This window comes from Euzebyales bacterium, from assembly GCA_036374135.1.
GTDB lineage: Bacteria > Actinomycetota > Nitriliruptoria > Euzebyales > JAHELV01 > JAHELV01.
Genome location: DASUUK010000041.1, coordinates 1 through 56,742 on the forward strand (window position 1 = coordinate 1; position 56,742 = coordinate 56,742).

Sequence of the window (56,742 nt, forward strand, 5' to 3'; positions counted from 1 at the left end):
GGACACGGGGGACACCGCGGCCGGGACGCCTTTGATCCCGGCGACGCGAATCGGACACGGGGGACACCGCGGCCGGGACGCCTTTGGTCCGGGCGACGCGAATCGGACACGGGGGACACCGCGGCCGGGACGCCTTTGATCCCGGCGACGCGAATCGGACACGGGGAACACCGCGGCCGGTGTCCGTGATGTCCGAATCGCGTCGCTCGGGCCGGTGGCTGTGGACAGGCGCCGCCCGCCGGACGACCCCGCGGCACCCTGCATGGCATGGACGATCGACTGGCAGCGCTGACCGCCGGACCACAGCCGTTCACCGCTGCCGAGGCCGCGACATGGAACGTCGACCAGCGCACGCTGACGCGCCTGGCTCAGGCCGGCGTGCTGCGCAGGGTCGACCGCGGCGCCTACGTTCCCGCCGCGCTGTGGCGCGATGCGTCACCGGAGCACCGGCATCTGCTCCGGTGCCGCGCCGTGCTGGGTCGTTACGGCGGAGTCGTGCTGAGCCACACCTCGGCGATCGTGGCGTACGGACTGCCGACCCATCGCGTCGACCTCGACGTCGTCCATCTCACCCGCACGCGTCCCGGACGCACGGGACGGGTCGCGCGTCGCCAGCCCGTGCAGGTCCATCCCGAACTGCCGGCGGCCGCGAGGTGTGCGGTCGACGGCCTGCAGTCGTGTACCGCAGCGGTCGCCGTTCTGCAGGTCGCCGACTGGCACGGCGTCGGCGCCGGGATGGTCGTGGCGGAGGCCGCGCTGCACCGCGGGCTCGTCGATCACGAGGATCTCCGGCAGGCGCGCGCGCTCGTACGCCTCGGTCATGGGCGCGCGGCCGCCGCCCTCATCGTCGCTCTGGCCGGCGCCGACAGCGAGTCACCGGGCGAGACGCTGACGCGGCTGGTGCTGCGGGCGCTGGGGCACACGGACCTGCTCCAGCAGGTACCGATCCGCCTGCCGAACGGCCGCACGGCCCGTGTTGACTTCCTGCTGCCCGCACTGGACGTGGTCGTCGAGTTCGACGGCGCAGTCAAGTACGAGGGCGCGCAGGGGCGAGACGAACTCCTGCGCGAGAAGCGCCGCGAAGACGGCCTGCGCGCCACCGGGCTCGAGGTGGTGCGACTGACGTGGCCCGACCTCGATCGTCCGCGACACGTCGGGGCGCTGGTGGACGCCGCCGCGAGTCGCGCGGGCCGTCGCCCCGACCGTCATGTTCCGGACATGACCGCCACTGTCGGTGGTGTTGCTGGTGTCCGGACCACGTCGCTGGAGACTTGACACCGGCCCTCCACGGGCGAACATGTGTTCGTGTCGTCGATCCTGCACGCCGATCTGGATGCGTTCTACGCATCGGTGGAGCAACGCGACGACCGGCGGCTGCGGGGGCGGCCCGTGATCGTCGGCATGGGCGTGGTGCTGGCGGCCAGCTACGAGGCCAAGGCGTTCGGCGTCCGCACGGCCATGGGTGGCGCACAGGCGCGCCGGCTGTGTCCGCAGGCGGTCGTGGTGCCGCCACGCATGCGCGCCTACACGGAGGCGAGCAGGGCAGTGTTCGAGGTCTTCGACCACACGACCCCGCTGGTCGAGGGTCTGTCGATCGACGAGGCGTTCCTCGACGTCGGGGGCCTGCTCCGGACGGCCGGGACGCCCCCGGAGATCGCGCGTCGCCTCCGACGCGACGTGCTCACCGAGGTGGGCCTGCCGATCACGGTCGGTGTCGCCCGCACGAAGTTCCTGGCCAAGGTCGCCAGCGCCGTGGCGAAGCCGGACGGGCTGCTGGTCGTCCCGCCGGAACAGGAGCTCGACTTCCTGCACGCCCTGCCGGTCGAGCGGTTGTGGGGCGTCGGACCGGTCACGTCCCGCAAGCTCCGCGATCGAGGGATCACGGCGGTCGGCGAGGTCGCGCATCTGCCCCTCGCCGCGCTCGAGTCGATGCTGGGTACCGGTGCCGGACGGCACCTGCACGCACTGGCGCACAACCGTGACCCGCGTCCCGTGCACGTCGGGCGCCGGCGCCGGTCGATGGGATCCCAGTGCGCGCTCGGCCGCGGCGCCACACCGTTCGACGAGATCGAGGTCGTCCTGATCGGTCTGGTGGACCGGGTCACGCGGCGGATGAGGACGGCCGAGCGCGTCGGCCGCACGGTCACGTTGCGGCTGCGCTTCGACGACTTCACGCGCATCACCAGATCGCACACGCTGGTGACGCCGACCGCGGCTACGCCGCCGCTGCTGGCCACGGCCACGGCGCTGCTGCGCACCGCCGGACCGCTGATCACCGCGCACGGCTGCACCCTGGTCGGGGTCTCGATCGCCAACCTGACCAACACCGGCGCGGAGCAACTGGTGCTGCCGTTCGAACGCGAGACGGCCCACGCGATCGATGCCGCCGTCGATCAGGTCCGCGATCGCTTCGGCACGAAGGCGCTGTCACGCGGGGCGCTGTTGGGCCGCGACATCGGCATGTCCGTACCACTGCTTCCCGACTGACAGTGAGAATGCCGTCGGCCCGGCACACCGGGCGCGTGGTGGCCGTGCGTTGCTACGGTGCTCCCATGACGACGCCCACGACCGCGGTGCCGGACGGCGTGCCCGCGATCCACGACATCAGCGCCCCCCTGCGGCCGGAGCTCGTGACCTGGCCCGGCGTGGTGGAGCGGTTCGCCCGCACGGAGGTGGCGTCGTTCGCCGCCGGCGACGCGATGCGCGTGTCGCACCTGCAGCTCGGCGCCCACGCGGGCACGCACATCGATGCGCCGTCACACTTCCTGCCGGACGGCGGTGGCATCGAGACACTGCCGTTGGACGCCCTGATCGGCCCGGCCCAGGTCATCGACGTGCCCCGTGACGTCCGGCTCATCACCGCCGACGTGCTCGCTGCGGCACGCATCCCGAGCGATGCCGCACGACTGCTCGCGCGGACCGCGAACTCGGGATGGTCCGCGCATGCGACCACGTTCGATGAGCAGTACGTGGCGCTCGACGCCGGAGCGGCACGGTGGTGCATCGACCGGGGGATCCGCCTGGTCGGCATCGACTACCTGTCGGTCGAGCCGTTCGACGCGGACACGCGTGACTACCCGGTGCACAAGGCACTGCTCGGAGCCGGCGTCGTCGTGCTCGAGAGCCTGGATCTCGCCGATGTGGTCGCGGGGCCGTACGAGTTGACGGTCCTGCCCCTGCTCATCCCGGGCTCGGACGGCTCCCCGGCGCGCGCCCTGCTGCGCGCGCCGTAGCCGGCGTCGCACGGCGCACGTGACTGGTCACGCCTGCCGGTCGTGCGCTCCGGTCGAGTCCGCTGCGTGGGCAGTACCACCGACCGACGCCGTTCGGTTCGGCGCGCCGGTTAACGCCACGGCGGTAGCCGAACGCCACATCGCCCGCCCCACCGCGCCGCGTCAACTGCCCGCCACATCGCCCGCCCCGCCGCGTCGCCCGCCCCAACGCGCCGCGTCAACCGCCGCGCCGCGTCAACCGCCCCGCCGCGCCATCGCCTGCCCCGCCGCGCCATCGCCCGGACCGCCCGTCAACCGCCCCCGCCGCGTCGACCGCCCCGCCTCAGTCGCCGCGTCCCGTCACCGCCAGGTGCACCCCCAGGCCGATCATCGTCAGGCCGCCCAGACCGCCGAGCCGTGCCAGGCGCTGCGGCGAGCGGGAGAACCACCGCCGCGCGGTGCCCGCCGCCAGGCCCCACACGCTGTCCGACACGAGCGCGATGCCGACGAAGACCAGGCCGAGCATCGCCATCTGGATTCCGATCGGCGCACCGGCGGCGCTGACGTACTGCGGAAGGATGGCGGCGAAGAACACGATCGCCTTGGGGTTGGCCACACCGACGATGAACCCGTCGGCGACCACCGAGCGCACCGACCGACCACGTCCCGCCACGTCGACCACGCCCGAGAGTCCGCCCCGGTGGCGGATCGCCTGGATCCCGAGCCACACCAGATAGGCGGCGCCGAGCAATCGGACGGCACCGAGCAGCACGATCGACCGTTGCACGATGGCGCCGAGTCCGACGGCGACCAGCAACACCTGCACGTACACGCCCGCGGCGTTGCCGGCCACCGTCAGCAGCGCGGCGCGACGGCCCAGCGCCACACCGCGGCTGACCACGAACATCACGCTGGGACCCGGCACGACGATGAGGACGAAGGACAACGCGGCGAACGCGACGACGGAACCGACAGGAGGCATGGGATCATGCTGCCACGACAGCGGTGGACGTGATCGGAGACGTCGTGGAGCAGATGCCCGGCTACGCCGAGGAAAACCGTCGGTACTGGGACGCGCAGGCCGACAGCTACATCGCCCGCGGCGAGCGCTCGTGGGCGACCGACATCCCCACCTGGGGGGCGTGGAGCGTCGCGGACGAGCACGCCCCGCTGCTGCCCGACGATCTGACGGACGCCGACGTCATCGAGCTCGGATGTGGCACGGCCTACGTGTCGGCGTGGGCGCACCGCCGGGGCGCGCGCCGCGTGGTGGGGATCGACCTGTCCGCGAACCAGCTCCGCACGGCGCGGCGTCTTGCCGACGAGCACGACGTCCCCTTGATCCTGCACCACGGCCCCGCCGAGCACGTGCCCGAGTCGGATGGTGCGTTCGACCTCGCCATCAGCGAGTACGGGGCGGTGCTGTGGTGCGAGCCGACAGCCTTCCTCGCCGAGGCGGGGCGGCTCCTGCGCGACGGCGGCACGTTGTCGTTCCTGACCGCGCATCCGTTGGCCACGTCGACCGCTCCACTCGACGGCAGCGTCCCGTCCGGGACCGAACTGGTGCGCCCGTGGTTCGGCGGCCACCGCTACGACTGGCGCGACGCGGTCGACGATCCCGGGGGCATCGAGTTCGTGCCCACGGTCGGCGAGTGGTTCGCGCTCGCCAGCGACGCCGGGTTCCGGGTCGACGACTATCGCGAGATCCAGGCGCCGGACACCGCGGCGGAGGGCCTGCACGAGGCCATCACGACTGCGTGGGCCAACCGCTGGCCGGCCGAGCACGCCTTCTGGCTGACCGCGTTGCCGCTCCCGGACGACTGTCGCGACCCACACGGACGGTCCGCGACGACCGATCCCGGGATCACGCGATCGTGATCAGTGCCACAGCGATCAGGGCGAACGCCACCGCGACCGTCTGCGGTCGCCCCAGACGCTCGGCCAGCAGCTGGCGCGCGAGCATCACGACGACGATCGGATAGAGCGACGTCAGCAGGGCCGAGATCGTCAGCAGTCCCGTGCGGGTCGCGAACAGGAAGAGGATGTTCGCGAGCATGTCCAGGGCGCCGGAGACCGCGATCAGCGACAGTGCCGACCGCGACGGCAGCGCGACACGACCGACCGCCGCGATCACGGCGAGCAGCACGAGGGACGATCCGCGTGCGCCGATGAGCGGCCACAGACCGGAACCGTCGGGCGTGCGGTCGAGCAGGACGAAGAACACGCCGAAGCCTGCACCGCCCAGCAGGGCCAGCGCGGGCCCCGCCGACAGCACCGTGTGGCGCTCGACGCGCCGGCCGCCAGCCACGATGACGACCGCCACGACGCCGAGCACGATGCCCACGGTCGCCAGCGGCGAGGGGCGCTCGCCGAGGACCACCCCGGCGGCGACCGGCACCATGACGCCGGCCACCGACGCGAGCGGTGCCACGACACCCATCGGTCCGAGCGCGAGTGCGCGCAGATAGGCGACGAGCCCCAGGGCACCGGCGATCCCGGCCAGCGCGCCGGACGTGAACGCGGCCGGCGACGGGGTGCCGGGCAGCAGGCCCATGAGCAGCACCAGGACGACCACCCCCACCGCCTGGGACACCAGCGTCACCGACACGGCCGGCGTCCGCCGGGCGGCGAGCCCACCAGCGAAGTCAGCTGCGCCGAACGTCAACCCCGACCCCAACGCGAGCAGCAGCGACATGGCACACCTCCGGTCGGCGACGAACAGTTCACTGCACCTTTTGGTGCACTTCGCTGACCCTAGTGGACGGCGTCCGACGGTGCAATGCATTGACCGTTCGGTAGAGTTCGCAGGACCAGGGAGGTGTGATGCAGGACTCGGAGGTGCTGGCGGCGGCGATCGGACGCAACGTCCGGCGGCTGCGACGTCAGCGCGACCTCACGCTGGACGGCCTCGCCGACCGCGCCGGGTTGAGCAAGGGCACCGTGATCGGCGTAGAGCAGTCGCGGGCGAACCCGAGCATCGCGACGCTGTGCAGCCTTGCCGACGCGCTCGGCGTCGGCGTGGCCACGCTGATCGATCCCGGCAAGGACCCGCGGGTGAGCATCAAGCGCAGCGTGGACACGCCGGCACTGTGGACGAGCGTGCGGGGCAGCCGCGCGTTGTTCCTGATGGGCACCGATCCGCCCGACATCGTCGAGCTCTGGGACTGGCACCTCGCGCCGGGCGACAGCTTCGACGGCGACGCGCATCCCGAGGGGACCGTCGAGGTGCTCCACGTGCTCGACGGCGCCCTGGCCGTCACGGTCGGCCCCGAGCGGCACGAGCTCGGCACCGGCGACACCGTGCTGTTCGACGCGGTGCTGCCACACAGCTACGTCAACCCGGGCGGCACCGCCAACCGGTTCGTCATGAGCGTGGTGCAGCCGGGCGAGGCGTACCTGGTGCCTCCCGCGCAGATCGAACCCGCCGAGCAGCACTGACCACAACGCGTCGATCCGACGGGGCGTGAGTCCGGCTCGGCACGGATCCGTCGCAGGCCGACCGGTCCGGCGAGGGGCGTCCGCTACGGCGCCAACACCGGCGGATCGACCTCCAGCGCGACCAGTGCGGCGTCCGCCGCGGACCCGCGCAGGCGGCGCTTGTTGGCGGCGTACACGGCACGGGGCAGCTCCGCCAGCGCCAAGGCGCGCGCGACCGCGCGCGACCGCACCTGGTCGGCGGGCGCCAGCTCGTCGACGAATCCGACGTCGAGCGCCTCGCGCGCGTCGACCAGACGGCCCGGCAGCACCAGGCGCTCCAACCGGTCGGCGCGCACCGTGCTGCGCGCCAGGTCGACGACCCACTGCGGCAGCACCAGCCCGATCGCCGTCTCGTTGAGGCCCCAGCGGTGGTCGCCCTCGGCGGCGACCACGTGGTCGCACGCGAGCGCCAGGATCGTGCCCGCCGCGATCGCGTGTCCGGTGGCGGCCATCACGACCGGGCGGGGCTCGGTCCACAACCGCATCGTCGTGCTGGTCAGCGCGATGGCCAGCTGTTGCAGTTCGGCGGGCGGCGCGGACAGCTGTGCGCGATCGAGCCCGGCCGACAGCACGCCCTCCCGTCCGCAGAGCACGATGGCGGCGTCGTCGGCACACGCGTCCAGCGCCTCGTCGAGCGCGGCGAAGGCGTCCACGTCGAGCGCGTTGACCTTGCCGTCGTCCAGCGTCACGACGGCGACACCGTCCTCGACGACCCTGGTGATGCTCACTGGGCGCTCCTGTCCCACACGGCCGTCGCGTCCGCGCGTGTCAACACCTCGACGGTACCGTCCGGCCCTCCCAGCAGGATCTCGTCGGCGAGACCGAGGAACAGACCGTGGTCGACCACACCGACGGTCGCTTCCAGCTCGCGTGCGACGGTCACCGCGCTGATGTCACCGGGCAGCACGAACTCCAGCACCAGGTTGCCCTCGTCGGTCACGAGCGGCTGACCCTGGTCGGTGCGCACCGTGACCTCGCCGAAGCGCTGCCGGAGCCGACGGCGTGTGTCGGCCCAGCCGAACCGCACGACCTCGACGGGCAGGGTGCACTGCTCTCCGAGGCGCCCGACGCGCTTGCTGGCTTCGGCGACCACGACGAACCACCTGGCGGCGACCGCGATCAGCTTCTCGCGCAGCAACGCGTTGCCGTGCCCCTTGATCAGTCCGAGATCGCCGGCGACCTCGTCGGCGCCGTCGATGTAGCGGTCGGGTCGCACGTCACCGTCGAGCTCGACGACCACGAAGCCGTACCATCCGGCGATCCACTGGGTCGTCGACGAGGCGGTCACGACGCGCAGGCCGCGGAGGTCGTCGCCCCGCCCGAGCAGCTCCATCGTCGCCCAGAGGGCCCGCCCCGACCCGAGGCCGAGCACCGTGTCGCTCCCCGCGGCGTCACGGACCGCCTCGGCCGCCGACGCGGCGACCGCGGCCCGGGCGGGATCGTCGAGCAGGGCGGCGACGTCGTCGCGGTCCTGCGGTTGCCACGACCGTTCCATCGCTGCCTTTCGTGCCACCGGATCCGTCGCCGTGGGTACGGTACTCGTCCGATGGCAACCACGACCACGCCGGCCCTCACCGTCACGACCGTGGACTACCACACCGCGGGTGAGCCGTTCAGGATCGTCACGGGCGGTGTTCCGCCGCTGGAGGGCGCGGACGTGCCCGCACGCCGCCGGTTCGCCGCCGACCGGCTCGACGACGTGCGCCAACTGCTGGTCAACGAGCCGCGGGGCCACGCCGACATGTACGGCTGCTTCGTCACCGAGCCGGACGACGGCGACGGCGATCTGGGCGTGGTGTTCTTCCACAACGCCGGCTACTCGACGGCCTGCGGGCACGGGACCATCGCGCTGGTCACCTGGGCGCTGGAGAACGGCGTCGTGCCGGTCACCGGTGCGCGGACCACCGTGACCGTCGACGCCCCGTCGGGCCGCCTCGTGGCGACGGCGACGGTCGACGGCGACAGGGTCCGCGCCGTCAGGTTCACCAACGTCGCGTCCTACCTGGAGGCGACCGAGGTCCGCGTCACCGTGGACGGCAGGCGGCTGGGACCGGCGATCGCGTTCGGCGGTGCGTTCTACGCCGTGCTTCCCGCTGCCGACGTGGACGCGACCGTGCGCGCGGAGGACCTTCCGGCGCTGATCAGGCAGGGACGGTCGATCAAGGCCGCGATCGAGGCGCAGCGCACGACCGTCCATCCGGAGCGGCGGGAGGTCCGCGACATCTACGGCGTCATCTTCACCGACCGGACCAGGTGGGAGCGCGGCGCGCTGCACCAGCGCAACGTCGCGATCTTCGCTGACGGCGAGGTCGACCGCTCCCCCACCGGCAGCGGCGTGTCAGCGCGCCTCGCCCTGCTGGACGCGACCGGCGCACTGCCCCGTGGGACCGAACTGGTCACCACGGGCATCGCCGGCCAGGCGTTCACCGGCAGGGTGACCGGCGACGCGCGCGTCGGTGACCATCGTGCGGTGGTCACCGAGGTCAGCGGTGCCGCCTACCGGACGGGTGCGCACGAGTTCACGCTCGACCCCGACGATCCGTTGGGCACCGGGTTCCTGCTGCGATGAGGAACCCGCCGCCCTTCATCGACCGCGAGGCGCTGCTCCGAGCGCTGCCGATGCGCGCCGCCGTCGACACCCTGGAGCAGGCGTTCGCCGCCGACGACGCGATGGCACCGCCACGCACCCACCTGGACGTCGGCCGCGGTGATCTGCTGCTGATGCCCGCCGCGTCACCTGCCGGAGTGGGCGTCAAGCTGGTGACCGTCACCCCAGGCAACCCCGCCCGCGGGGTGGATCTGATCCACGGCGTGTACGTCCTGTTCGACCCCGACATACGCGCGCCGCTCGCCCTGATCGACGGCGCGGCCATGACCGGGCTGCGCACGGCGGCGGTGTCGGGCCTGGCCACCCGACACCTGGCACGCGCCGACGCGACGCGGCTTGCCGTGTTCGGCGCCGGCATGCAGGGCCGGGCGCACGTGACGGCGATGCGAGCAGTGCGGGAGATCACGCACGTGACGGTCGTGTCGCGCACGCCCGCCGGGGCGCACGCACTGGTCGACGAACTGTCGGCCGAGGGCATCGCGGCGAGCGTCGGCGGACCCGCCTCGGTTGCCTTGGCCGATATCGTGTGCACCTGCACGACCAGTCGGTCGCCCGTCTTCGACGGCGCGCTGCTCCCCGACGGCGTCCACGTCAACGCCGTTGGTGCCTATCAGCCGACGGCCCGGGAGCTCGACACGACCACGGTCCGTCGCGGGCGGCTGCTCGTCGAGGACCGCGCGGCCGCGCTGGCTGAGGCCGGGGACCTCGCGATCCCGATCGCCGCGGGCGACCTGGCACCCGACGACATCGTCGCCGACCTGCGACAGGTCGTGCGGGGCGCGGCGGTGCGACGGTCGGACGACGACGTGACGGTGTTCAAGTCGGTGGGGCTCGCGATGGAGGACCTCGCGATCGCCGCTGCGGCGGTCGCCCGCCACCACGGGGACGAGTGACCGCGCCCGCGTCGCCGCGCGCGGACGTCGCCGCAACCGCGTCACCGCGCCCGCGTCGCGGCGCGCAGACGTCGCCAGGGTGGGGCGTGCCCGGGCCGCGGCACGGCGTTTGCGGCGCGTGGTCGACTGGAACGAACCCGGACACACTCCCTCCAGCGAGGAGGCCGTCATGGCCAGGCGTTCGTCCCCACCATTCCGAGCCGATCACGTCGGGTCCCTGCTGCGACCCGCAGCGCTGCTACAGGCGCGCGAGGACCACCGTGCGGGCAAGATCAACGACGAGGAGCTGCGTAGCGTCGAGGACGCCGCGATCTCCGAGGTCGTGCGGATGCAGGAGGAGGTCGGCCTGCAGTCGGCCACCGACGGTGAGTTCCGGCGCGCGTCCTGGCACATGGACTTCATCTACGCACTGGGCGGCACCCGGCGCACCGACGATCGCATCACCGTGTCGTTCCGCAACCGCGAAGGTGGGATGGAGTTCGACACCGCCGCGCTCCGCGTCGACGAGCGGATCACGCTGGAGCGCCCGATCTTCGCCGAGGCGTTCACCTACCTCCGCGACCAGGTGACCTCGACAACGCCCAAGCTGACGATCCCGTCGCCGAGCATGATCCACTACCGCGGCGGGCGCGCCTCGATCGACGAGACGGTCTATCCCGACATGGAGCAGTTCTGGAGCGACCTCACGTCGGCGTACGCCGAACAGGTGCAGGCCATGTACGACCTGGGGTGCCGCTACCTGCAGTTCGACGACGTCAGCCTCGCGTACCTCAACGACCCCGAACAGCGGGAGCACGTGCGCCGGATGGGCGGCGACCCCGATCACCAGCACGTGGAGTACATCAGGCACATCAACGAGGCGATCGCGGGGCGCCCCGACGACATGGCGATCACGACGCACATGTGTCGCGGCAACTTCCAGTCGTCGTGGGTCGCCGAGGGCGGGTACGACCACGTCGCGGAAGCGCTGTTCACCGAGCTCGACGTCGACGGGTTCTTCATGGAGTGGGACGACGAGCGCTCCGGCGGGTTCGAGCCGCTGCGGTTCGTGCCGCCGGGCAAGCACGTCGTCCTGGGACTGGTGACGACGAAGTCCGGCGAGCTCGAACGTCCCGACGACCTCAAACGGCGGCTCGACGAGGCGTCGCGGTACGTCGACCTCGATCAACTGTGCCTGTCGCCGCAGTGCGGGTTCGCCTCGACCTCCGAGGGCAACCGCCTGAGCTACGACGACGAGGTCGCCAAGCTGCGCCTGGTCGTCGACACCGCGGCGGACGTGTGGGGTTGACGCCCGCTGCCGAGCTCGACCAGCCCGACGACTGGACCGAGCCCGGCGCGTACCCGGTCGCGCCCGGCATCGTCCGGATCCCGCTGCCCCTGCCGTCCGACGGATTGCGCGCGGTCAACGTCTACGCGCTCGTGGCCGATGACGGACTGGTGCTGATCGACGGCGGCTGGGCGCTCGAGGCGTCCCGCCGCCAGCTGACGCGGGCGCTGGCGGAGCTCGACCGTGAGCTGGGCGACATCACGCGCTTCCTGGTCACCCATGTGCACCGCGACCACTACACGCAGGCGGTCGCCGTCCGCCGTGAGCTGGGCACGCGCGTCAGCATGGGTGTCGGCGAACGCCCGTCGCTCGAGCTGATCCACGCCCCCGACCGTCGCGCGCTGGATACCCAGGCGCGGCGGATGCGCGCCGCCGGTGCGGACCCGCTCGCCGAGGCGCTGCTTCGACGTCGGGCGTCGCGCCCGCTCGACCTCGCCGACTGGGCGCCGCCGGACGACTGGATCGACGACGATGCCGCCCTCGTCGTGGGTGACCGCCGGCTCCGGGCCATGCGGACGCCAGGGCACACGCAGGGACACCTCGTGTTCGCGGACACGGTCGGCGGAGTGCTGTTCGCGGGTGATCACGTCCTGCCCCACATCACGCCGTCGATCGGCTTCGAGCCCGTCGACGCGCAGCTTCCGCTCGGGGACTACCTGCGGTCGCTGGCCGCGGTGCGCGAGCTGCCCGACCTGTGGCTGCTGCCGGCGCACGGGCCGGTGACCGACAGCGTCCACGCCCGCATCGAAGCCCTGGTGAAGCATCACGACGAACGACTCGATGCGACGGTGGACGCGGTCGAAGCGGGCGCGGTGACCGCGTACGACGCGGCCTGGCGGCTGCGGTGGACCCGTCGGGGACGGGCATTCGACGATCTCGACGTCTTCAACCAGATGCTGGCGGTCAGCGAGACGCTGGCGCACCTGGAGCTGCTGGCGGTGCGAGGGCGCCTGCACCGGGTGATCCAGGACGGCGTCACCCGGTACGCCCCGCCGCGCGCCGACGGCTGAGCGCTTGACACCGCTCCAGCGACGCGAAACGGACACGACGGACACCACCGACGGTGTCCGTCGTGTCCGATACGTGTCGCTCGACGCCCTGGGGCGGCTCGCTCGACGCCCTGGGGCGGCGGGCGCGCCGCACCATGGACCTCGACCGGGCGGGCGGCGTGCGGTACGGTCACCCTCGGCGTGTCCCACGCCGGACCTCCTGACCGGGCGCCCGCGCCGCCCGGCGGACGCGGAGGCGAAGGGGATCGATGTCCTCGGGTCCGATGTCCGGTCGTGCCCTGTCGACCGGTGGCTGGTGAACGGCGCGCGGGGCCCGCGCCGAGCCACCGGAGGGATTCTCGACATGACCGCACACAAGCACCTCAAGGCACGGATCCGTGCACGCATGCACCGGACCGGCGAGTCCTACATGACCGCACGTCACATCGTGCTGTCGGCACGCCCCGGCAACACGTCCGACGGCACCGCCGACGCGGCCCTCGATCTGGGCGGCGTCACACCGGAAGCCGCGACGCTGCGCGTGCTCCTCACGGCCGTCGGGGCGACGGCACCCCACACCGGCCAGCCGTGGTCGGAGGCGATGCTGTTCGGCCTGACCGGCGGCGTCGGCGTGGCCGTGCACACGTTCCGGTACGAACGCGACGACGTGTCGACCCTGTTCGTCGGGGCGCGTCGGCCCGACATCGCGGACGGCATGGTCGCCGGCCTCGATCGCCTGGGCATCGCCCACACCGTGCATGAGACAGCGGGCGCCCGTACCGCGGCCACGCAGTTGCGGGGCGCACTGACCGCGTACGGTCCCGTCGCGGCATGGGTGGACGCCGCGACGTTGGGCACCCGCGGGATGCCCGCCTCGTGGGAGGGTGGCGCGTACCACGTGCTCGCCGTCCTGGGCGTCGACGACGACGCGGGCACGGCGACGCTCGCCGACCTGACCGCCGCACCCGTCGTCGTGGCATCCGAGCAACTGGACGCCGCCCGCGCACGCATCCGCAAGCAACGGCACCGGGTCCTCGCCGTCACCGCCGTGCCGGACGAGGACGTCGGGCTCGACGCAGCCGTACGCGACGCGATCGAGGCGTGCCACGCCACGCTCACCGGAGGCCGCGCACGGGCCATGAGGATCGATGCCCTCGACGACCTCGCCGCCCGAATGGTCGGCGACGGCCGTGACGGCTGGGCGCAGATGTTCCCGCCCGGACGCCACCTTTGGACGGCCCTGACGTCGCTGCACCTGTTCGTGGAGCACTACGGCACCGGGAGAGGGTTGTCCCGGCCCCTGTATGCGGCGTTCCTTCGTGAGGTTGCCTCGGCGACAGGTGTGCGCGGAGCCGACGAGGCGGCGGAGCACTACGACGACCTGGGTCGGCAGTGGCGCGCGCTCGCCGTGGCCGCACTGCCGGATGGGATCGACCTGCTGGCGCAGGCCCGACGCCTGCAGGACGAACGCGCCGCGCTGTATGCGGCGTCAGGTGCCGGTGCGGTGCAGCGGCTCTCGGCCATCTGGCAGCGGCTCGACGCCCTCGGCGCCCATGCCGCCGACGCGTTCCCACTGGATGCCGACGGCGCCGCCGGGCTGCGCGCGGAGCTCGCGCGCCGGATGCGGCTGATCGCCGCGGCCGAACGCGATGCGGCCACGCTGCTGGAGCGGGTCGCCGACGGCTGAGCCGTCGAGCTCGGGCCCCAGCGATGCGAAACGGACACGAGGAACACCGCCGGCGGTGTCACCGCTGTCCGATACACGTCGCTGAGCCCGCGGGCGAGGAGCCCGCGCCCGTCAGTTGCGTCCCGGTTGATCGGCGAAGAAGCGCAGCATCTCGGCCGACGCGTGCGGTCCCTTCGGGTCCGTGTGCGAGCCGCCCGGGTCACCCCCGGACCAGGCGTGGCCGAGGCCGTGCACGGTCCACGCCTCGGCGAGCACCCGCCCGTCGGGCGCGTGGTGGACGCGGCGCGTGGACACGCGTCCACCGTCGGTTCGTTCGTGCACGCTCACCAACGGCCGGGAGGTGTGTGCCGTGGCGTGCGCCACCGCGTGCTCGGCGTTGCGGGGGTGCACCGTGCGGTCCGCGTCGCCGTGGAAGACGATCGTCGGGACCGGCCTCGCGGCCCGCGACGGGGTGCCGCCACCCTTCATCGCCTGCAGCGCGGACGACAGGTCGTGCGCGCTGCGGTACGGCAGCCCGGAGTGCGCGCCCACCGCGGCGAACAGGTCGGGGTAGACCGCCGCCAGCACCAACGCCATCGCGCCGCCCGCCGACATCCCGGCAACGAAGATGCGGTCGGGATCGATCGCGTGATCGGCGACCACGGTGCGGACGAGCTCGGCGATGATCGAGGGCTCGCCCCGACCGCGCAGCTGGTCCTGCGCCCGGAACCAGTTCCAGCAGCGCGAGGGGTTGGCGTCGTTCGTCTGCTCCGGGTACGCGACGAGCATGCCGTGGCCCGCGGCGAGCGTGTGCATCCGGGTGCCGGTCGAGAAGTCGTCAGCATCCTGCGTGCAGCCGTGGAGCATGACGATCAGGCCGGTGGCGGTGGCCGACGGGACCTCCAACCGGTAGCGCCTGCTGCCTGCCGGGGTCGTTACCGTGTCCTCGATGGTCGACGTGGACCTGTCGGACGCGGGGGACCGCGTCTCGACGCGTGTCGGGCCGGGGTCCGATGTGCGCTCGGTGTGGATCACGGTGGCCTGCACCCGACGCGGCGTGTCAGCGGACGGCTGTCGCACGTTGGATCCGGAGCGGGGACGGCCGCTGGCCGACCGTGGAGAGCCGGTGGGTGGTGCAGTGGCCTGCGCGGACGATCTGCCGAGAGACCGCTGGATCAACGCCGTCGCCTCACGGATCCGACCGGAGCGGGTGAGCTGTGTCGCGCGATGCATCCACAGCGGGGTGCGGTTGCCGGTCGGCGGGTCGTGCGGTCGCGGCATAGATGTCCTCCTCGGGGCGTCGGTCAGCTGATGCGGTCGGCCAGGGCGCGGCGCACGTGCGGTGGCGCTCGGAACGCACCGAGCACCTCGACCGCCTCGATCGTGTCGGCGGCGAGGTCGGCGGTGACGTCGTCGGCGATGGTCGCCAGCCCCAGCACCCGGATCTGCAGTCGCGTGCCCGCGGCGCGTGCCTGTTCGAGCTCGGCGCGGGTGATGTGGCGCAGCCCCAGGGTCATCGTCCGACGATCGACGGTGCGGCGGACCGCCTCGTCATGGCGCAGCAACTGGTTGCGGATGGCCGTCCTGATGAAGTCGGTGCGGTTGGCGTAGAAGCTCTCGGCAACGAGCAGGTCGATCTGTCCGAGATCAACCAGCCCGAGATTGACCGTGATCTTCTCCGTTTCGCTCATCGGCCGCCGTCCGATACTCCGTTCGCCATCCGAGTGGATGGTATACGGATGTTCGGCTGTGCGCCAGCCCTGGACGTGATCAGTGGAATGTCGACCCCAGGTTGTGTGTTGCACCGCGCATGCGCACCTTCGCGATCACCTGGGACTACCGCTGCCCGTTCGCCCGCAACGCCAACGAGTTCGTCGTCGACGCCCTGCTCGGCGGCGCCGACTGGGACGTCACCTTCGTGCCGTTCTCACTCGGCCAGGTCCACGTGGCCGACGGCGAGACGCCCGTGTGGGACCGGCCGGCCGACGATTCGGGCCTGCTCGCACTGCAGGTCGGCACCGCGGTGCGCGACATCGACCCGCAGCGGTTCCCGGACGTGCACCGCGACCTGTTCGCGCTGCGCCACGACCTGGGCGGCAACCTGCGCGACGCCGACCGGCTGCGTGAGATCGTGACGCGCCATGAGGTCGACGCCGGCGCGGTCTTCACCCACGTCGCCGACGGCCGGGCGCTCAAAGCGGTCAGCGAGGCGCACGAGGCCGCGGCCGCCGAGCACGACGTGTGGGGCGTGCCGACGCTGATCTGCGGAGACCGCGCAGTCTTCGTCCGCCTGATGCACCGCTCCGACGGTGACGCGGGGACGGCGGCGGCGACGGTCGAGCGCCTGCTCGACCTGATGGACGGCTTCGTCGACCTCAACGAGTTCAAGCACACCCGCATCCCGCGCTGAGCGCAGCGCCGGGTGAGGGCGAGCGCCAGCGAGCCGGCGGGCGGGGATCGATTAGGCTCGGCGCGCACGAGCGACAGGAGTGCGTGGCTGATGGTGTCGGAGCTGTTCGATCCCGATCACTGGCGACCCGTTGACGGGTTCGCCGACCTCGATGACGTGACCTACCACCGCGCGGTCGATCAGGGCACCGTGCGAGTCGCGATCGACCGGCCCGAGGTGCGCAACGCGTTCCGGCCGCGCACGGTCGATCAGTTGCACCGCGTGCTCGACCACGCCCGCCAGACGCCTGACGTCGGCTGCGTCCTGTTGACCGGCAACGGCCCTTCACCGAAGGACGGCGGCTGGGCGTTCTGCTCCGGCGGTGACCAACGCATCCGCGGGCACGACGGGTACCGCTACGCGGAGGGGGACACCGCCGCCTCGATCGATCCGGCCCGGAGGGGGCGCCTGCACATCCTCGAGGTGCAACGTCTGATCCGCTTCATGCCGAAGGTCGTCATCTGCGTCGTGCCCGGATGGGCGGCCGGTGGCGGACACTCGCTGCACGTCGTGGCCGACCTGACGATCGCCAGCCGCGAACACGCTCGCTTCAAGCAGACCGACCTCGACGTCGCGTCGTTCGACGGCGGGTTCGGGTCGGCGTACCTGGCCAAGCAGGTGGGCCAGAAGTTCGCCCGTGAGATCTTCTTCCTCGGCAACGAGTACTCCGCCGAGGATGCCCACCGCATGGGCATGGTCAACGCGGTCGTCGACCACGCCCGGCTCGAGGCCACCGCCCTGGCATGGGCGGCCAAGGTCAACGGCAAGAGCCCGACGGCGACCAGGATGCTCAAGCTCGCGATGAACCTGACCGACGACGGGTTGGTCGGCCAGCAGCTGTTCGCCGGCGAGGCGACACGCCTGGCCTACATGACCGATGAGGCGCAGGAGGGTCGCGACGCCTTCCTCGAGAAGCGCGACCCGGACTGGTCGAGCTTCCCGTACCACTACTGACACGACGCGTGCAGGTCCGCGACGCTGTCGCCGACCACACTCCGGCCGGTTCCCGGTGGGCCGGGGCCATCGCGGCCGGGAATGCGGCCGCTTCCTGGTCCAGCCGGCCACCAACCGACGGCGCGCACGTGCCCGGACCGACGACGAGTCGCTCGGCTCCGCAAGGACGCACGCTCTCGGTCCGGCCACTCGTCGCGTCCCACGACGGCATGAAGCCGTGCCTGCACGACCGATCATGACGTCATGACCGGTACGCGCCCGTCATGCGCGTTGGAACTCGGGGGTGCCGGGCGCGCGGTGGCCACCCACAGCAGCGGCGGGATGACCAGCAGCGTGGCGACCAGCGCGAGCGCGATCATCACGGCCGTCAGCAGGCCGTAGCTGGCGAACAGCGGCATCGGCGCGAACGCCAGGATCGCGAAGCCGGCGATGCTCGAGACCGCCGACGCCACCAACGCCGTGCCCGTGCCCTCGCCCGCGGCGCGCAGGGCCGACTCGCGTTCGCCTCGGTACGCGAGCTCCTCGCGGTAGCGCATGACGAGATGGATCGCGAAGTCGATGCCGACGCCGATCGAGATCGCGCCGATCGTGGCGGTGACCAGGTTGAGGCTGTAGCCCCAGGCGTACATCAGCGCGTACAGCCGGGTCACGACCAGCAGGATCGGCACGACGCTGATCAGCGCCGAGCGCAGCGAGCGCATGACGATCCCCGCGACCAGCAGGCCCGTGTCGAGGTCGACCACCCCGTCGTCGTCCCTGGCGAACCGCTCCGAGTCGAGCTGTCGCACGTCCTCGGCGAACCGGTCGAGCGCCGCCACCGCGGCGGGGTCGCGCAGGTCCGCCTCGATCGACACGACCGCCGGTTCGCCGCCCTGCTCGCCCACGTGCCCGCGAGCTTGTCGAGGCCGACGACGAAGTCGGTGTCGGCCGCGAAGAAGTCACGCACGTCGAACTCGGTCGGCACGCGCAGCGCGGCGCCCGCCGCCACCGCAGTCACCGCCGCCGCCAGCGACAGCACGATCACCGATCGGCGCGCGACCACCATGTTCCCGAGCACGGCTCGCGAGCGGGACAGCGGGGCGCGATGCCGGCCAGCGGGTCCGTTGTAAACTTTACGGTGACAAGTTATGGCGTGGAATGCCCTCCGTCACCACCCCTGTCACCGACCGACGTCGGGAGCCCCGCTGTGACCACCTCTCGGGCGGACCACGCCTACCACCACGGCAACCTGCCCGAGGCCCTGCTGGACGCGGTTGCCGACATCGTGGATCAGCGAGGCGTCGACGCCGTCAGCGTCCGGGCGGCGGCGCGGCACGTGGGCGTGTCGCACACGGCCCCGATGCACCACTTCGGCGACAAGCGCGGTCTGCTCACCGCGTTCGCCGTCCGTGGGTTCCGGCGCTTCACCCGCGCGTTGCAGGCGTCCGGCCGGGACGACGATCCCGAGCAGGCACTGCGCGAGTGCGGCGCGGCGTATGTGAGGTTCGCGAGCACGGACACCGCGTACTTCAACGTCATGTTCCGTCCGGAACTGCTCGACCACGACGACCCCGAGCTGAGCGCGGCGGGTGACAATGCGTTCGGCGTGCTGCTCGACCGGGTCGCGAGATGCCTCGAGGCGGGTGACGCGGACGATCCCGAGACCTACCGACTGGCGCTCTACGCCTGGGCGATGGTCCACGGCATCGCCGAACTGTTCGTCGATGGTCCGATGTCGAAGGAGTCCGAGCTGACGATCAACGCGGCCTACGACCTGGTCGCGTCGGTCATGATCGCCGGGATGCGCGCGCAGCCGGGGTGGCGGTCGACGGCGTCCGGCACCGGCTGACGCAGCGGAGCGCCATCCATCCGGATGGTGACCGCGGCGCCGGCGCGATCGAGGACGGCGAGCTCGGCGGCCGAGCGGGCCCGCCGCGAGCGCGAACCACAGGGTGACACGTCGCGCCAGGACGGCTCAGACGGGGATGTCGGCCACGACCGGTGCGCCGCCACCGTCCGTGACATCGAGCACCTGCGCCAGCCACGGGGTGAACTGCTGCGGTCGTTGCTCGAGCGCGGCCCGCACCACGGTGGGCTGCACGAACCGCAGGTCGTCGACCTCGGCCGGATCGGGGGCGTAGCTGGTCAGCGCAGCGGCAGCGCCGACGAGCACGACGTCGTACTCGTGCTCGACCAGGCCGGAGGCGGGATCGTCGGCGCGGTACCAGAAGGCACCCGACACTGCGAGCGGGCCGCAGGCGGCACCGAGCTCTTCGCGGACCCGACGTCGGGCCGCCGCCGTCACGGATTCGTCCGGCCGCGGGTGGCTGCAACAGGCGTTGGACCAGCGTCCGGCGAAGTGGTACTTGGCCTCGGCGCGCCGTTGCAGCAGGATCGCGCCATCGTCGTCGCGCAACATGACCGAGAACGCCAGATGGCGCACGGCACGCTGATGTGCCGCGAGCTTGTCCATCGCGCCGACGACGCCGGCCTCGGCATCGAGCAGCACGACCTGACCGGGACCGCTCATCCGACCGTCGCGACGGCGCGGTCGTGGCCGAGCTGGGACAGCTCGACGTCGGGATGGTCCTCCCGGATCCAGCGCAGCACGTGTTCCGACTCGAACAGCGCCAGCACCTCGTCGTGGCGGTTGGTCACGAGCTGCACCCGGCGGGCGCCCCGCAGACGGTCGGCGTCGGCCGGATCCACCCGGCGGGCCAGCGACCACGGCGCCGGCGCGAGGCTGACCGCGCAGCCGAACTCGTTCGCCATGCGGTGTTCGGCCACCTCGAACTGCAGTTGGCCGACACCGGCGAGCACCGGCTCCTGGTGTCCGAACTCGGGACGGTGCAGCACCTGGACGACGCCCTCCTCGTCGAGCTGCTGGAGGCCGGCGCGGAACTGCTTGTACCGGCCCGTGTCGCGGTTGCGCACCAGCGCGAAGCGCTCGGGTGCGAACGTGGGGATCCGTGGGAACCGCACAGCAGGACCGTCGTAGAGCGTGTCACCGACCTGAAGACCGGCGGCGTTGACGACGCCGACGATGTCACCGGGCATCGCCGAGTCGACTGTGTTGCGGTCCTGGGCGAAGAGCTGATGCGCGTATTTGAGCTGGAACGGTCGGCCGGTCCGCGCCAGCGTCGCCGTCATGCCCCGGTCGAAGCGGCCCGAGTTCACACGGATGAAGGCGACCCGGTCGCGATGGCGCGGGTCCATGTTGGCCTGCACCTTGAACACGAGCCCCGAGAACGGCGCCTCGACCGGTCGGTCGTCACCGCCGGCGACCGGCTGCGGCGCCGGCGCGGGCGCCAGGTCGGCGAAGCGCTCGAGCAGCATCCGCACGCCGAAGTTGGCCAGCGCGCTGCCGAAGAACACCGGTGTCTCGGTGCCGGCGAGGAACGCATCGCGGTCCAGTGTCAGCCCCTCGAGGTCGAGCAGTGCGAACTCCTCGGCCGCCGCCTGCCAGCGATCGGGCGGGCACGCCCCGGGGTCGGCGTCGGCGAACGGCTCGCGGCGCTCGCCGCCGACGGTCGCGCCGTGGTCGGTACGTTCGAAGCGGACGAGGTCGCCGGTGGCGCGGTCGACGATGCCCGCGAAGTCCCCGCCGTCAGCGACCGGCCAGGACAGCGGCACCGGGCGCAGTCCGATCTTGGCGGTGATCTGGTCCAGCAGCTCGAGCGGCGGCAGTCCCGGGCGGTCGCACTTGTTGACGAACGTCACGATCGGCAGCCCGCGGTCGCGACACACCTTGAACAGCTTGAGCGTCTGCGGCTCCAACCCGCGCGCGCTGTCGAGCACCATCACCGCGGCATCGGCGGCGCACAGGGTGCGGTAGGTGTCCTCGCTGAAGTCGGCGTGTCCCGGCGTGTCGAGCAGGTTGAAGCACCACCCGCCATAGGTGAAGTGCAACGCGGTCGACGAGATCGAGATGCCGCGCTGCTGCTCGAGCTCCATCCAGTCGCTGGTCGTGGTGCGCGCCTGCTTGCGCGACTTGACCGCACCCGCCTCCTGCACAGCGCCGGCGAACAGCAGGAACTTCTCCGTGAGCGTCGTCTTGCCGGCATCGGGGTGGCTGATGATCGCGAACGTGCGTCGGCGGGACGCGGCGGCGCGCACATCATCGGTGTTCGCGGACGACGGTGGGCTGGATGCCACGGTTGGGCTCACCTCGACAGGCTCGAAGGACGCGTGATGCGGCCGGGTCAGCGACCCGGCCGCATCCTCATGGTAGCCACACGGCGTGGCGCGGCATCGCATCGTCACGCCCCGCGTGCTTCACCGGGAGGCGGCGATCCCCTGGATGGCGATCACGTGCGGATCGTTGCGCAGCCGGTCGATGGCCCGCATGCGCGTCGGGCCGATGCTGCCGACCGGCATGTCCAGAGTTCTCGCCACCCTGGCGTACGACGGCCGGGTGTGCGCCATCAGCAGGCCCATCAGCCGCTGGTGCCGGTCGGACAACCCGGCCACGGCGGCCCGGACCGCAGCGTGCTCCTCGGCATCGACCAGCTCCTCCCCCGGTGCAGCGAACGCCGGCGTGCCCTCGTCGATGTCCACATCGTCGGTCGGGCGCTCCCGACCGGCCATCCGCAGCAACCGCAGGCACTCGCGGCGCGCGGTCGTCGCGATCCACGCACCGATCCGCTCGGGCTGACGGATGCCGTCGATCGACTCGAACACGCGCAGCCATGTCGTCTGCACGACGTCGGACACGTCGTCGCAGCCCAGGCGGAACGACCGTGCGATCCCCACGATCAGTCCGTCGAAGCGCGCGATCAGCTCCTCCCAGGCGTCGCGCTCGCCGGCGCGCGCCTGCATCACCAGGTTGGCGACCTGTGCGTCCATGTGCGCTCTCCCTCCCGCACCGGTCCCCCCATCCGAGGTTCACGATCGCCGACCGGCGGGCGCGGCGCGTCAGGGACGGTCCCTAGTCCCCAGGGCCGTGTGACGCGTCGGCCCGGGGTCGGATCAGGGAGTGCGCAGCGCCGCGGGCATGACCTGGCAGATGTCAGCCACTCGTTGGGATCAGACGGAACAGATGCTGAGAAGCCCATGGCCTGCCGACGCCGTCATCCATTACCATCCGTGAAGATGTCGCCATCGTCCGCAGTCATGGGCTGACGGGGCTCCGGGGGCGTGAGCATGACGGAGCTCCTGGGGCGCGCACCCGAACGTGCGCGCCTGCGCAGCATGCTCGACGACGTCCGCGGCGGCGACAGCAGGGCCGTCGTCATCCGGGGCGAGGCCGGCATCGGCAAGAGCGCGCTGCTGTTGCACGCCGTGGAACTGGCCGAAGAGTTCGTCGTGCTGCGTACGACGGGGTACGAGTCGGAGTCCGAGATCCCGTTCGCCGGGCTGTCAGACATCCTGCGACCGATCACCGGGCACATGGCGTCGCTGCCGCCGCCGCAGCGTGCTGCGCTCGAGAGCACGCTGGCGCTCGCGCCGACCGAGCGCACCAGCCACTTCGCAGTGTGCGCGGCCACGTTGGGGATCCTTGCAGCGGTGGCCGAGGACGGCCCGGTCCTGGTCGCGGTCGACGACGCGCACTGGATCGACCCGTCGTCAGCGGAGGCCCTGCGGTTCACCGCACGGCGTCTCCACGGCGAGGGCATCGCCATGCTGCTCGCGGCGCGACCCACACCACGTGATCACGTCGTCGACGCGGGGATCCCGACATTGGAGCTGGACGGGCTGGACGACGACGCGGCCGGTCGACTGGTCGACCGCCACGCCCCGCACGGCGTCAGCGACGCGGTGCGTCGCCGCCTTGTCGAGACGTCGCGCGGCAACCCGCTGGCGCTGACCGAGATCCCGACGCTGATCCGCGACGACGGTCCGCCCGGTCGCATGCCGCTGCCCGCCGGCGCGTCCCTCGAGCGCGTGTTCGACGCGCGCCTGGGGGACGTGCCCGTGGCGACCCGTCGTGCGCTGACCATCGCCGCGGCCGACCAGTCCGGCGAGCTGACGCCCATCACGTCGGCCCTCGACCAGGCCGGCCTGGGCATCGTCGCCCTCGAGCCAGCGGAGCGTGGACGGATCGTGGCAGTCGGCGACGGCAAGGTCAGCTTCCAGCACCCGCTGCTGCGATCGACCGCCTACCACGGCGCATCGCTGGCCAGCCGGTGCGCCGCCCATCGTGCACTCGCGGACGCGTACGAGCTCGTCCCCGGTGACCGGGCTGCGGACGCGCGCGCGTGGCACCTCGCCGCGGCGGCGTTGGCTCCCGACGACGAGGTGGCGTACGCGCTGCACGACATGGGGGCCCGCGCGCGCGTACGCGGCGCCTACGTCGAGGCGGCCAGAGCGTTCGAGCGCGCCGCTGAGTTGACACGGGCGTCCGAACCGCGGATCCGGCGCCTGACCCAGGCCGCCAAGTGCTGGCAGCTGGCGGGCCGGGTCGGCCGTGCCGGCCGATTGCTCGCCGACGCGCCCGACGCCGTCACCGACCCCGTCGCGCGCGCCGAGGTCCAGCACCTCCGCGGCTACGTCCGCATGTGGCAGGAGGCGCCGGTGGGCGTGACGCCGCTGCTCGAGCGCGAGGCCGAGGCCGTGGTCGACCTGGATCCCGATCGCGCGGCACGGATGCTGGCCGACGCCGCCGTGCCCGCCTTCATGCTCGGGGAGGTCGGGACCGCGTTGGCCCTGGCCGAGCGGGCGCGACGCGTCAGCCGCCGGGGCGGTACGACGACCCGTCGCGTGGCCGACGTGATGCTGGCCGTCTGTCGCGCCACCCACGGGGACCGGCACGGCGCGCGCGAACTGCTCGAGCCCGTCCACAGCTGGCTCGAGGGGCAGTCGACGCTACGGCGCGCGCAGGAGACCATCTTCACGGCGATGATCGCGATGTGGCTGGAGGACCTGGAACGCGCGGACGCGCTGCTTGAGCGCCTGACGTCGGAGTGCCGACAGCACAGCGCGCTGGGAGTGCTGCCGTATCCGCTGGCACTGCGCTCGGGGGTCGACCTGCGCCTCGGCCGCTGGCAGCAGGGGGTGGCGCGCGCCGCAGAATCGGTGCAGCTGGCACAGGAGACCCACCAGGCCAACGCCTACGGCGTGTTCTTCCTCGGTCACCTGTACGCCGCGCGTGGGGACCACGCCGAGGCGGAGGAGCACCTGTCACGGGCAGAGCACCTCGCGGACAGGTACCGCATCGGCTGCATGCCGCTGTACACGGCTGCCGCGCGCGGGTTGCTGGAGCTCGGTGACGGCGACATCGACGGCGCCGCCGCCCGCCTCACCCGGCTGCGCGACGACATGCACGGGATGGGCGTCGCCGACGTCATGCTGGTCCAACCAGCCGGCGATCTGGCCGAGGCGCTCGTGCGTTCCGGACGGACCGACGAGGCGGCGCGCCTGATCGACGACGAGGTACAGCCGGCGGCACGTGACGGGTCCGTGCGGGCGGCCTGGACGCGGGAGCGCATCCGCGGGCTGTCCGACGGCACCCTCGCCGGCGTGGCGCACTTCGACGCAGCCCTCGAGCTGCACCGGATGCTGCGCTGGCCCTTCGAACGCGCACGCACGCTGCTGTGCTACGGCGAGGTGCTGCGCCGCAACCGTCGGCGCACCGATGCACGGACGCACCTGCGCACCGCGCTCGACCTGTTCGCGCAGCTCGGTGCCGCGACGTGGGCCGAGCGCGCCCGCGTCGAGCTCGCGGCGACCGGTGAGCACATGACCTCTCACGTGGTCGGCGGCGACGTGAAGCTCACACCGCAGGAGCTGCAGGTGGCCCTGGCCGTGGCGGAGGGCGCGACCAACGCCGAAGCCGCCGCGTCACTGTTCCTCAGCGCAAAGACGGTCGAGTACCACCTGAGCAAGATCTACCGCAAGGCCGGCCTGTCGTCGCGCGACGAGCTCGCGGTGCTGATGTCGGCCGCGGCCTGAGGCGGTCCGGGCCGGCGGCCGGTCACTCGCCGACGTACGGATGGATGGGCTGGCGACCCGCCGACGTCACCGCACGCACGGCATCGATGACGACAGGGTGGAACACGTACTCCTCCACATCGTCGGGGACGTCGAACTCGTCGATGTCGGCGAGCGAGTAGAAGCGGTGGGTGCCCGGTCGCTCGGCGTAGCCGAGCAGGCCGTTCTGCCAGAGGACGGCCGGCACGTCGGTGTGGCCGTCGAACGTCTCGTTGCCGGCGTCGCGCAGCGTCATGAGGTCCTTGAAGCTGAACCGGTCGGTGCCCACCAGCCCGAGGATGTCGCGCAGTTCGCGCTGTACGGACTGGGCATACTCATTGCTGCTGACATACGCCTCCGAGTAGCCGTGCAGCGCCGCGTTGCCCGGCATCATGTCGGCGGCGATCTGGTTGGCGCACTGGGCGAGCTGCGAGTTGCCGAACCGCTTGGCCGACTGCGACACGATCCGCCGCAGCACCTCGTCGGGCATCCGGTCGCGCCCGGCGGCCCGCTGCCGCAGGACCTCCTGGCTCAGCGCGTTGCCCAGCGACACGACGTCGCGCGGGATCAGCCGGGTGTGGCGCAGGAGGTAGTCGATGGCCTGCTCGTCGATGTCGCGGCGCTCGTTGTGGACCACGGTCGTGCCGAGCCAGCTCGCCGTCGCGTCCTCCGACGAGCCCGGTGCCATCTGGAACTGCGGGGCGAGCCACTGCAGCTTGTGGCGGAGCAGGATCTCGATCGACCCACGGCCCCAGCTGAGCACCCGGATGTGGGGCTCACCGTGGTATCGGGGAGCGTGCTCGTCTCGGTACACCGACGACAGCACGATGTCGCGGATGCACGCCACGATGTGCAGACGCCCGCCCAGCCGTGGATCGCGCAGCATCCGCATGGTCTCGAAGAACAGCCCCTTCTGGCAGCGCAACCAGTACATCGGCGCGCTGGAGAACTCCTCGTCGACGGCGTCGATGTAGAAGAAGATCGGTGGCGTCTCGGCCAGCAGCTCGGCCAGCAGGTCCTCGAGGTCGTCCCACCGCTGGTCGTCCATCAGCCGGGTCAGTTCGTAGGCCGACTTGCAGCGGCTCACCAGCGCCCGAAGCTCACTGTAGACGGTGCGGGGCCGCCGCACGTCGTCGATCATCTCGAGGTAGCGGCGACGCAGCAGCCGTTCGTCCTCCTCGGACAGGTACGGCAGCAGTGCGGGGTCGGCCAGCAGGTACGTGGCCAGCGACCGGAGGATCGCGCAGCGCCACAGCTGCATCCACTTCTCGGTCAGGTAGGCGTCGGGGAACCACTGGCACGCCTTGACGATGACCTCGGTCGACGGGACGCTCTGCTGGATGTGGCAGGCGTAGACCGACTCCTGCCTGTTCTGGTGGTTGTGCAGCCGGCGCAGGTACACGGTCTTGCCCGCGCCCATGCGCCCGACGATGATGCGTGCCGTCGCATCGCTCGCGCGCGTCGCCAGCGCCCCGTACGCCGGGTTGCCGCGGAAGTCGACGAAGCCCTCGAGCAACGTGTCGAGGTCGGCGCGCGACCCGTCCGGGTTGCCGAACGGTCCGACGGGGTCGATCGAGGAACCGGTCCCTACCGTCTGCGCCATGCCGAGCCCTCTGCTGTGGCACCGCGTGTCCTGCCATCGCGCCGTCCGCCACGCCGCGCCGACTCCAACGATAGGCCACGGCACCGCGCATGACGAGGGCCGAATCCCCCTCCGAGCCACGCCGCCGTATCGCGACCGGCCGTCGCACCGTCAGAGCAGTAGCGCGTCCGGAGCCACGGGTTGCCATGCACATGCAGCCGCGCCGCCGAGGCATGTTGGGGGTTGACCGGCTCCGCTCGGCGCTCCTAGCATCGCCGACAGCGGATTCAGCAGCCCGATCCCGTCGGCGAGGCGGGGTTCGGCAACCGAAGCGCACGCGCCGGGCACCGCCGATGCGGGCAGCGGGGGCACTGTGCTGAGCCGGAACGTAGGTGGATGCCGATGGTCCACATCATGGCGCTGCGCGCGGTGACGACGCCACCCGTCGCCGGACCTGTGCGCGGCCCCACGCCGTACTCCGGTCACCCACCCGGCGCGCGGCGGCGGCAATCGCCGGCCCTGTGCCACCCGGACCGCGACCAGGATCCACGGGCCCGCGCTGCGCGGGCCCGTTCTGCTGTGCGCCAAAGGAGGCGACCATGGTGAGGTTCAGCTACGTGCAGCTGCCCGACTATCCGTTGGACGACTGCATCGCGAACATCCGGGCAGCCGACGAGCTGGGCTTCTACGCCTGCTACAGCGTCGATGAGACGTGGCACAAGGACATGTGGCTGCTGTTCGCGGCGGCCGCCGACAAGACCAGCACGATCCGCATGGGCCCCAACGTCACGCACGTCATCCTGCGCGAGCCCACCCTCATCGCCCAGCAGCTCGCGACGCTCGACGAGCTGACGAACGGCCGCGCCGAGGCCGTGGTCAGCTTCGGCAACCTCGGGCTGCTCCGCCAGTACGGCATCGACTGGAGCGAAATGAAGCCCCTGTCGCGTCTGCGCGAGGGGATGCACGTGCTGCGGACCTTCCTCGACGACGGCGCGATCACCTTCGACGGCGACTTCTTCACCTACTCGGGGCTCTACACGTTCGCGCGTCCGGTGCAGGAGCGCGTGCCACTGAAGCTGGGGGGGATGGGTGGACCGAAGTCGTTCGAGCTGGCCGGCGAGATCGCCGACGGGCTGCACCACGCGCTGGGCTACTCCCGCGAGAACTACGACTACGTCGCCGAGCACTTCCGTGCAGGCGCGCAGAGGGCGGGACGCGATCCCGCCGAACTCGACCTCGGCGCGTGGCTGGTCATGGCGGTCGGCGAGGACTCCCACGCCGCCAAGGACGCCGCCCGCATCATGGTCGCCTTCTACATCTCGTCGATGCCTGAGAGCCAGCTGCAGCGCCATGGCCTGGAGGCCGCGGAGCTGCAGCCGATCGTGGACGCGCTCGGGGAGGGCAAGGTCGACAAGGCGATCGAGATGACGAGCCCCGAGCTCGCCGCGAAGCTGTCAGTCGCCGGCACGCCTGAGGAGTGCGTCGAGCAGCTGCAGGCGGACATCCTGCCGACCGGCGTCAACCACGTGATCGCGGCGCTCACGGACCCGGCCCTCGTCCGGTTGTTCACCGGCCGTGACATCACCGGCGTGCCCGACGTCAAGGGGCAGCTGCGACTGGTCGCCGAGCGGATGATGCCGGCCGTGAACTGAGCCGGCGGCTGGCAAGGTCCTCGGTCCGTCCGCCCGTTCCGCCGTCGGCCGCGCCGCGTCGTCCGCCCGTCCCGCCAGCCAGCCCGCCTGAGACTGCTAGAGAGGAGCCGCACGTGACCGATGTCGATCCCGCCACCGAGACCTTCGTCGAGCAGTGGCGCGACCACGCCTACAGCTGCTTCAGCTCCGGCCACAAGTTCTGCCGCAACGTGTGCCCGGTCATGGGCGTGACCCAGGATGAGAACCACTCCCCGACCGCGTTCCACGCGAACGTCGTTGCGATGGAGCAGGGCCTGGTGTCACTGGAGGACGTCGCGCGCGACTACGTCCACTGCACACAGTGCGGGGCGTGCGAGACGCGGTGCCCGAACACCCTGATGGCGGGCGACTTCTACCGCCACCGCACCCGCACCGTGGACCTGGTGAAGGCGGTCCGCGCGCTGGCGGTCGAGCACGGCATCGAGCAGCCGGGCTGGAAGGCGTGGGTCGACGCGACCGTCGCTGTGCGCAGCGAGCCGGTGCTGGACGTACCCGTCGAGCAGGAGCGCGTCGCGGACTGGGCCGACGGACTTGACCTGCCGATCGGCGGTGACACCATCCTGTTCGTCGACTGCGAGGCGGCCTTCTACCGGACGTCGTTGCCACGCGCGGTGGCCGGGGTCCTGCGTGCGGGCAGCGTCGAGTTCGGGCTGATGCGCGAACAGTGGTGCTGCGGGGGACCCGCCCGGGAGATGGGGTACGCGGATCGGGCGCGCGAGTTCGCCGAGCACAACCTGGCCGACTGGCGCGACACCGGGGTACGGCGCGTGATCACGCTGGACCCGCACGACTACATCAGCTTCACCGAGGACTACGTCGAGTACTTCGGCGACGACTACGACATCGAGATCGCCCACGTCACCGAACTGGTCGCCGAGCTGATCCGCGACGGCGACCTCGAGCTGACCGTCCCGATCGACGCGGTCGCCACATACCACGATCCGTGTCGGCTGAACAAGCGCAAGGGCATCTACGAGTCGCCGCGCGAGATCCTGCGCGCGATCCCGGGGTTGACCTTCCGCGACGTCGACCACGTCACGCAGTGGGCGTACTGCTCGGGTGCCGGCGGCGGCCTGGCGGTCGAGCGACCAGATCTGACCGCTGCGATCAGCGCCCAGCGGCTGGACCGCGCGGCCGAGCTGGACGTCGACACGCTGGTGTCGGCGTGTGTGTGGTCGGAGCGGCCACTGAGCAAAGCAGGCACCGACCGCGGCATCGAGGTCCGCGACCTGATGGAGCTGGTCGCGACGTCCGCCGGCATCGACATCGGCGCGACAGGCCCACCTTCTGGGGAACGCCCCCAACACGGAGTCGCCGAATCGTCCCCAGAAGGGGGCCGGGCATGACCGAGGTGCTGCCGGTCGGCATCACCGACCACGTGATCGACGAGCTGCGCGGCATCTGCGGCGAGGACGGGGTACGCATCGACCGTCCCGCGCGGGTGAACCGGACCCGGGTGCCCGCGCCGTTCCGCGTGCACCGCTGGGCCGAGCACGTGCCCGATGTCGTGGTGCTGCCACGCTCGACGGAGCAGACCGCCGAGGTCGTGCGCCTGGCCAACCGCGAGCGCGTCCCGGTGGTCCCGAGGGCGGCCGGTACGGGCCTCACCGACGGCGCGACGCCACTGCGCCACGGCATCCTGCTCGACGTCAAGCGCATGAACCAGATCCGCGACATCGACCTGGTCGACCGCACCGTGACGGTCGGACCTGGCATCAGCATGCTCAAGCTGAACGAGGTGCTGCGCCCCCACGGCGTCATCTATCCCGACGATCCGGCCAGCTACCCCTGCTCGATGGTGGGCGGGCGCATCGGCACCGGCGGCTGGTCGCTGATCGGTGCCCGCTACGGCCACACCCGCGACCTGGTCATCTCGATGACCGTGGTGCTGCCGACCGGCGACGTCGTGCAGATCGGCGACGGCGGCGGCCGCAAGCTGCGCAAGGCGTCGACAGGGTTCAGCCTGAAGCAGCTGTTCATGGGCCACGAGGGCACGCTCGGGGTGGTCACCGAGGCGACGTTGGAGCTGGTGCCCCGGCCCGAGGTCGAGTTCGCCGCGTTCTTCGGCTACCCCGACTACCAGACGGCCTACGCGTCGACCGGCGCGCTCGCGAAGTCGGGCTTCGCCACGCTGGCCGGCGTGGTGCTGTTCGACGAGTGGAAGCTGGCGTACCTGCGCAGGGACGACGAGGCGTACATCGAGCAGCCCGAATCGCTGAAGGCGGTCGTGGCGTTGGCGGCCTACGGCAACCGGGACGAGGTGACCCCGGCCGCCAGGGCGCTGATGCGCATCGGCCGCGAGTCCGGCGGCGACTACCTCGGCGACGAGGTGTCGCAGGGCGACTGGGCCGCGCGTCACGACCGCTACGCCATCCCGTTGCACGGCCGCGCGCCGGACGGGCAGGTGGTGCCCATGTCGTGGCACTGCGAGGACGCCGCACTCAACTACAGCGTGCTGCCACAGGTGCGTGAGGAGTGGCACGCGATCGTCGCGCGGTACCGCGAGCGGTACGGCATCTTCGACGACTGGGGCATGTTCGCCTACACCAACGGCGCGTACAAACCCTGGGGCGACTACCTGGTCGAGATCGACGTCGGCATCTGGGAGCAGCAGCTCGACGACGAGACCTGGGAGGGCTGGGTCAACTGCAAGCGCGAGATCACCGAGGTCACGTTGCAGTACGGCGGATCGATCAGCGCCTGTCACGGCGCCAGCCGCGAGGGCGACGTCGAGTACGTGCCGGCCGAGCTGGGTGGCGCCTTCGACGTCATGAAGCAGATCAAGCGGACGCTGGACCCCAACAACGTGATGAACCCCGGCAAGTACCTGCTGGACCAGGCCTATGAGGAGACGCCATGATCGGCTTCCTGCTGTCGCGTCAGCAGCCGCCCGCACCACGGCGGATCAAGCAGGACGTCGTCATGCGGTTCGATGACGTCTACGAGATCGACCCAGGGCTGATGCACACGATCGAGCAGGACGAGATGCCGGCGTGGGACACGCACCGCATCGTCGCACATCGCTGGGACCACCTCGACTGGATGCATGACCACTGGGCCGATGCGGTGCTGTCGGCCGAGGATCTGGAGGAGCAATGACCGTGACCGACGTCGAGGTGGCGAACTTCATCGCCGGCGAGCGGCGCGACGCCGTGGACGGGCGCACCAGCGAGCTGACCGACCCCACGACCGGTGAGGTGTTCGCAGAGGCGCCCCTGTCGGGAGAAGGCGACGTCCACGCCGCATGCCAGGGTGCGGCGCGCGCGTTCGAGCGCTGGCGCACGACCACGCCGTCGGAGCGCAGCCTCGCGCTGCTGCGGATCGCCGACGCGATCGAGGACCGGGCCGAGGAACTGGTCGAACTCGAGTCGCGCAACACCGGCAAGCCGATCGGGCTGACCATGGAGGAGGAGATCCCCATGATGGTCGACCAGATCCGCTTCTTCGCGGGTGCCGCGCGCGTGCTCGAAGGGCGCGCCGCCGGCGAGTACATGGCCGGGCACACGTCGTTCATCCGGCGTGAGCCGGTCGGCGTGTGCGCGCAGGTCACGCCGTGGAACTACCCGATGATGATGGCGGTCTGGAAGTTCGCGCCCGCCATCGCCGCGGGCAACGCCGTGGTGCTCAAGCCGTCCGACACCACCCCGGTGACGACGGCGTGGCTGGCCGAGCTGATGGCCGAGCACCTGCCGGCCGGCGTGTTCAACGTGATCTGTGGCGACCGTGGGACGGGCGCCGCGCTGGTGTCCCACCCGATCCCGGCGATGGCCAGCATCACCGGCAGCGTCCGGGCCGGCATGGAAGTCATGCGGGCCGCCGCCGACGACCTCAAACGGGTCCACCTCGAGCTGGGCGGCAAGGCGCCGGTGGTGGTCTTCGACGACGCGGACGTCGAAGCGGCGGCAGCCGACATCGCGGTCGCCGGCTACTTCAACGCGGGCCAGGACTGCACGGCGGCCACACGGGTGCTCGCCGGGTCGGGCATCCACGACGACTTCCTGTCCGCGCTGGTCAGCGAGGCCGAGGGCGCCCGGACCGGACCGCCCGACCACGATGATGTGCTGTACGGCCCGTTGAACAACGCCGACCAGTTCGCGAAGGTCAGCGGCTTCCTCGAGCGTCGACCCGATCACGCGACGGTGGCGACGGGCGGGACGCAGGTCGGCGATGCCGGCTACTTCTACGCGCCGACCGTCGTCGCGGACCTGCGCCAGGACGACGAGATGATCCAGGACGAGATCTTCGGACCGGTCATCACCGTCCAGCGGTTCGACGACGAGGAGAAGGCGCTGGCATGGGCCAACGACGTCAGCTACGGCCTGGCGTCCAGCGTCTGGACGCGCGACCATGGCCGCGCGATGCGCATGGCGGCGGGCCTGGACTTCGGCTGCGTATGGATCAACTGCCACATCCCGCTCGTGGCCGAGATGCCCCATGGCGGGTTCAAGCACTCGGGCCACGGCAAGGACCTGTCGATGTACGGCTTCGAGGACTACACCCGCATCAAGCACGTCATGAGCAACATCGGGGTCTGACCCGCCGGTGTGGCGGCCAGCAGCGGTCCACCCGCGCCGGCTGCCACCCCCGGAGCGTGACGCCCGCACAGGCTCAGGTCGTGGCGCGGGGTTGTCGAGCGAACAACTCGCGGACCATTGGCTCGAAGAACGCCAGTGGCAGGGTGTCGTAGTCGGGATCGAACGAGTTCTGGTCGTACGCGGCGCAGAAGTCGACCGTCGCCTGGTAGTGGGGGTGGTCGCGGTAGCGGTCGCGCGCGTGCGGGTCCGCGCCGACGTGATGGAACCAGTAGACGCCCTGGAACAGGCCGTGGTGGCGCACGATCCACCAGCTGCGCTGAGACACGTACGGCCGCAGCACAGCGGCCGCCACCTCCGCGTGGTTGGCGGGGCCGAGCACGTCGCCGATGTCGTGCAACAGCGCGCACACGACCATCTCGTCATCCTCGCCCGCCCGGTGGGCACGGGTCGCAGCCTGCAGGCTGTGCTCCAGCCGCGTGACCTGGTAGCCGGACGGTGTGTCCATGTCCCGTAGCCACCCGAGAACCCGGTCCGCGTACCGCTCGAGCTCGTCGCGCTCGTACGTCGCGAGCAGCGCGTAGTCCTCGGCCGTGCCGTCCTGCATGCACGTGAAGCCCACCACCCCGGTCACGACGCGCCCGCCGTGGTCGTCGGCCGCGGTTCGTCCGCGTCGGCGAGCGCCCGCTCGTACCCGCCACGCGACCGCGCGTCCATGGCCGGCAGTGGCAGGTGCTCACCGCGCAGCACGCGTCGGCGCGCCATCAGATCATCGAACTCCATGTACACGTCCTGCAGGTGGCGCGCACCGCGCTCCAGATCGAAGGGCAGGCGCCCGTGCAGCACGCGGTGACCGTGCACCGCGAGCAGATCCCCGGCCGCGCACTTGAACTCGACCCGGTACCGCGGATCGTCGATCATCCGACCCAGCCTGCGGTACGCAGCGTAGAACGGCTCGACCTGGTCGAACGCAGCGTCCAGCGGCGACGCGAGCTGGTTCGAGAACCGCACCGTCCGGACACGTCCGGTCGCGTCGAGCTCGATCAGTGGCGCCACCGCTGCGCTGTCGGTGTCATCGCTCCACTGCTGGAACATCACCGGAACCCGCGACAGGGTCGCGAATGCCTCCGGGGCGGTCGCCCGCAGATCCTCGACGACCTTCCACCCGTCGACCACGACGCTCTCGCCACCCGTCGCATCGTTGGCGAGGAAGTGGAGCAACTGCAGACTGGGCGGCCAGGAGTAGCTGGGGAAATCGGTGTGTGGCTTCAGCTCCAGCGTCGTGTGCGCCACGCTGTAGCCGGTCGGGTCCTGGCGGACCTCGTGGAGCCGCCCGAACGCGACCTCCCGCACGGGCGCGATCGCCTCGGCGAAACGCACGACCTCGCCATCGACCGCCGGCACGTGACGAACGAGCGCGACGCCGCGGTCACGCAGCGCATCGAGCCAGCCCAGCAGGCCGTCGGTCGTACCGACGACGTCGGCATGATCGAAGGTGGGCATGCGCGAACTGACCGCATCCCACAGGACCGGTCGGTGCTGCCGACCGGCACGCGCGTCAGCGCCATAGTCATGGCGCGCGAGCCACGCCCGCGAGAACGTCGACTGGTGCCCGTCGCTCCACACGATGTGCAGCGCGTCGTCGGCATCGACCCACGCCCGCGCCGGCGCGATGTCGTCGGCGATGTCGGCCGTGAACAACCGCCGTTCGCAGGTCTGGCCCACCCGACAGCGGTCACACCAGCAGTTGTCGCGCAGCCAGACGTGGTGGAACGTCCGGCTGGCATCGGACAGGTCGACCGTCAGCGTACGCGCGTCGACCTGTACCCGGGATGAGCCCTCCTGCGGGTCCGCATCGGTCATCGCACACCCCTTGCCCCTGCGTGACCGTCCGGCGGGCGACGATGCCGTGGTCACGTCGTACCGTCACCGCAGTCTGGTCCCACGGCCGTGCACCGATCAAGCGACGAGTTGTAGGCCTGAGACCACCGAAAACTGTTGCTCGGCGCCGATCGGCGACCGTAGGGTGCATCCGATGCGGTATCGGATGCCGCCGTTGCCGGCACTGCACGCGTTCGAGGCCGCGGCGCGGCTCGGAAGCTTCGCGGCGGCTGCTGCTGAGCTGCACCTGTCACAGTCGGCTGTCAGCCAGCGGGTGCGGGCGCTCGAGGCGCACCTCGGCGTCGCACTGTTCGACCGCATGCCGCGCAGCGTGCGCCTGACGGAGCTCGGCCGCGCCTACGCCCCAGCGGTCCAGTCCGCGCTCAACGACCTCACGGTCGCGACGCTGGGACTGTTCGGCTCGACGACGCGGCGGCAGCTCACGGTCCGCGTGCAGATCTCGTACGCCGCGACCTGGCTGGCGCCTCGCCTGCAGTCCTTCAGCGACGCCTACCAGCACATCGACCTGCGTCTGGTGACGGCGATCTGGGCCGACGCGCTCCCGGCCGGCGAGGTCGACCTGGAGATCCGACAGGGCACCGGCCGGTGGCCCGGCTACCACGCGAGCCTGCTGCACGACGACATGGCGGTGGCGGTCTGTGGCCCGCGCCACAGCGAACGGTACGGACCCATCGAGGGCGTGGCAGACCTCGCACGGCGCCCGCGTGTCCACGTGCTGGGTTTCGACGACCTGTGGGCACGCCTGTTCTCGGAGGCCGGCGTCATCGCAACCGGCGAGCGCATGACGCTCGACACCTCGGTCGCCGCGATCGAACTGGCCGCGGCGACCGCGATGGTGGCCATCGTGCCGGAGCGGTTCGCCCGCCGCGCGCTGGCTGACGGCCGGATCGTCCGCGTCAGCGACACGCTCGTGCCCATGCGTCAGTCCCACTACGTGTTGTGGCCCGAGCGTTGCCCGCCATCGTCCGAGGCGCTGTCGTTCGTCAGCTGGGTGCGCGACCTCGATGACGCGCACGCGACGCCGACCGCAACGTGACGGGCCGGTCGTCAGGTCGGCCACCGGTCACCGTCGCGTGCGCTGTAGCCTGCGGGTCACGCGGTGCGTCACCCAACCGCGAACCCCGGACGAGCGAGGCCATGCAGACCACCGACGACCAGGCCGGCGCGACGCCCCAGGCTGCCGCGCCGACGGAGCCCGCGCTCTCGGTCGGGTGCGTGATCCTCACGATGGGCGACCGCTCGGAGGACCTGCAGCGCGCCGTCGCGTCCGTCGCCTCCCAGCGCGACGTCCAGGTCGACTGCCTGATCGTCGTGAACGACGCTGCGCCCATCGAGTCGCCACCTGACGCCCGGGTGCTGGCCGCCGGCCGCAACCTCGGCATCCCCGAGGGCCGCAACGTCGGCGCGCGTCAGGTCGCCGGGGACCTCGTCGCATTCCTCGACGACGACGCGTGGATCGTCGGTGACGACATGTTCGCCCGCGCCGCCGCGAGGTTCGCCGCCGAGCCCGACCTGGGCATCGTGTCGCTGCGGATCATCGATCCCGGCGGACGCCCGACCGCTCGGCGTCACGTCCCGCGCCTGCGGGTCGGCGACCCGGCCGTCGGTTCGGAGGTGACCACGTTCCTCGGCGGCGCCTGCATCGTCCGCCGTGCGGTCTTCGACCAGGTCGGATGGCTGCCAGGGGACTTCGTGTACGCCCACGAGGAGACGAGCCTGGCCTGGCGTGCGCTCGATGCCGGCTGGCGCATCAGGTACGCGGGCGACCTCGCGATCCACCACCCGGCGACGCCGCCCGGTCGCCACGCGCGGTACCACCACCTGACCGCCCGCAACCGTGTGCTGCTGGCCCGACGGCACCTGCCGTGGGCCGTGGCCACGGCGTACCTGTCGCTGTGGACCGCGGTGACGCTGCTGCGCGCCGGGCGCGACGGCGTCGGCCCGTCGCTGCGTGGGTTCGTCGACGGGTTCCGTCACCCGCGCGGCGAGCGCAGGCCGATCTCCTGGCGTACCGTCGCACGCATGACCCGGCTGGGTCGCCCACCGATCCTGTGACGCCCTCCATGCCTTCCACGCCCGACCTGTCGACCGTCACCGCGATCGACATGCACGTGCACTGCGAGGTCTCCCAGGCCGGTGAGCCCGCGCTCCCACCGCGCCTGCAGGACGCCGCACGGCAGTTCTTCGGCGGCGACGACGGGCCGCTGCCGACGCTCGACGAGACCGCGGCCTACTACCGTGCGCGCGACCTGGTCGCCGTGATCTTCACGATCGACCTGGACATCGCGTACGGACATGCAGGCGTGTCCAACGAGGAGATCGCGGAGGGCGCCGCGCGCCACCCGGACGTGCTGCTTCCGTTCGCAAGCATCGATCCCGCCCGCGGCGCCGCCGGCATCGCCGCGGCCCGGCGCCTGGTCGCCGACCATGGCGTCCGGGGGTTCAAGTTCCATCCCAACCTGCAGGGGTTCGCCCCGAACGACCGGGCGGCGTACCCGTTGTACGAGGCGATCACCGAGCTCGGCGCGCCCGCGCTGTTCCACAGCGGGCAGAGCGGCATCGGGGCGGGTCTGCCGGGCGGTGGTGGCATCAGGCTGCGCTACTCGAACCCCATGCTGCTCGACGACGTCGCGGCGGACTTCCCCGGCCTGCAGATCATCATCGCCCACCCATCGTTCCCCTGGCAGGACGAGGCGCTCGCGGTGGCGGTCCACAAGCCGAACGTCTGGCTCGACCTGTCGGGCTGGTCACCGAAGTACTTCCCCCCGCAGCTCGTGCGGTTCGCCGACACCATGCTGCGCGACCGTGTGCTGTTCGGGTCGGACCACCCGTTCATCACACCCGACCGCTGGCTCCGGGACTTCGATCAGATCGACGTCCGCGAGGAGGTGCGGCCACGCATCCTGAAGCACAACGCCGCCCGGCTGTTGGGGCTGACGTCCTGACGCCCCGGCCGGCTAGCGGTCGGTGAGCAACCGCCAGAGCCTGCCGAGGTTGACCGTCCAGCCGATCCCGACGGGCTGCGGCACCACGATGCGCGGGTCGTCGGGGTTCCACAGTGCGGCCCGTACCCTGCCCACCGTCGGTGGGCGAAGATCGTAGGGCACCACGCCCACGCGACCGTGCCAGGTCCGCTCGGAAGCCGGCGTGCGCAGCTCGCGGACCACGGCCATCACGAGCAGCGCGGTGGTCGCCAGGCGCAGCAGGTTCTGCATGGTCGATGGCGCCTGCCGTTGCGTCATGACCTCTCCTCCGTATCGATCCGCCGATCTTCGCATGCGCGCATGCGGCCGTCGAGCACCCGCGGCCCCCGCGCGTACGGCCGACCGTCCCGGGCCGGGTAGCGTCGGATGCATGGACGACATGTCGGCGACGTTCCTGCCACTGGACGAGCTGCGACGACGCCGCAGCGTGAAGTGGCGCACCTACGACCCCGACGTGCTGCCCCTGTGGGTGGCCGAGATGGACGTCGCGCTGGCGCCGCCGATCGCCGCTGCGCTCCGGGCCGCAGTGGCACGCGGCGACACCGGCTACGTCCACGCCGGCGATCTGGCCGAGACGTACGCCGCCTTCTCGGCGCGTCGCTACGGCTGGGCGCCCGCGCCCGCGCGCACCTCGCTGGTGCCCGATGTGATGCACGGCATCGCCGCCGTGCTCCGGCTGGCCACCGAACCCGGAGACCACGTCGTCATCAACCCGCCCGTGTACCCGCCGTTCTGGCACTTCGTGCACCTTGCCGACCGGGACGTACGCGAGGTCGGCCTGCACGCTGGCGCCGACGGCTACACGCTCGACCTCGCGGGCCTGGAGCGGGCGTTCGCCGAGGGTGCCGCGGCCTACCTGCTCTGCAACCCGCACAACCCGACCGGCAGCGTGTGGGACCGCGACGCGCTGCTGGCGGTGGCCGACCTCGCCGAGCGTCATGACGTACTGGTGCTGGCTGACGAGGTGCACGCGCCCCTGACCCACGACGGGATCGTCCACGTCCCGTTCGGTGCCCTCGACCACCCGGCCGCCCAGCGGGCCGTGACGTTCGTCGCCGCCTCGAAGGCCTGGAACCTGCCCGGGTTGAAGGCGGCGTTGACGCTGGCGGGACCGGACGCGCCGCCAGCGCTGACGACGCTCCCCCACGAGGTGCAGGTGGGAACCGGGCTGTTCGGCGTCCTCGCCGCGCGTGCCGCGTTCGCCCACGGCGAGCAGTGGCTGTCGTCGCTGCGCACCCGACTCGACGACAACCGTCGTCTGCTCGCGGACCTCCTCGCCCGCCACCTTCCCGCCATCGACCACCGTCCGCCCGATGCGACGTACCTCGCCTGGCTGGACTGCCGGGCCCTCGGCCTGGGCGACGACCCCGCCGCGGTGTTCCTGGAACGTGGCCGCGTCGCGCTCAACAGCGGGCACACCTTCGGTGCGCAGGGACGCGGCTTCGTCCGGCTCAACCTGGCCACGTCGCCCGAGTTGCTCGACGACGCCGTCCGTCGCATGGTGATCGCCCTTGACAACTGACATGAATTTGTATGGTGTTGCTATAGGAAAAGTTGACAGCTTAGCTATCAGATCCTATAGTGGCATCGCAGCGCCGGATCAGAGCGGTGCGGAGAACTCACAGAGCAGCGACCGACAGGAGGGATTCGTTGTGGCGAGGTTCGTGGATCCGTTCGAGGAGATGGACCGCATGTTCGGACAGTACGGTGGCCGCTGGCGCAACGGCGGCATGATGCCGATGGACGCCTTCGAGAAGGACGGCGTCTACACCCTGCGCTTCGACCTGGCCGGCGCCGACCCGGACGCGGTCGATGTGACGGTCGAGCACGGGGTGCTCACGATCACGGCGGAAGGGCCGGTCGAAGAGACCGAAGGCGTCAACTGGCTCGTGCGTGAGCGTCCAACAGGGACGCACAGCCGCCAGGTGCGTCTGGGCGACCGTCTCGACGCGAGCAACATCGACGCCCAGTACGACCACGGTGTGCTGACGGTGACCATCCCGATCCGCCCCGAGGCCAAGCCGCACAAGGTGTCGATCCGCAGCGGCAACGAGAGCCAGACGATCGAGGCGGAGAGCGCCAGCTCCTGACTCTGAGCAGATCCCCGGCAGACACCGCATCGACGCGGTCCGCCCGGCGCAGACCCCGATCAACTGCACGCTCTGAGCGTGCCGGCCGGCAGCACCGTCGGCCGGCACGCTCAGAGCGCAAGTATCGCGCGCACATCGGTGGCGGGCTCGGTCGGGCCGAGCCCCAGGCCGAGGCGGGTGTCGGCCCACGTGAGCACGCTCGCCGTCAACGCCGCGACCGATTGGCCGGGGACCAACGTCGGCATCTCCGGGACGATCCGCACGAACGTGCCGACCGGCGACGGTCCGCACTGCACCGTGACGTCCGCGGCGGCGACCTCCGTCTCGTGCCAGCCGCCGTCCGCACGGCGCAGCGCGATCGTCCGCTCCCCGACGGCCACGGCGGCCACGATGTGACACCGCGCCTGCCGCGCATCGTCTGCGCGATCCACGACGTGGCGCTCGAGCCACGTGGGATCCCAGCTGATGTTCACGCCTTCGACGACCGCGTAGTGGATGAGGCCGGCCGGTACCTCCGCCGCAGCACCCTGCATGTCCAGCGCCGCGCTGAAGCGTGGGTTGAGCTCGGTCGGGCGGAACCCATCCGCGGTGAGCACGCCGTCGATGCTGAAGGCGCCCCGGTACCCGACCGACGAGCGCAGGTGCGCACCGACCCGGCGCGCGTGGTCGCGCATCTCGTCACGGTCGGCAGCCGGCGGATCCCAGACCGTGGCCATGCCCGCGTACAGCAGATCTGACCTCCCGGGCCGCCGCAGCACGACCATCTCGGAGGGTCGGAAGGCCAGCGTGACGTCCGGCAGCACGAAGCCGTTGATCGAGCACGGGATGCCCTCGAGGAATGGCATGACACGGACCTGGTCGGCGCGCTCCGCCATGAACGTCGCGGCGGCCGACGCCTGCTCCTCACTGCGCACCCACCGCAGGCCTGTGGCACCGCCGTGCCAGCCGCGGCGGTTGTCGGCGACCCACACGGTCCCGGCACCCGCGTCGAGAGCCGACGCGGCGGCGCGTAGGGCCGTTGCGTCGGACGGGACGACCGCCGACGGCGCGACGGGGACGCCGGACGAGCGCCACACCTCGTCGATCACGGTCTTGTCCTCCAGCGCGCGCCAGGCGGCGGGGCGCGCACCCCACACACGTCGGCCGAACGCACGGGTCAACTGCGTGAACAGCGGGGCGAGCACCCGCGCGCCACGCTGCGGGTCGAACCGGTTGAGCACGGCATGGACGTCGCCGCCGGCGTTCGCCATGGCGTCGTCGAATGCATGGATCGACTCCATGAGACCGTCCGCCTCGAGGCCGAGCACCACCGTGTCGACGTCGGGTACGGGTCCCGTCCCCCGACTGCCGGCAACGACCAGCACGTCGGTCGCGCCGAACGACTGGAGCATGTCGACCTGCGACGTCGCGCCGGCCAGCACGTCGCTCGCGACGATCCACCGACGGTCGCCATACACCTGTGCAAGCCATCGCATATGCTCGTCCATGGTCCCTCCAGGCGCGGCCGTGCACAGGCTAGACCAGCGACACGAACGTCCCTGACCGGCGGGTCCAACGGCCTGGGGGAGCCGCCGCCGAGGGAGCAAGCTGACAAGCACCGCCGGACGGGGCGGACGTCCACAAGGAGCGGAGATGGCGGCCGAGGCCCAGCCGAGGATCAGGACCCTGAGCACGGAGGAGTGCTGGGCCCGCCTGGCGGACCATCCCGCCCGGGTCGGCAGGGTCGGCATCGGTGGCCCCAGCCCGGACATCCTGCCGGTCAACTACGCCGTCGACGGACACAGCGTCGTCTTCCGCACCGCTGAGGGCAAGAAGTTGGCCGCGGTCGGACGCGGCGAGCGGGTCGCGTTCGAGGTCGACGACGTCGACCCCAAGTGGCGACGCGGATGGAGCGTGGTGCTGCGCGGCTTCGCGGAGCACGTGAGCGACATGCGCCAGAAGGCGCTGCTCGAGGAACTGCCCCTCCAGCCGTGGGATCCGTCACCCAAGACCGAGCTCGTCCGGATCACGAGCCACATGATCTCAGGACGCGAGATCGTCTGACGATCGGAAAGGACCCGCCATGCAGGTCCGCGACGCCATGACCCGGCAGGTCGCGACCGTCGCCCCGACCACCTCGGCGCTGGCGGCCTTGCGGATGATGTCCGGGCGCCGCATCCGGCACCTGCCGGTGGTCGACAGTGACGAACTGGTGGGGATCGTCAGCGACCGTGACCTGACCCCGGCGATCCGCACCCCGCCCTCCGCCGACCTGCGGGCGCGGACGGTTGGCCGCCTGATGTCGTCGCCAGTCCAGTCCGTGCGCCCCGACGACGACCTGCTCGCGGCAACACGTCAGCTGCTGGCGTGGCGGATCAGCGCGCTGCCGGTGGTGGACCATGGACGGGTCGTGGGCATCCTCACGACCACCGACTGCCTCGAGGCCATGGTCTCGGCGATCGGGGACGCGACGTCGTCAACGGGTTGACGTGCCGTGCCGACCGCGGTGCTCGGCCAGATACGCGGCGGCCTCGGCGCGGCGTGACATGTGCATCTTCGCCAGGATCGACGACACGTAGTTCTTGATCGTCTTCTCGGCCAGGCCGATCCGCTCCCCGATCGCGCGGTTGGTCATGCCGTCGGCGATCATCTCGACGATCCGCAGTTCGGTCGGTGTCAGACGTGCCAGCCGGGCGTCACCCGCAGTCTCGGGGTGCCGGAGGCGGTCGAGCACCTTCGCGGTCACCGCGGGATCCAGCAGCGACTCGCCGTCCCCGACCCGCCGGATGCCGTCGATGAGGTCGTGGCCACGGATCTGCTTGAGGACGTAGCCGGCGGCGCCGGCCATGATCGAGTCGAACAACGCGCGGTCGTCCGCGAACGATGTCAGCATCAGGACCGCCATGTCCGGGTGCTCCTCGCGGATCGCACGGCAGACCTCGACACCTGACCGGTCGGGCAGGCGCACATCCAGCACGACGATGTCAGGTCTGTACGACCGTGCACGGATGAGGGCGTCGGACGCCGTGTCGGCCTCGGCGACGACCACGATGTCGTCTTCGGCCTCGAGCATGCTTCGCAGCCCCGCCCGCACCACCTCGTGATCGTCCACCAGCATGACGCGCAGCGTGCGGTCGGCGGTCGATTCGTTCTCCGTCATCTGTGGCCTCACCACCTGCGTCGGCAGCTAGGCTACCGCTCAGGCGACCATGGGAGCACATGGGCGGCATGGAAGACAGTGTGATCTCGCGCATCAGCGAGGCGGCCGTCACGGTCGCCAGCGGCTTGGAGCTGGCCGACGTGCTCCAGCACGTGGTCGAGGCGGCGGCGATGCTCCTCGACGCGCGCTACGCGGCGCTCGGCGTGATCGGCGACGACACCGAACTCGAGACCTTCGTGCACACCGGCTTCGACGGCGACATCGACGCGATCGGCCATCCTCCGGAGGGCCGCGGCATCCTCGGCCTGCTGATCCGCGACGCCCAGCCCCTGCGGTTGGACGACCTCAGCAGCCACCCCGCGTCCGTCGGCTTTCCGGAGGGGCATCCGCCCATGCGGACCTTCCTCGGTGCACCGATCCGCGTGCGCGAACGCGTGTACGGCAACCTGTACGTGACCGACAAGCGCGGCGGAGGACCGTTCACCGAGGCCGACGAACAACTCGCGCTCCTGGTCGCCGCCGCCGCAGGAGCCGCGATCGACAACGCGATCATGTACGGGGCGACCCGCCAGCGCGAACGCTCGCTGGACGCGCTGCGCGAGATCTCGGGCGAGATCCTCGGCGGATCCGAAGGTCCGCGCGTGCTCAACCTCATCGCCGAACGCGCCCTCGAGTTGACCGGCGCCGACCAGGCCGTGATCTGCATGCCGCGGCCGTCGACGGCCGGCGCGGTGCTGGAGGTCCGCGCGGCGGCCGGCAGGTCGGCGTCGACGTTGCGTGGCGAGCTGGTCACCGCCGACACCTCGCTGTCAGGGACGGTGATGCGCAGCGGCGTGGCCGTCGATGCCGACTCCGTCCCGCCGGAGCTCGGGCCGACCGACGACGACGAGGATCTCGTCACCGTCGGCGTCCCTCTGCTGATCCGCGGCGACACCCACGGGGCCCTGGTCGTGGCCGCCCGCAGGCTGACGTACGACGACCGACGGCTGCTGCAGACGTTCGCCAACCATGCGGGTGTGATCGTCGAGTACATGCGCGCGCGGGCCGAGCTGGAACGGCTGCTGCTGATCGAGGAGCGCGAGCGCATCGGGCGTGATCTGCACGACACCGTCATCCAGCGGCTGTTCGCGACGGGGTTGGAGCTGCAGGCGCTCGTCGTCCGCCACGCCGACGACGACAACCTGGTGCGCACGCTCGGGGGGACCGTCGAGAACCTCGACGACATCATCACCCAGATCCGGGCGACCGTCTTCGCCCTGCATCCGCCGGCGCTGGTCGACGACGGAGGTACGGCGACCGCGAGTGGCGTCCACGACCTCGTGGCGGGGATCGTGGCCGAATCCAGCCGCGCTCTCGGCTTCACGCCGGAGCTGATGCTGCCCAACGACCCGGACACGCTCGTGCGCAGCGACATCGCGGCCCACCTGCTGGTCGTCCTGCGCGAGGCGCTCTCGAACGTCGCCCGACACGCGGCGGCGACCGCGGCCGCCGTCGAGGTCCACCTCGGCGACGAGGTCGTCGTGCGCGTGACCGACAATGGCCTCGGTCTGCCCCCCGAGGCGTCCGGGACCGGCGACGGACTGGCCAACATGCGCCACCGCGCGGAGACGATCGGCGGTCGGTTCGTCATCGACCGGGCGCTGGAGGGCGGCACCAGACTCGAGTGGCGGGTCCGCGACGGGTAGTCCTCCCGCCGTCGTCCGGGTCGACGGGAACCCCTGCGGACGCCGGGCCGCACCGGTGAACCGAAGGTTACGGAGCATCCGATCCGATGTACGCGCTGTGCGCGCTGTCGGCGGACCTGACCGGCGTGAGCAGATCGACCCTTGCGCGATGGCGGATTGGGAGTACACCGTCGGTGGTGACTGTTGTGCCGGACAGATGGGACATCGAGCAGGAGGGGTCAATGTCGACCGACACGCGCCGAGGCCACCCTGACACCTCACGCACGCCTCCGCGCACGGACGATGGATCAGCCGTTGCGCGCACCATCAGGCCGCTGCTCGCGGCGACGGTCGGCGCACCACCCCCTGTGCGCTTCGCCTTCTGGGACGGCAGCGCCACCGGCCCCGACGACGTAGGCACGGTGCACGTCGACTCGCCGCTGGCGATCCGGCGGATTGTGTGGGCGCCAGGCCACCTGGGCGTCGCCCGCGCGTACGTCGCCGGGGATCTCCACGTCAGCGGCGACCTGTTCGGCGTGCTCACCGCGTTGCGCGACGCGACGCCGGCCGGTGTGCGCTTCGGCTGGCGGGCGATCGTGAGCGCGCTGCGTGTTGCGCACCGGCTCGGAGCGCTCGGCCGTCCGCCACAGGCACCCCGCGAAGAGGCCCGGCCGGTCGGTTGGCAGCACTCCATCAGACGGGATGCGAGCGTGATCGGGCACCACTACGACGTGGGCAACGACTTCTACCGCCTCGTGCTCGGGCCCGCCATGACCTACTCGTGTGCGCGCTTCACCGGTCCCGACGTCGATCTGCGACAGGCGCAGGACGCCAAGCACGAGCTGGTGTGCCGCAAGCTCGGGCTGCACGAACGTGGTGGCATGCGGCTGCTCGACGTCGGTTGCGGGTGGGGATCGCTGGCGATCCACGCGGCGCGCCACCACGGCGCGCAGGTCGTGGGCATCACGATCAGCCGCGCCCAGGCCGAGCTCGCGCGCCGACGTGCCGCGGACGCCGGCGTCGCCGACCGTGTCGAGATCCGGTTGCAGGATTACCGCGAGGTGTGCGGTGAGCGCTTCGACGCGATCTCCTCCATCGGCATGTCCGAGCACGTGGGATCCCGGCGCATCGACCAGTACTTCGCGATCCTGTACGCACTGCTCGAACCCCGCGGAAGACTGCTGAACCACGCGATCACGTCAACCGACGGCTCGCGCCTGTCGCGACGCTCGTTCGCGGGTCGCTACGTGTTCCCGGACGGCGAGCTGCTGGACGTGGGCGACCTGCAGCTCGCGATGGAGCGCGCCGGGCTCGAGATCCGCGATGTGGAGTCGCTGCGCGAGCACTACGCGACGACGCTGCGGCACTGGGTCGCGAACCTGGACGCCAACTGGGATGAGGCGGTGGCACTGGTCGGCCGCGGACGCGCGCGGGTGTGGCGCCTGTACATGGCGGGGTCGGCGATCGGCTTCGCCGACAACGGGTTGTCGGTCCACCAGGTGCTGGCCGTCCGACCGGACGACGGCGGCGCCAGCGGCATGCCGACGACCCGCCGCGGGTGGGAATGAGACCCACGCGGGATCCCACGTGGGCGCCGGTCAGCGCGACGCCCGCAGCTATCATCGGCCGCCGTCACGTGTGCGTTCAGACCACCGGCAGCATCGAGCGGAGCGCATGGAACTCGGCATCTACACGTTCGCCGAAGTCACGCCCGACCCACGGACCGGCACGACGGTCACCCCGCGGCAGCGGCTGGTGGACCTGCTCGAGGAGATCGAGCTGGCCGATCAGCTCGGCCTCGACGTGTTCGGGGTGGGCGAGCACCACCGCCCCGACTTCGCCGTGTCGGCGCCCGGCGTCGTCCTCGGCGCGGCAGCGGCCCGCACGTCCCGCATCCGTCTGACCAGCGCCGTGTCGGTGCTGAGCTCAGACGATCCGGTGCGGGTCTTCCAGCAGTTCGCGACCGTCGACCTGCTGTCCGGTGGCCGGGCGGAGATCATGGCGGGGCGCGGATCGTTCATCGAGTCGTTTCCCCTGTTCGGCTACGACCTCGACGACTACGACGCGCTGTTCGCCGAGAAGCTCGAGCTGCTGCTCGCGTTGCGGCGCAGCGAGCGGATCACGTGGCGCGGGCGGCTGCGTCCGGCGATCGACGGCCGCGGCGTCTATCCACGACCGGAGCAGGAGCAGCTCCCCGTCTGGGTGGCCGTCGGTGGGACGCCCCGCTCCGCGGTACGGGCCGGTGCATTGGGGTTGCCGATGGCGCTCGCGATCATCGGCGGCGTACCGCAGCGGTTCACGCCCTTCGCAGAGCTGCACCGCCAGGCGGCCGAGCAGGCGGACCGGCCGCGACCGGCCCTGTCGATCAACTCGCACGGCTACCTTGCGGACACGTCGCAACAGGCGGCAGACGAGGCGTTCGGCCCGTTCAAGGCGACCATGGACCGCATCGGCCGCGAACGGGGCTGGCCACCGATGAGCCGCGAGCAGTTCGAGGCGTCCCGCACCCTGCACGGGGCGAACTTCGTCGGCAGCCCGGATCAGGTGATCGAGAAGATCCTGCATCAGCACCAGTTGTTCGATCACGACCGGTTCCTGCTGCAGTTCAGCGTGGGGACGATGCCCCATAGCCAGATCATGCGATCGATCGAGCTCTACGGCACCAAGGTCGCTCCGGCGGTACGCGCCGAGCTCGAGGCCGGGCGGACCGGCTGACGCGTCCACGGCGACCATCGGCGTGCCCCGGCGATCGGCCGGGCACGTCCCGCGCCCCCGCCCGACCCCGGTGACCACCGTGATCTCGGTACGCGGCTCAGCCGAGCATCCCGTCCGCTACGACAGCGTCGGAGTCGCGGGCGACGGGACCGACTAGGCGCCGCGCGCGGCGAGCAGATCACGCAGCCAGTGGGCGCTCGTCTTGGGCGTGCGCCGTTGCGTGTCGTAGTCGACGTGGACGATGCCGAACCGGGGGACGTAGCCCTCGGCCCACTCGAAGTTGTCCAGCAGCGACCACACCAGGTAGCCGCGCAGGTCGACGCCCGCGTCACGCGCGTCCAACGCCGCCGACAGGTGCGCGTCGAGGTAGTCCACCCGGCGGTCGTCGCGCACGGCGCCGTCGGTGTCGGGCGCGTCGTCGAAGGCCGCACCGTTCTCGGTGATCCACAGGGGCAGCGGACCGTAGTCGTCGGCGATCCGTCGCAGCACGTCGGTCATCGACGGCGGATGGATCGGCCAGTCGAGTTGCGTCCGCTCCGCGTCGATCGGCGGGTGGACGATGCCCGCCAGCGCGGGACCGATCGCAGGCGTGCCCTCACCACCCGCGGCGACCCGCTCGGGCCGGTAGAAGTTCACCCCCAGCCAGTCGAGCGGCGCGCCGATGATCGTCGGGTCCCCCTCCCGGATCACCGACAGGTCCGCGACCGCGGCGAACGCCTCGAGCACGTCCGACGGGTACCGACCCTGGACCACCGCGTCCAGCCACCAGCGGTTCAGCACGCCGTCGAACAGGCGCGCCGCGTCCTGGTCATCCGCCTCGTCGCTCGCCGGCCACACCGGGGCGGGGTTGATGACGATGCCGACCTCACGCGCCTGGGCACCGCGCAACGCCTCGACGCCGAGCCCGTGGGCGAGCAGCAGGTGGTGGGCGGCCGCGACCGCGATCGCGTCGTCGCGCACACCCGGCGCGTGGACACCGGCCTGGTGACCGAGGTGTGCCGCGCACCACGGTTCGTTGAGCGTGGCCCACGAAGCCACCCGGTCGCCGAGCACGCGCGCGGTCGCCTCGGCGTAGTCCGCGAACCGTCCGGCCGTGTCACGCACCGCCCAGCCACCGGCATCCTGGAGCGCGGCCGGCAGGTCCCAGTGGTACAGGGTGGCCATCGGCGCGATGCCCCGCTCGAGCAACCCGTCGACGAGCCGGTCGTAGAAGCCGAGCCCCGCGGCGTTGGTGCGGCCCCGGCCGTCAGGGTGGACGCGCGGCCAGGCGATCGAGAACCGGTAGGCATCGACGTCGAGCCACGCCAGCAGGTCGAGGTCGTCCTCGAGCCGGTCGTAGTGCTCGCACGCGTCATCGCCGGTCGAGCCGTCCGCGATCGCCCCGGGCTGACGGCAGAAGACGTCCCAGATCGAGGGTCCGCGGCCGTCTGCCGCAACCGCCCCCTCGATCTGGTACGCCGACGTCGCAACCCCCACCTGCAGGTCCTGCAGCCGCGTGGCGTCCATGGCTTCTCCACGATCTCGACGTGTCGCAGCGGTACGACGGGCGTGCCACCGACGGCGGGGCGACCGTTGCCGTCAGGGCGCAGGTTCCCCTCCCGAGCAGGCGGGAGAGAGCCCGGGAGGGGAACGACCGCCGGCACACCCTGGCGCGCCCGTTCCCCGTTGTCAACCGGTCGGACGCGCGGGGACCGACACCTGATCACACCATCCGGACACGGGTGACATCGTCGGCGGTGTCCCCCGTGTCCGATACGTGTCGTCGTCGCCTCTAGGCTGGCCACCGTGTCCGAGACGAATGACATCGACGGCCGGCTGCGCGGCCACGGTCTGCGCGTGACGCGTCCGCGCCGGGCCGTCTGGCACGCGCTGATGGCCGCGGACGGCCACCTGACCGTGGAGGAGGTCGCGGAGCGCGTCGCGCGGGAGCACCCGGGCGTCAACCTGGCATCGGTCTACCGCTCGCTCGCGCTCTTCTCGCAGCTCGACCTGGTCCGCGAGTCGCGGCTGGGCGACGAGGACGTCACCCGGTGGGAGCTGGCGCACCCCGACGAGCACTTCCACCTGATCTGCGACGTGTGCGGCCAGGTCGACCACCACGCGGGTGACCTGGTCGCACGCATCGTGGAGCACCTGCGCGCCGGCCACGGGTTCGAGCCGCGGTCGGTCGACCTGTCGGTGGTCGGGCGGTGCGCGTCGTGCGCAGCCGCCGCTGCCGACGACACGTGACCCCTCCACCTTTTTATTGCGAACAACTTGCGATAGTCGCTACTGTGGTCACGCCGACCGGTCGTCACGATCGTCGGCGCTCGGCCGAGGCGGAGGTTGTCCGTGCACGCTCCCGACGGGTTCCTCAACGCCGGCACGGCCGTCACCACCGGACTGCTCAGCACCGGGGCGGTGGGTGCGGCGCTGCGTCAGATGCGCTCATCGATGGCCGACCGCCAGGTCCCACTCGCCGGGCTGACGGCCGCGTTCGTGTTCGCCGCGCAGATGTTCAACTTCCCGGTCGCGGCGGGCACGACCGGACACCTGCTGGGCGGCGCGCTCGCGGCGGTGCTGCTGGGCCCCGCAGCCGGTGCCGTCGTGGTGACGGTCGTCGTGGTCGTGCAGGCGCTCGCGTTCGCCGACGGTGGCCTGACCGCGCTCGGCTACAACGTGCTGAACATGGCTGTCGTGACGGCCTTCGGCGGGTACGGCGTCTTCGTCCTGATGCGGCGACTGCTGCCGGCCAATGCCGCGGGCGTCGTGGCGGCGACCGGTCTCGCCGCGGGTGTGTCCGTGGCGTTGTCGGCCATGGCGTTCGCGGTGGAGTGGCTGTTCGGCGCCACCGCGCCGGTGCCGTTCGACACCGTGTTCGGCGCGATGGTCGGCGTGCACCTGCTGATCGGGGTCGGCGAGGGGCTCATCAGCGCGATGGCGGTCGGCGCCGTCCTGGCCGCGCGTCCCGATCTGGTGCACGGCGCGCGTGACCTCACGCGCGCGCAGACGGCCGACCGCCCACGGATCGGCATGCGCACCTTCGCGCTCGCCGCGGTGATCGTCGCACTGCTGTTCGCCGCGGTCGTCAGCCAGTTCGCCGCGCCCGATCCCGACGGCCTCGAGCGTGTCGCACGCGACACCGGCATCGCCGAGAGTGGGACCGACCACGTGCTGGCCGACAACATGTTCGCCGACTACGCCACCGACGGACTCGACGACGAGACCACCAGCCTCGCGCTCGCCGGCGTCGCCGGTGTGGCGGTCACCTTGCTGGTCGGCCTCGGGATCGCGGCCGCCGTGCGCGACCGCCGCCCACGCGCGTCCACATCCACCGCCGTCGACTCCGGCCGCTGACGTGGGCGCCGGCCACAGCCATCCGCTGTACGTCCACGGGCACTCGCGGGTCCACCGCCTGCAGCCCGAGGTGAAGGTCGCGGCGACGGTGGCGTTCGTGTTCGCCGGCGCATTGACTCCGCGGGAGGCGGTCTGGGCCTTCGCGGTGGACGCGGTGTGCCTGGCGACCGTGATCGCCGCGGCGCGACTGCGACCCGCCTTCGTGGCACGCCGACTGCTGGTGATCGCACCGTTCGTGGCGTTCGCGTTGGCGATCCCCTTCGTCGCCTCCGGCGAGCAGGTCGAGGTGCTCGGACTGTCGCTGTCGCGCGACGGGCTGTGGGGAACCTGGAACGTCCTGGCGAAGGCCTCGCTCGGTGCGACGGCCAGCATCACCCTCGCCGCCACGACGGAGGTGCCGCGGATGCTGACCGGCATGACGCGGCTGCGCGTGCCGCCCACGCTGACGGCCATCGCCAGCTTCATGGTGCGGTACCTCGAGGTCATCGCGGGCGAGCTCGGCCGCATGCGCACCGCCATGGCCGCGCGCGGCTACGCGCCGCGCTGGTTGTGGCAGGCACGGCCGGTCGCCGCCTCGGCGGGTGCGCTGTTCATCCGGTCCTACGAGCGCGGCGAACGCGTCCACGCCGCCATGCTCGCCCGGGGCTACGCGGGCTCGATGCCCGAGCTCGACGAGCGTCGCGCGACGGGTGGGCAGTGGGCGCTGGCGGGGGCGCCCGTGGCGGTGGCGTGGGTGGCCGCGGTACTCGCACTGACAGGGGTGTCACCATGACGGGAGTGCTCGGCGACGGACGTGCCCGGCGCGACGTGACAGCGGCCACGCCTGCCGTCCAGGTCGACGGGCTGCACTTCGCCTACCCGGACGGTCACGAGGCGTTGTCGGGGCTCGACCTGCGGGTCGAGCGGGGGCAGCGCGTCGCGTTGCTGGGGCCCAACGGCGCAGGCAAGACGACCCTCGCGCTGCACCTGAACGGCGTCCACCAGCCGACGGCCGGCTCCGTGCGGATCGGCGACCTGGTGGTCGCCGAGCCGGCGCTGCCGGAGATCCGCCGCCGCGTCGGACTGGTGTTCCAGGACGCCGACGACCAGCTGTTCATGCCGTCGGTCGGCGAGGACGTGGCGTTCGGGCCCGCGAACCTCGGGCTGCGAGGTGCCGAGCTGAACGCCCGGGTGACCGAGGCGCTCGGCGCCGTCGGAGCGTCCGAGCTGCGTGCGCGCGCACCGCACCATCTGAGCGGCGGCGAGCGGCGGCGCGTCGCGCTGGCGACCGTCCTCGCCATGCGACCCGACGTGCTGGTGCTCGACGAACCGACGTCGGGCCTGGACCCTGCCGGGCGTCGCGAGCTGGTCGAGGTGCTGCGTGATCTGGCCATCACGCAGCTGGTGATCACCCACGACCTGCCGTTCGCGCTCGAGTTGTGCGGGCGCTCGGTGATCATCGACGGCGGGCGTGTGGTCGCCGACGGGGCCACCCCGGAGCTGCTGGCCGACGTCGAACTGCTGGGCCGCCACCGCCTCGAGCTGCCCTACGGTGTCGACCCCCGCGCCATCCGCGCGCGGTCCGGCGTCGCGTGACGCCCGGCCGGCTCGCGGCCGGTGGCGTCACGCGGACTGGTCGGCCCTTTCCGTGACGGTGATCACGACGTTGCCGACCTTCTGGCCGGTCTCGACGTACCCGTAGGCGGCGACGATCTCGTCCAACGGATAGCGCCGGTCGATCACGGGCGTGAACCCCCCGGACGCGATGAGGTCACCCAGCCCACGGACCATCGCCTGGTCGCCCATGGGCAGCGGGAACTGGACCCGCCGACGGCCGAACGCCGGCGTCAGCAGGGCCAGCAACGGATTCATGCTCAGCGGCCCCAGCTCCGACGACACGTAGATCCCGTCGGGCTTGAGCATCCGGCGGCAGCGGCCGAACGACGTCTTGCCCACCGCGTCGATGACCACGTCGTAGGCCTGCACGTCCGCCGTGAAGTCCTCGGACGTGTAGTCGATGACCAGGTCGGCGCCGAGGCGTTCGACCAGATCCACGTGGGCGGTGGCGCACACGGCGGTCACGACGGCGCCGCGGGCCTTGAGCAGCTGCACGGCGGCTGACCCGATGGCGCCGGTCGCGCCGTAGACGCAGACGTCGTCACCCGCCGCGACCTTCGCCCGCCGGATCATCGACAGCGCATAGTGCGCACCCTCGGTCGCGGGCGTCATCTGCGCGAACGTCGTCCCCGGGCGGCATCGCGGCGACCATCCCGTCCGCCGACACGGTCAGGAGCTCCGCGTGCCCGCCAAAGGTCGGCTCGACGTACCCGAACACGGCATCTCCGACGACGAATGTCGTCACGTCGCGGCCGACCGCGACCACCTCACCGGCGAACTCACTGCCGAGTGTCGTGGCCCGCGGGCGCGTGAGCCCGAAGAACAGCCGCGCGAACCAGGGGGTGGGCGTGCGGTAGCCGCAGTCGGTGCGGTTCACCGTGGTCGCGTGCACCCGCACCAGGAGCTCGCCGTCGGCGGGCTCTGGAACATCGACGTCGGTGACCCGCACCACCTCGGGCGGACCGTACCTGGTGTGGACCGCCGCCCGCATCGTCGCTGCTCGTGTTGCCGACCGATAAGTCACGGCTATGCCTGACATTGTAAGGCTACGCCGCACACTGTAGCCATACGCCGTAAGGTAATCAAGGAGCAGCGCGACGACGGTCAGGCGCCCGCCACGCGTGCGCCCAACCGCTGGATCGTCCGGTGCGTACGGACGGTGATCCCGCCGAGATCGTCACCGATGGCCGTGAGGTCGAGGTCCGAGGTGGAGATCCCCGCACGCGGCAGCCAGTACAGATCGCGGCCGTCGATCGTCAGACGGTCGTCGGCTGTCGCGTGGGCGAGCACCGCTGCACGCGCAGCAGCGGATGGCGCAGCATGCAGCAACCCGACCTGTACGCGTCCCTGCGTCGCGCCAAGCTCCCGCCCGGTGAACGGCGCATGGTCGGCGATGCGTTCGATCTCGTCGACGGCTCGCAGGAAGCTCGGCACCTCGTAGTCGAGTTCGGTGCGCAGCCCACGCTCGATCGTCTCGCGAAGGGCTGACTCGTCAGCGGTGTCAGCTGAGAAGATGACGTTGCCGCTCGCCATGAACGCGGTAGCGCCGGCGAACCCCATCCGCTCGAAGCACGCACACAGCTCGTCGTTCGTGATCCGCCGTTGGCCGAGGTTCATGCCCCGCAGGAATGCCACGAAGGTTGCCATCGGCGCAGGATACCGACTGTCGCGTCACTGGTTCGCGGGCTGGGCGGCACTGTCGACGAAGCGGTCGAGCACCGGCTCCCACCCGGTGTCGTACCCGGCACGGCGGTCCGCCGCCACGTCACCGAGCTCCTCCCAGCCGTCGTGTCGCAGATCGACGCGGGTGCCACCGTCGACAGCCGAGAAGCGGACCTCCAGGCGCGACGCGGCGACTGGCGACGGGTTGGGATGCCACGAGAGCACGACGCGGTTGGGTGGATCCCACGCGAGGACGTCGGCCCAGCTGTGCTCGGTGCCGTCGGCGAGCACCTCGGTCACCCGGCCGCCCACACGACCGTCGAAGCGGATGTCAACGATGCGTCCCGCGTCACCGTCTCCGGTGTCGGCACTGATCGAATGCGTGCCGGTCGGCCACCATGCCGCGATCCGATGTGTGAAGAGATCGAACGCACGGGTGATGTCGAGCGGGACGGTGCGTGTCTTGGTGACCGGCGCGATGCCGGAGGTGGTCGTCATGGCAGCCTCCATTCGGGCGGCGCGCCCGAAGTGGTCGAGCACGCCGTCCCAGTGCTGATCGATCCAGGAGCGCAGCGCGGCCAGCCCTGCTGGATCTGTCCGGTAGATGCGTCGCGTGCCGTCCGCGGCCACACCGACCATCCCGGTCCTGACCAGGACCTTCAGGTGCTGTGACACGGCCGGGCGACTGACCGGTAGGTCGTTCGCGAGCTCGCCGACGGACCGGGGGCCGCCGACTGCGAGCATCTCGAAGATCGCCCGACGGGTCGGATCGGCGAGGGCCGCGAAGTGATCTCCGGTCATGCATGGAACGTAAGTCACAACTTACCGTAAGTCAATACTTACGATGTTCCCATGGCATGAGGCCGGGGACACGGTCGCCCGTGTTGCCGCCATCGCGATCCGGGTGTTCGGATCGATGCCGGACCGATGATCGAGCCGCCGCCGATCCGCTGGTCTGGACGAGCGTCGCACGATGCGACCTCGACGGATGCGCCGGCCGCCGAGCGCACGAGGTGCCGGCTGATGCGGTTCGCTCGGCGCGATCCGGGCATGGTTGCCCACCGAGCCCTACCAGAGATCTCCACGTGGGAGCCACCATGTCCACCGAGATGATCGAGGTCGCCGGCCTGCAGGTCGGCCGGCCGTTGTACGACTTCCTGAGCACCGAGGCGATCCCCGCCGCGGGCGTCGACGCTGATGCCTTCTGGTCCGGCCTCGCGTCGCTGATCGCGGACCTGACACCCAGGAACCGTGAGCTGCTCCAGGTTCGCGAGGACCTCCAGGACCGCCTCGACACCTGGCACCGGGAGCACCGGGACGGTTCCTTCGACCAGCAGGAGTACCTGGCGCTGCTGCGCGACCTCGGGTACCTCGTCGAGGGCGGCGACGACTTCGCGGTGGACACGTCCGGTGTCGACCCGGAGATCGCCAGCATCGCCGGTCCGCAGCTGGTCGTGCCGGTCACCAACCCGCGATACGCACTCAACGCCGTCAACGCGCGGTGGGGATCGTTGTACGACGCGTTGTACGGCACCGACGCGATGGGCGACGAACCGCCCCCGGGAGCGTTCGACACCGATCGCGGCGAGCGTGTGATCGCGTGGGTGCGCGAGTTCCTCGATGGCGCCGCGCCGCTGGACGGCGCGTCGCACGCCGATGTGACCCGCTACCGCGTGTCCGACGGCGCATTGGTCGCCCAGGTCGACGGCGACACGACGACCGAGGTGGATCTCGCCGATCCCGGGCAGTTCTCCGCGTACGGCGGCGCCGCGGACACGCCGTCGTCGGTGCTGCTGCGCAACCACGGGCTCGGCATCGAGCTGCGCATCGATCCCGAAGACCGGATCGGCCGCATGGACCGGGCGGGCGTGGCCGACGTCGTCATCGAGGCCGCGGTCACCACGATCGTCGACTGCGAAGACTCGATCGCCGCGGTCGACGCCATCGACAAGGCGATGGCCTACCGCCACTGGCTGGGGCTGATCACGGGCCAACTCAAGGCGCGCGTGACCAAGGGCGACGAGTCGTTCATCCGCACGCTCAACGACAACCGGACGCTGACCGGGCCCGACGGGTCGGACGTGGTGGTCCGCGCACGCTCGTTGATGCTGATCCGCAACGTCGGCCACCTCATGACGACCCCCGCCGTGCTCGACGCGGAGGGCGAGCCCGTGTTCGAAGGCCTGCTGGACGCGATGGTGACCGTGCTGTGCGCGATGGCCGACCGCGACCGGCCCGTGGCCGACCGCAACTCCCCCGCCGGCTCGGTCTACGTCGTGAAGCCCAAGATGCACGGACCCGCGGAGGTCACGTTCACCGACGAGATCTCAACCCGCGTCGAGCAGGTGCTCGGCCTCGATCCGAACACCGTCAAGATCGGGGTGATG

55 protein-coding genes (1 of these 55 only partly in view) are annotated in these 56,742 nt (G+C 71.4%); 34 read left to right on the plus strand and 21 right to left on the minus strand.

Annotated elements, in window-relative coordinates; translation table 11 throughout:
• Positions 1-267 precede the first annotated feature (267 nt).
• The 3 genes from VFZ70_06605 (at position 268) to VFZ70_06615 (ending at position 3,233) form a co-directional block, all read left to right on the plus strand.
• Positions 268-1,275, plus strand: coding sequence for a type IV toxin-antitoxin system AbiEi family antitoxin domain-containing protein (locus tag VFZ70_06605; protein ID HEX6255466.1), 1,008 nt, complete (start codon positions 268-270; stop codon positions 1,273-1,275).
• Between the two features lie 30 nt (positions 1,276-1,305).
• On the plus strand, positions 1,306-2,487 hold the full coding sequence (dinB, locus tag VFZ70_06610; GenBank protein ID HEX6255467.1) for a DNA polymerase IV: 1,182 nt from the start codon (positions 1,306-1,308) through the stop codon (positions 2,485-2,487).
• Between the two features lie 65 nt (positions 2,488-2,552).
• Positions 2,553-3,233, plus strand: coding sequence for a cyclase family protein (locus tag VFZ70_06615; GenBank protein ID HEX6255468.1), 681 nt, complete (start codon positions 2,553-2,555; stop codon positions 3,231-3,233).
• A gap of 322 nt (positions 3,234-3,555) precedes the next feature.
• Here the strand turns inward: VFZ70_06615 and VFZ70_06620 are convergent, their stop codons facing one another.
• Complete coding sequence (locus tag VFZ70_06620; protein ID HEX6255469.1) at positions 3,556-4,194, minus strand: LysE family translocator; 639 nt, start codon at positions 4,192-4,194, stop codon at positions 3,556-3,558.
• A gap of 23 nt (positions 4,195-4,217) precedes the next feature.
• Here VFZ70_06620 and VFZ70_06625 point away from each other — a divergent pair, with 23 nt between their 5' ends.
• Positions 4,218-5,090, plus strand: coding sequence for a methyltransferase domain-containing protein (locus VFZ70_06625; GenBank protein ID HEX6255470.1), 873 nt, complete (start codon positions 4,218-4,220; stop codon positions 5,088-5,090).
• Here VFZ70_06625 and VFZ70_06630 read toward each other — a convergent pair.
• The gene (locus VFZ70_06630; GenBank protein ID HEX6255471.1) at positions 5,077-5,907 is read right to left on the minus strand and encodes a DMT family transporter; all 831 of its coding nucleotides are present in this window, start codon (positions 5,905-5,907) and stop codon (positions 5,077-5,079) included. The genes VFZ70_06625 and VFZ70_06630 overlap by 14 nt on opposite strands.
• A gap of 128 nt (positions 5,908-6,035) precedes the next feature.
• On the opposite strand from VFZ70_06630, the gene VFZ70_06635 reads away from it, so the two are divergent.
• Positions 6,036-6,650 (plus strand): XRE family transcriptional regulator, encoded by a 615-nt coding sequence (locus tag VFZ70_06635; protein HEX6255472.1) that lies wholly within the window; start codon positions 6,036-6,038, stop codon positions 6,648-6,650.
• 83 nt (positions 6,651-6,733) lie between these two features.
• On the opposite strand, the gene VFZ70_06640 is transcribed toward VFZ70_06635, so the two are convergent.
• Both VFZ70_06640 and rpiA read right to left on the minus strand, forming a co-directional pair.
• On the minus strand, positions 6,734-7,417 hold the full coding sequence (locus tag VFZ70_06640) for an enoyl-CoA hydratase-related protein (protein ID HEX6255473.1): 684 nt from the start codon (positions 7,415-7,417) through the stop codon (positions 6,734-6,736).
• The gene (gene rpiA / locus VFZ70_06645; protein HEX6255474.1) at positions 7,414-8,202 is read right to left on the minus strand and encodes a ribose 5-phosphate isomerase A; all 789 of its coding nucleotides are present in this window, start codon (positions 8,200-8,202) and stop codon (positions 7,414-7,416) included. The genes VFZ70_06640 and rpiA overlap by 4 nt, the downstream gene beginning before the upstream one ends.
• Before the next feature lie 33 nt (positions 8,203-8,235).
• On the opposite strand from rpiA, the gene VFZ70_06650 reads away from it, so the two are divergent.
• The 5 genes from VFZ70_06650 (at position 8,236) to VFZ70_06670 (ending at position 14,193) form a co-directional block, all read left to right on the plus strand.
• Positions 8,236-9,258 carry a proline racemase family protein gene (locus VFZ70_06650; protein ID HEX6255475.1) on the plus strand — a complete coding sequence of 341 codons (1,023 nt, stop codon included), beginning with the start codon at positions 8,236-8,238 and terminating at the stop codon, positions 9,256-9,258.
• A complete protein-coding gene (locus VFZ70_06655; GenBank protein ID HEX6255476.1) occupies positions 9,255-10,190 on the plus strand; it encodes a hypothetical protein in 936 nt (311 codons plus the stop codon). The genes VFZ70_06650 and VFZ70_06655 overlap by 4 nt, the downstream gene beginning before the upstream one ends.
• Before the next feature lie 169 nt (positions 10,191-10,359).
• Positions 10,360-11,478, plus strand: a complete 1,119-nt coding sequence (locus tag VFZ70_06660; protein ID HEX6255477.1) for a 5-methyltetrahydropteroyltriglutamate--homocysteine S-methyltransferase — start codon at positions 10,360-10,362, stop codon at positions 11,476-11,478.
• Entirely contained in the window at positions 11,475-12,527 is a 1,053-nt protein-coding gene (locus VFZ70_06665; protein ID HEX6255478.1) for an MBL fold metallo-hydrolase, read from the plus strand. The genes VFZ70_06660 and VFZ70_06665 overlap by 4 nt, the downstream gene beginning before the upstream one ends.
• Before the next feature lie 343 nt (positions 12,528-12,870).
• Entirely contained in the window at positions 12,871-14,193 is a 1,323-nt protein-coding gene (locus VFZ70_06670) for a DUF4872 domain-containing protein (protein HEX6255479.1), read from the plus strand.
• Between the two features lie 111 nt (positions 14,194-14,304).
• On the opposite strand, the gene VFZ70_06675 is transcribed toward VFZ70_06670, so the two are convergent.
• Both VFZ70_06675 and VFZ70_06680 read right to left on the minus strand, forming a co-directional pair.
• The gene (locus VFZ70_06675; protein HEX6255480.1) at positions 14,305-15,252 is read right to left on the minus strand and encodes a PHB depolymerase family esterase; all 948 of its coding nucleotides are present in this window, start codon (positions 15,250-15,252) and stop codon (positions 14,305-14,307) included.
• A gap of 224 nt (positions 15,253-15,476) precedes the next feature.
• Positions 15,477-15,863 carry a hypothetical protein gene (locus tag VFZ70_06680; protein ID HEX6255481.1) on the minus strand — a complete coding sequence of 129 codons (387 nt, stop codon included), beginning with the start codon at positions 15,861-15,863 and terminating at the stop codon, positions 15,477-15,479.
• Positions 15,864-15,982: 119 nt separating this feature from the next.
• On the opposite strand from VFZ70_06680, the gene VFZ70_06685 reads away from it, so the two are divergent.
• Positions 15,983-16,582: a DsbA family protein gene (locus tag VFZ70_06685; GenBank protein HEX6255482.1), complete on the plus strand. Its 600-nt coding sequence runs from the start codon at positions 15,983-15,985 to the stop codon at positions 16,580-16,582.
• A 90-nt stretch (positions 16,583-16,672) separates the two neighbouring features.
• Positions 16,673-17,575, plus strand: coding sequence for a 1,4-dihydroxy-2-naphthoyl-CoA synthase (locus VFZ70_06690; protein HEX6255483.1), 903 nt, complete (start codon positions 16,673-16,675; stop codon positions 17,573-17,575).
• Positions 17,576-17,808: 233 nt separating this feature from the next.
• Here VFZ70_06690 and VFZ70_06695 read toward each other — a convergent pair whose 3' ends face one another.
• Positions 17,809-18,459 carry an MMPL family transporter gene (locus VFZ70_06695; GenBank protein HEX6255484.1) on the minus strand — a complete coding sequence of 217 codons (651 nt, stop codon included), beginning with the start codon at positions 18,457-18,459 and terminating at the stop codon, positions 17,809-17,811.
• A gap of 302 nt (positions 18,460-18,761) precedes the next feature.
• On the opposite strand from VFZ70_06695, the gene VFZ70_06700 reads away from it, so the two are divergent.
• Positions 18,762-19,403 carry a TetR/AcrR family transcriptional regulator gene (locus VFZ70_06700; protein HEX6255485.1) on the plus strand — a complete coding sequence of 214 codons (642 nt, stop codon included), beginning with the start codon at positions 18,762-18,764 and terminating at the stop codon, positions 19,401-19,403.
• A gap of 126 nt (positions 19,404-19,529) precedes the next feature.
• On the opposite strand, the gene idi is transcribed toward VFZ70_06700, so the two are convergent.
• The 3 genes from idi to VFZ70_06715 form a co-directional block, all read right to left on the minus strand.
• A complete protein-coding gene (idi, locus tag VFZ70_06705; GenBank protein HEX6255486.1) occupies positions 19,530-20,084 on the minus strand; it encodes an isopentenyl-diphosphate Delta-isomerase in 555 nt (184 codons plus the stop codon).
• Positions 20,081-21,709, minus strand: coding sequence for a peptide chain release factor 3 (locus VFZ70_06710; protein ID HEX6255487.1), 1,629 nt, complete (start codon positions 21,707-21,709; stop codon positions 20,081-20,083). Before VFZ70_06710 ends, idi begins: the two co-directional genes overlap by 4 nt.
• Before the next feature lie 120 nt (positions 21,710-21,829).
• Positions 21,830-22,399, minus strand: a complete 570-nt coding sequence (locus VFZ70_06715; protein HEX6255488.1) for a sigma-70 family RNA polymerase sigma factor — start codon at positions 22,397-22,399, stop codon at positions 21,830-21,832.
• Positions 22,400-22,696: 297 nt separating this feature from the next.
• Between VFZ70_06715 and VFZ70_06720 the strand changes: the two genes are divergently transcribed.
• Positions 22,697-25,444, plus strand: a complete 2,748-nt coding sequence (locus VFZ70_06720; GenBank protein ID HEX6255489.1) for an AAA family ATPase — start codon at positions 22,697-22,699, stop codon at positions 25,442-25,444.
• A 22-nt stretch (positions 25,445-25,466) separates the two neighbouring features.
• Here the strand turns inward: VFZ70_06720 and VFZ70_06725 are convergent, their stop codons facing one another.
• Positions 25,467-27,065, minus strand: coding sequence for a hypothetical protein (locus tag VFZ70_06725; protein HEX6255490.1), 1,599 nt, complete (start codon positions 27,063-27,065; stop codon positions 25,467-25,469).
• A gap of 578 nt (positions 27,066-27,643) precedes the next feature.
• Here VFZ70_06725 and VFZ70_06730 point away from each other — a divergent pair.
• From VFZ70_06730 to VFZ70_06750, 5 genes are all read left to right on the plus strand, one after another.
• Positions 27,644-28,696, plus strand: coding sequence for an LLM class flavin-dependent oxidoreductase (locus VFZ70_06730; GenBank protein ID HEX6255491.1), 1,053 nt, complete (start codon positions 27,644-27,646; stop codon positions 28,694-28,696).
• A 113-nt stretch (positions 28,697-28,809) separates the two neighbouring features.
• Positions 28,810-30,081, plus strand: a complete 1,272-nt coding sequence (locus tag VFZ70_06735; GenBank protein ID HEX6255492.1) for a (Fe-S)-binding protein — start codon at positions 28,810-28,812, stop codon at positions 30,079-30,081.
• The gene (locus VFZ70_06740) at positions 30,078-31,595 is read left to right on the plus strand and encodes an FAD-binding oxidoreductase (GenBank protein HEX6255493.1); all 1,518 of its coding nucleotides are present in this window, start codon (positions 30,078-30,080) and stop codon (positions 31,593-31,595) included. The genes VFZ70_06735 and VFZ70_06740 overlap by 4 nt, the downstream gene beginning before the upstream one ends.
• Positions 31,592-31,834: a hypothetical protein gene (locus VFZ70_06745; protein ID HEX6255494.1), complete on the plus strand. Its 243-nt coding sequence runs from the start codon at positions 31,592-31,594 to the stop codon at positions 31,832-31,834. The genes VFZ70_06740 and VFZ70_06745 overlap by 4 nt, the downstream gene beginning before the upstream one ends.
• Before the next feature lie 2 nt (positions 31,835-31,836).
• Positions 31,837-33,270, plus strand: a complete 1,434-nt coding sequence (locus tag VFZ70_06750; protein ID HEX6255495.1) for a gamma-aminobutyraldehyde dehydrogenase — start codon at positions 31,837-31,839, stop codon at positions 33,268-33,270.
• A gap of 73 nt (positions 33,271-33,343) precedes the next feature.
• Here VFZ70_06750 and VFZ70_06755 read toward each other — a convergent pair whose 3' ends face one another.
• A complete protein-coding gene (locus VFZ70_06755; protein HEX6255496.1) occupies positions 33,344-33,901 on the minus strand; it encodes an HD domain-containing protein in 558 nt (185 codons plus the stop codon).
• The gene (locus VFZ70_06760; GenBank protein HEX6255497.1) at positions 33,898-35,130 is read right to left on the minus strand and encodes a TauD/TfdA family dioxygenase; all 1,233 of its coding nucleotides are present in this window, start codon (positions 35,128-35,130) and stop codon (positions 33,898-33,900) included. Before VFZ70_06760 ends, VFZ70_06755 begins: the two co-directional genes overlap by 4 nt.
• Before the next feature lie 172 nt (positions 35,131-35,302).
• On the opposite strand from VFZ70_06760, the gene VFZ70_06765 reads away from it, so the two are divergent.
• From VFZ70_06765 to VFZ70_06775, 3 genes are all read left to right on the plus strand, one after another.
• A complete protein-coding gene (locus VFZ70_06765) occupies positions 35,303-36,205 on the plus strand; it encodes a LysR substrate-binding domain-containing protein (GenBank protein HEX6255498.1) in 903 nt (300 codons plus the stop codon).
• A 101-nt stretch (positions 36,206-36,306) separates the two neighbouring features.
• On the plus strand, positions 36,307-37,224 hold the full coding sequence (locus tag VFZ70_06770; GenBank protein ID HEX6255499.1) for a glycosyltransferase: 918 nt from the start codon (positions 36,307-36,309) through the stop codon (positions 37,222-37,224).
• An 8-nt stretch (positions 37,225-37,232) separates the two neighbouring features.
• On the plus strand, positions 37,233-38,114 hold the full coding sequence (locus VFZ70_06775; GenBank protein ID HEX6255500.1) for an amidohydrolase family protein: 882 nt from the start codon (positions 37,233-37,235) through the stop codon (positions 38,112-38,114).
• A 12-nt stretch (positions 38,115-38,126) separates the two neighbouring features.
• Here the strand turns inward: VFZ70_06775 and VFZ70_06780 are convergent, their stop codons facing one another.
• The gene (locus tag VFZ70_06780; protein ID HEX6255501.1) at positions 38,127-38,411 is read right to left on the minus strand and encodes a DUF5808 domain-containing protein; all 285 of its coding nucleotides are present in this window, start codon (positions 38,409-38,411) and stop codon (positions 38,127-38,129) included.
• 112 nt (positions 38,412-38,523) lie between these two features.
• On the opposite strand from VFZ70_06780, the gene VFZ70_06785 reads away from it, so the two are divergent.
• Together VFZ70_06785 and VFZ70_06790 are read left to right on the plus strand one after the other, a co-directional pair.
• Positions 38,524-39,675 (plus strand): aminotransferase class I/II-fold pyridoxal phosphate-dependent enzyme, encoded by a 1,152-nt coding sequence (locus tag VFZ70_06785; GenBank protein ID HEX6255502.1) that lies wholly within the window; start codon positions 38,524-38,526, stop codon positions 39,673-39,675.
• A gap of 169 nt (positions 39,676-39,844) precedes the next feature.
• Entirely contained in the window at positions 39,845-40,243 is a 399-nt protein-coding gene (locus VFZ70_06790; protein HEX6255503.1) for an Hsp20/alpha crystallin family protein, read from the plus strand.
• 110 nt (positions 40,244-40,353) lie between these two features.
• Here VFZ70_06790 and VFZ70_06795 read toward each other — a convergent pair whose 3' ends face one another.
• Positions 40,354-41,730 (minus strand): hypothetical protein, encoded by a 1,377-nt coding sequence (locus VFZ70_06795; GenBank protein HEX6255504.1) that lies wholly within the window; start codon positions 41,728-41,730, stop codon positions 40,354-40,356.
• A 145-nt stretch (positions 41,731-41,875) separates the two neighbouring features.
• On the opposite strand from VFZ70_06795, the gene VFZ70_06800 reads away from it, so the two are divergent.
• Positions 41,876-42,286, plus strand: a complete 411-nt coding sequence (locus VFZ70_06800) for a pyridoxamine 5'-phosphate oxidase family protein (GenBank protein ID HEX6255505.1) — start codon at positions 41,876-41,878, stop codon at positions 42,284-42,286.
• Between the two features lie 19 nt (positions 42,287-42,305).
• Entirely contained in the window at positions 42,306-42,710 is a 405-nt protein-coding gene (locus VFZ70_06805) for a CBS domain-containing protein (protein HEX6255506.1), read from the plus strand.
• On the opposite strand, the gene VFZ70_06810 is transcribed toward VFZ70_06805, so the two are convergent.
• Positions 42,699-43,382 carry a response regulator transcription factor gene (locus VFZ70_06810; protein ID HEX6255507.1) on the minus strand — a complete coding sequence of 228 codons (684 nt, stop codon included), beginning with the start codon at positions 43,380-43,382 and terminating at the stop codon, positions 42,699-42,701. The genes VFZ70_06805 and VFZ70_06810 overlap by 12 nt on opposite strands.
• Before the next feature lie 68 nt (positions 43,383-43,450).
• Here VFZ70_06810 and VFZ70_06815 point away from each other — a divergent pair, with 68 nt between their 5' ends.
• From VFZ70_06815 to VFZ70_06825, 3 genes are all read left to right on the plus strand, one after another.
• Positions 43,451-45,067 carry a GAF domain-containing protein gene (locus VFZ70_06815; protein HEX6255508.1) on the plus strand — a complete coding sequence of 539 codons (1,617 nt, stop codon included), beginning with the start codon at positions 43,451-43,453 and terminating at the stop codon, positions 45,065-45,067.
• A gap of 221 nt (positions 45,068-45,288) precedes the next feature.
• Positions 45,289-46,614: a cyclopropane-fatty-acyl-phospholipid synthase family protein gene (locus VFZ70_06820; protein ID HEX6255509.1), complete on the plus strand. Its 1,326-nt coding sequence runs from the start codon at positions 45,289-45,291 to the stop codon at positions 46,612-46,614.
• A gap of 106 nt (positions 46,615-46,720) precedes the next feature.
• Positions 46,721-47,761: an LLM class flavin-dependent oxidoreductase gene (locus VFZ70_06825; protein ID HEX6255510.1), complete on the plus strand. Its 1,041-nt coding sequence runs from the start codon at positions 46,721-46,723 to the stop codon at positions 47,759-47,761.
• A gap of 153 nt (positions 47,762-47,914) precedes the next feature.
• On the opposite strand, the gene VFZ70_06830 is transcribed toward VFZ70_06825, so the two are convergent.
• On the minus strand, positions 47,915-49,267 hold the full coding sequence (locus VFZ70_06830; protein ID HEX6255511.1) for a GH1 family beta-glucosidase: 1,353 nt from the start codon (positions 49,265-49,267) through the stop codon (positions 47,915-47,917).
• Between the two features lie 279 nt (positions 49,268-49,546).
• Here VFZ70_06830 and VFZ70_06835 point away from each other — a divergent pair, with 279 nt between their 5' ends.
• The 4 genes from VFZ70_06835 to VFZ70_06850 all read left to right on the plus strand — a co-directional run bounded on the left by VFZ70_06835 (position 49,547) and on the right by VFZ70_06850 (position 52,672).
• Entirely contained in the window at positions 49,547-49,990 is a 444-nt protein-coding gene (locus VFZ70_06835) for a Fur family transcriptional regulator (protein ID HEX6255512.1), read from the plus strand.
• A 102-nt stretch (positions 49,991-50,092) separates the two neighbouring features.
• On the plus strand, positions 50,093-51,097 hold the full coding sequence (locus VFZ70_06840; GenBank protein HEX6255513.1) for an energy-coupling factor ABC transporter permease: 1,005 nt from the start codon (positions 50,093-50,095) through the stop codon (positions 51,095-51,097).
• 1 nt (position 51,098) lies between these two features.
• On the plus strand, positions 51,099-51,869 hold the full coding sequence (gene cbiQ / locus VFZ70_06845) for a cobalt ECF transporter T component CbiQ (protein HEX6255514.1): 771 nt from the start codon (positions 51,099-51,101) through the stop codon (positions 51,867-51,869).
• Complete coding sequence (locus VFZ70_06850) at positions 51,866-52,672, plus strand: ABC transporter ATP-binding protein (protein ID HEX6255515.1); 807 nt, start codon at positions 51,866-51,868, stop codon at positions 52,670-52,672. The genes cbiQ and VFZ70_06850 overlap by 4 nt, the downstream gene beginning before the upstream one ends.
• Before the next feature lie 27 nt (positions 52,673-52,699).
• Here the strand turns inward: VFZ70_06850 and VFZ70_06855 are convergent, their stop codons facing one another.
• From VFZ70_06855 to VFZ70_06870, 4 genes are all read right to left on the minus strand, one after another.
• Entirely contained in the window at positions 52,700-53,305 is a 606-nt protein-coding gene (locus tag VFZ70_06855) for an NAD(P)-dependent alcohol dehydrogenase (protein ID HEX6255516.1), read from the minus strand.
• Entirely contained in the window at positions 53,235-53,684 is a 450-nt protein-coding gene (locus tag VFZ70_06860) for an alcohol dehydrogenase catalytic domain-containing protein (GenBank protein ID HEX6255517.1), read from the minus strand. The genes VFZ70_06855 and VFZ70_06860 overlap by 71 nt, the downstream gene beginning before the upstream one ends.
• Positions 53,685-53,797: 113 nt before the next feature.
• Positions 53,798-54,340, minus strand: coding sequence for a DUF1697 domain-containing protein (locus VFZ70_06865; GenBank protein HEX6255518.1), 543 nt, complete (start codon positions 54,338-54,340; stop codon positions 53,798-53,800).
• A gap of 24 nt (positions 54,341-54,364) precedes the next feature.
• Entirely contained in the window at positions 54,365-55,156 is a 792-nt protein-coding gene (locus VFZ70_06870; protein ID HEX6255519.1) for a metalloregulator ArsR/SmtB family transcription factor, read from the minus strand.
• Positions 55,157-55,452: 296 nt separating this feature from the next.
• Here VFZ70_06870 and VFZ70_06875 point away from each other — a divergent pair, with 296 nt between their 5' ends.
• On the plus strand, positions 55,453-56,742 hold the 5' portion of the coding sequence (locus tag VFZ70_06875; GenBank protein HEX6255520.1) for a malate synthase G. 933 nt of this gene lie beyond the right edge of the window; the window shows 1,290 of its 2,223 coding nt (coding positions 1-1,290); its start codon is at positions 55,453-55,455; its stop codon lies off the right edge, out of view.

Bases quoted from the DNA above. Each gene is read 5' to 3' on its own strand.
- VFZ70_06605 (HEX6255466.1), top strand. From the start codon at position 268: ATGGACGATCGACTGGCAGCGCTGACCGCCGGACCACAGCCGTTCACC.
- VFZ70_06615 (HEX6255468.1), top strand. From the start codon at position 2,553: ATGACGACGCCCACGACCGCGGTGCCGGACGGCGTGCCCGCGATCCAC.
- VFZ70_06620 (HEX6255469.1), bottom strand. From the start codon at position 4,194: ATGCCTCCTGTCGGTTCCGTCGTCGCGTTCGCCGCGTTGTCCTTCGTC.
- VFZ70_06630 (HEX6255471.1), bottom strand. From the start codon at position 5,907: ATGTCGCTGCTGCTCGCGTTGGGGTCGGGGTTGACGTTCGGCGCAGCT.
- VFZ70_06635 (HEX6255472.1), top strand. From the start codon at position 6,036: ATGCAGGACTCGGAGGTGCTGGCGGCGGCGATCGGACGCAACGTCCGG.
- VFZ70_06650 (HEX6255475.1), top strand. From the start codon at position 8,236: ATGGCAACCACGACCACGCCGGCCCTCACCGTCACGACCGTGGACTAC.
- VFZ70_06655 (HEX6255476.1), top strand. From the start codon at position 9,255: ATGAGGAACCCGCCGCCCTTCATCGACCGCGAGGCGCTGCTCCGAGCG.
- VFZ70_06660 (HEX6255477.1), top strand. From the start codon at position 10,360: ATGGCCAGGCGTTCGTCCCCACCATTCCGAGCCGATCACGTCGGGTCC.
- VFZ70_06670 (HEX6255479.1), top strand. From the start codon at position 12,871: ATGACCGCACACAAGCACCTCAAGGCACGGATCCGTGCACGCATGCAC.
- VFZ70_06680 (HEX6255481.1), bottom strand. From the start codon at position 15,863: ATGAGCGAAACGGAGAAGATCACGGTCAATCTCGGGCTGGTTGATCTC.
- VFZ70_06685 (HEX6255482.1), top strand. From the start codon at position 15,983: ATGCGCACCTTCGCGATCACCTGGGACTACCGCTGCCCGTTCGCCCGC.
- VFZ70_06690 (HEX6255483.1), top strand. From the start codon at position 16,673: ATGGTGTCGGAGCTGTTCGATCCCGATCACTGGCGACCCGTTGACGGG.
- idi (HEX6255486.1), bottom strand. From the start codon at position 20,084: ATGAGCGGTCCCGGTCAGGTCGTGCTGCTCGATGCCGAGGCCGGCGTC.
- VFZ70_06715 (HEX6255488.1), bottom strand. From the start codon at position 22,399: ATGGACGCACAGGTCGCCAACCTGGTGATGCAGGCGCGCGCCGGCGAG.
- VFZ70_06720 (HEX6255489.1), top strand. From the start codon at position 22,697: ATGACGGAGCTCCTGGGGCGCGCACCCGAACGTGCGCGCCTGCGCAGC.
- VFZ70_06725 (HEX6255490.1), bottom strand. From the start codon at position 27,065: ATGGCGCAGACGGTAGGGACCGGTTCCTCGATCGACCCCGTCGGACCG.
- VFZ70_06730 (HEX6255491.1), top strand. From the start codon at position 27,644: ATGGTGAGGTTCAGCTACGTGCAGCTGCCCGACTATCCGTTGGACGAC.
- VFZ70_06740 (HEX6255493.1), top strand. From the start codon at position 30,078: ATGACCGAGGTGCTGCCGGTCGGCATCACCGACCACGTGATCGACGAG.
- VFZ70_06745 (HEX6255494.1), top strand. From the start codon at position 31,592: ATGATCGGCTTCCTGCTGTCGCGTCAGCAGCCGCCCGCACCACGGCGG.
- VFZ70_06760 (HEX6255497.1), bottom strand. From the start codon at position 35,130: ATGACCGATGCGGACCCGCAGGAGGGCTCATCCCGGGTACAGGTCGAC.
- VFZ70_06765 (HEX6255498.1), top strand. From the start codon at position 35,303: ATGCGGTATCGGATGCCGCCGTTGCCGGCACTGCACGCGTTCGAGGCC.
- VFZ70_06770 (HEX6255499.1), top strand. From the start codon at position 36,307: ATGCAGACCACCGACGACCAGGCCGGCGCGACGCCCCAGGCTGCCGCG.
- VFZ70_06775 (HEX6255500.1), top strand. From the start codon at position 37,233: ATGCCTTCCACGCCCGACCTGTCGACCGTCACCGCGATCGACATGCAC.
- VFZ70_06780 (HEX6255501.1), bottom strand. From the start codon at position 38,411: ATGACGCAACGGCAGGCGCCATCGACCATGCAGAACCTGCTGCGCCTG.
- VFZ70_06785 (HEX6255502.1), top strand. From the start codon at position 38,524: ATGGACGACATGTCGGCGACGTTCCTGCCACTGGACGAGCTGCGACGA.
- VFZ70_06790 (HEX6255503.1), top strand. From the start codon at position 39,845: ATGTTCGGACAGTACGGTGGCCGCTGGCGCAACGGCGGCATGATGCCG.
- VFZ70_06795 (HEX6255504.1), bottom strand. From the start codon at position 41,730: ATGGACGAGCATATGCGATGGCTTGCACAGGTGTATGGCGACCGTCGG.
- VFZ70_06800 (HEX6255505.1), top strand. From the start codon at position 41,876: ATGGCGGCCGAGGCCCAGCCGAGGATCAGGACCCTGAGCACGGAGGAG.
- VFZ70_06805 (HEX6255506.1), top strand. From the start codon at position 42,306: ATGCAGGTCCGCGACGCCATGACCCGGCAGGTCGCGACCGTCGCCCCG.
- VFZ70_06810 (HEX6255507.1), bottom strand. From the start codon at position 43,382: ATGACGGAGAACGAATCGACCGCCGACCGCACGCTGCGCGTCATGCTG.
- VFZ70_06815 (HEX6255508.1), top strand. From the start codon at position 43,451: ATGGAAGACAGTGTGATCTCGCGCATCAGCGAGGCGGCCGTCACGGTC.
- VFZ70_06820 (HEX6255509.1), top strand. From the start codon at position 45,289: ATGTCGACCGACACGCGCCGAGGCCACCCTGACACCTCACGCACGCCT.
- VFZ70_06825 (HEX6255510.1), top strand. From the start codon at position 46,721: ATGGAACTCGGCATCTACACGTTCGCCGAAGTCACGCCCGACCCACGG.
- VFZ70_06830 (HEX6255511.1), bottom strand. From the start codon at position 49,267: ATGGACGCCACGCGGCTGCAGGACCTGCAGGTGGGGGTTGCGACGTCG.
- VFZ70_06850 (HEX6255515.1), top strand. From the start codon at position 51,866: ATGACGGGAGTGCTCGGCGACGGACGTGCCCGGCGCGACGTGACAGCG.
- VFZ70_06855 (HEX6255516.1), bottom strand. From the start codon at position 53,305: ATGACGCCCGCGACCGAGGGTGCGCACTATGCGCTGTCGATGATCCGG.
- VFZ70_06860 (HEX6255517.1), bottom strand. From the start codon at position 53,684: ATGCGGGCGGCGGTCCACACCAGGTACGGTCCGCCCGAGGTGGTGCGG.
- VFZ70_06865 (HEX6255518.1), bottom strand. From the start codon at position 54,340: ATGGCAACCTTCGTGGCATTCCTGCGGGGCATGAACCTCGGCCAACGG.
- VFZ70_06870 (HEX6255519.1), bottom strand. From the start codon at position 55,156: ATGACCGGAGATCACTTCGCGGCCCTCGCCGATCCGACCCGTCGGGCG.